General features: G+C 67.8%; 51 protein-coding genes and 1 riboswitch (1 of these 52 cut by a window edge). Of the genes, 32 read left to right on the top strand and 19 right to left on the bottom strand.

The genetic code is table 11. The features are described 5' to 3' along the window. Window positions 1–135 precede the first annotated feature (135 nt). The 7 genes from rpsF to NI1_RS27790 all read left to right on the top strand — a co-directional run bounded on the left by rpsF (window position 136) and on the right by NI1_RS27790 (window position 6848). Window positions 136–426, top strand: a complete 291-nt coding sequence (gene rpsF / locus NI1_RS27820; protein WP_067720554.1) for a 30S ribosomal protein S6 — start codon at window positions 136–138, stop codon at window positions 424–426. Between the two features lie 141 nt (window positions 427–567). After that, window positions 568–1131, top strand: coding sequence for a single-stranded DNA-binding protein (locus NI1_RS27815; RefSeq protein WP_067720446.1), 564 nt, complete (start codon window positions 568–570; stop codon window positions 1129–1131). A 99-nt stretch (window positions 1132–1230) separates the two neighbouring features. Further along, window positions 1231–1500, top strand: a complete 270-nt coding sequence (gene rpsR, locus NI1_RS27810) for a 30S ribosomal protein S18 (RefSeq protein WP_067720447.1) — start codon at window positions 1231–1233, stop codon at window positions 1498–1500. A gap of 17 nt (window positions 1501–1517) precedes the next feature. Next, entirely contained in the window at window positions 1518–1973 is a 456-nt protein-coding gene (rplI, locus tag NI1_RS27805) for a 50S ribosomal protein L9 (protein WP_067826309.1), read from the top strand. A gap of 547 nt (window positions 1974–2520) precedes the next feature. Beyond that, window positions 2521–5166, top strand: a complete 2646-nt coding sequence (gene dnaB, locus NI1_RS27800; RefSeq protein ID WP_067826307.1) for a replicative DNA helicase — start codon at window positions 2521–2523, stop codon at window positions 5164–5166. A gap of 38 nt (window positions 5167–5204) precedes the next feature. Then, complete coding sequence (locus tag NI1_RS27795; protein ID WP_084523812.1) at window positions 5205–6506, top strand: LAGLIDADG family homing endonuclease; 1302 nt, start codon at window positions 5205–5207, stop codon at window positions 6504–6506. Window positions 6507–6656: 150 nt separating this feature from the next. After that, window positions 6657–6848, top strand: a complete 192-nt coding sequence (locus tag NI1_RS27790; RefSeq protein ID WP_067826303.1) for a hypothetical protein — start codon at window positions 6657–6659, stop codon at window positions 6846–6848. 55 nt (window positions 6849–6903) lie between these two features. On the opposite strand, the gene NI1_RS27785 is transcribed toward NI1_RS27790, so the two are convergent. The 4 genes from NI1_RS27785 to NI1_RS27770 all read right to left on the bottom strand — a co-directional run bounded on the left by NI1_RS27785 (window position 6904) and on the right by NI1_RS27770 (window position 10583). After that, window positions 6904–7464, bottom strand: a complete 561-nt coding sequence (locus NI1_RS27785) for a hypothetical protein (RefSeq protein WP_067826301.1) — start codon at window positions 7462–7464, stop codon at window positions 6904–6906. Window positions 7465–7585: 121 nt separating this feature from the next. After that, window positions 7586–8101 (bottom strand): hypothetical protein, encoded by a 516-nt coding sequence (locus NI1_RS27780; protein WP_067826295.1) that lies wholly within the window; start codon window positions 8099–8101, stop codon window positions 7586–7588. A gap of 76 nt (window positions 8102–8177) precedes the next feature. Continuing rightward, a complete protein-coding gene (locus tag NI1_RS27775) occupies window positions 8178–9233 on the bottom strand; it encodes an alpha/beta hydrolase (RefSeq protein ID WP_084523811.1) in 1056 nt (351 codons plus the stop codon). 198 nt (window positions 9234–9431) lie between these two features. Next, a complete protein-coding gene (locus tag NI1_RS27770) occupies window positions 9432–10583 on the bottom strand; it encodes an erythromycin esterase family protein (RefSeq protein WP_067826293.1) in 1152 nt (383 codons plus the stop codon). 124 nt (window positions 10584–10707) lie between these two features. Here NI1_RS27770 and NI1_RS27765 point away from each other — a divergent pair, with 124 nt between their 5' ends. After that, window positions 10708–12816 (top strand): DUF6301 family protein, encoded by a 2109-nt coding sequence (locus NI1_RS27765; protein ID WP_157535372.1) that lies wholly within the window; start codon window positions 10708–10710, stop codon window positions 12814–12816. A gap of 43 nt (window positions 12817–12859) precedes the next feature. Next, window positions 12860–13492 (top strand): class I SAM-dependent methyltransferase, encoded by a 633-nt coding sequence (locus NI1_RS27760; RefSeq protein WP_067826289.1) that lies wholly within the window; start codon window positions 12860–12862, stop codon window positions 13490–13492. Here NI1_RS27760 and NI1_RS27755 read toward each other — a convergent pair. Then, complete coding sequence (locus NI1_RS27755) at window positions 13473–13904, bottom strand: winged helix-turn-helix transcriptional regulator (protein WP_067826287.1); 432 nt, start codon at window positions 13902–13904, stop codon at window positions 13473–13475. The two genes, NI1_RS27760 and NI1_RS27755, sit on opposite strands and share 20 nt — an antisense overlap. A 66-nt stretch (window positions 13905–13970) precedes the next feature. Between NI1_RS27755 and NI1_RS27750 the strand changes: the two genes are divergently transcribed. The 3 genes from NI1_RS27750 (at window position 13971) to NI1_RS27740 (ending at window position 18105) form a co-directional block, all read left to right on the top strand. Next, complete coding sequence (locus tag NI1_RS27750) at window positions 13971–14873, top strand: NADP-dependent oxidoreductase (RefSeq protein WP_067826285.1); 903 nt, start codon at window positions 13971–13973, stop codon at window positions 14871–14873. 93 nt (window positions 14874–14966) lie between these two features. Continuing rightward, entirely contained in the window at window positions 14967–16502 is a 1536-nt protein-coding gene (locus NI1_RS27745; protein WP_067826283.1) for an FAD-binding protein, read from the top strand. A 31-nt stretch (window positions 16503–16533) separates the two neighbouring features. After that, a complete protein-coding gene (locus NI1_RS27740; protein WP_067826281.1) occupies window positions 16534–18105 on the top strand; it encodes a phytoene desaturase family protein in 1572 nt (523 codons plus the stop codon). Here NI1_RS27740 and NI1_RS27735 read toward each other — a convergent pair. From NI1_RS27735 to NI1_RS27725, 3 genes are all read right to left on the bottom strand, one after another. Next, complete coding sequence (locus NI1_RS27735; protein WP_067826279.1) at window positions 18102–18740, bottom strand: class I SAM-dependent methyltransferase; 639 nt, start codon at window positions 18738–18740, stop codon at window positions 18102–18104. The genes NI1_RS27740 and NI1_RS27735 overlap by 4 nt on opposite strands. 79 nt (window positions 18741–18819) lie before the next feature. After that, entirely contained in the window at window positions 18820–19740 is a 921-nt protein-coding gene (locus NI1_RS27730; protein ID WP_067826277.1) for a LysR family transcriptional regulator, read from the bottom strand. A 72-nt stretch (window positions 19741–19812) separates the two neighbouring features. Beyond that, the gene (locus NI1_RS27725) at window positions 19813–20370 is read right to left on the bottom strand and encodes a dihydrofolate reductase family protein (protein WP_067826276.1); all 558 of its coding nucleotides are present in this window, start codon (window positions 20368–20370) and stop codon (window positions 19813–19815) included. A 193-nt stretch (window positions 20371–20563) separates the two neighbouring features. On the opposite strand from NI1_RS27725, the gene NI1_RS27720 reads away from it, so the two are divergent. Then, window positions 20564–22027, top strand: a complete 1464-nt coding sequence (locus tag NI1_RS27720) for a threonine/serine exporter family protein (protein WP_067826275.1) — start codon at window positions 20564–20566, stop codon at window positions 22025–22027. On the opposite strand, the gene NI1_RS27715 is transcribed toward NI1_RS27720, so the two are convergent. Next, entirely contained in the window at window positions 22004–22627 is a 624-nt protein-coding gene (locus NI1_RS27715; RefSeq protein ID WP_067826273.1) for a DUF459 domain-containing protein, read from the bottom strand. The two genes, NI1_RS27720 and NI1_RS27715, sit on opposite strands and share 24 nt — an antisense overlap. 225 nt (window positions 22628–22852) lie before the next feature. Between NI1_RS27715 and NI1_RS27710 the strand changes: the two genes are divergently transcribed. Further along, complete coding sequence (locus NI1_RS27710) at window positions 22853–25372, top strand: lysylphosphatidylglycerol synthase transmembrane domain-containing protein (protein WP_245663428.1); 2520 nt, start codon at window positions 22853–22855, stop codon at window positions 25370–25372. Between the two features lie 67 nt (window positions 25373–25439). After that, on the top strand, window positions 25440–26930 hold the full coding sequence (locus NI1_RS27705) for an FAD-binding oxidoreductase (protein WP_067826439.1): 1491 nt from the start codon (window positions 25440–25442) through the stop codon (window positions 26928–26930). Here NI1_RS27705 and fadD5 read toward each other — a convergent pair. Then, window positions 26922–28490: a fatty-acid--CoA ligase FadD5 gene (fadD5, locus tag NI1_RS27700; RefSeq protein ID WP_067826271.1), complete on the bottom strand. Its 1569-nt coding sequence runs from the start codon at window positions 28488–28490 to the stop codon at window positions 26922–26924. The genes NI1_RS27705 and fadD5 overlap by 9 nt on opposite strands. A gap of 291 nt (window positions 28491–28781) precedes the next feature. On the opposite strand from fadD5, the gene NI1_RS27695 reads away from it, so the two are divergent. From NI1_RS27695 to NI1_RS27675, 5 genes are all read left to right on the top strand, one after another. Further along, the gene (locus tag NI1_RS27695) at window positions 28782–29753 is read left to right on the top strand and encodes an NAD(P)H-dependent flavin oxidoreductase (RefSeq protein ID WP_174564529.1); all 972 of its coding nucleotides are present in this window, start codon (window positions 28782–28784) and stop codon (window positions 29751–29753) included. Between the two features lie 121 nt (window positions 29754–29874). Then, window positions 29875–30057: a type II toxin-antitoxin system VapB family antitoxin gene (locus NI1_RS27690; RefSeq protein WP_169815644.1), complete on the top strand. Its 183-nt coding sequence runs from the start codon at window positions 29875–29877 to the stop codon at window positions 30055–30057. Between the two features lie 192 nt (window positions 30058–30249). After that, entirely contained in the window at window positions 30250–33258 is a 3009-nt protein-coding gene (locus tag NI1_RS27685; RefSeq protein WP_067826266.1) for an acyltransferase domain-containing protein, read from the top strand. Window positions 33259–33277: 19 nt separating this feature from the next. Next, complete coding sequence (locus NI1_RS27680; protein WP_067826434.1) at window positions 33278–33655, top strand: hypothetical protein; 378 nt, start codon at window positions 33278–33280, stop codon at window positions 33653–33655. Next, window positions 33652–34803 carry a cation:proton antiporter gene (locus NI1_RS27675; RefSeq protein WP_067826264.1) on the top strand — a complete coding sequence of 384 codons (1152 nt, stop codon included), beginning with the start codon at window positions 33652–33654 and terminating at the stop codon, window positions 34801–34803. Before NI1_RS27680 ends, NI1_RS27675 begins: the two co-directional genes overlap by 4 nt. Window positions 34804–34809: 6 nt before the next feature. On the opposite strand, the gene NI1_RS27670 is transcribed toward NI1_RS27675, so the two are convergent. The 3 genes from NI1_RS27670 to NI1_RS27660 form a co-directional block, all read right to left on the bottom strand. Next, entirely contained in the window at window positions 34810–35205 is a 396-nt protein-coding gene (locus NI1_RS27670; RefSeq protein ID WP_067826262.1) for an RNA-binding S4 domain-containing protein, read from the bottom strand. A gap of 3 nt (window positions 35206–35208) precedes the next feature. Further along, the gene (locus NI1_RS27665) at window positions 35209–35865 is read right to left on the bottom strand and encodes a C40 family peptidase (RefSeq protein ID WP_067826426.1); all 657 of its coding nucleotides are present in this window, start codon (window positions 35863–35865) and stop codon (window positions 35209–35211) included. Between the two features lie 16 nt (window positions 35866–35881). After that, a riboswitch (cyclic di-AMP (ydaO/yuaA leader) is annotated at window positions 35882–36043 on the bottom strand. A gap of 195 nt (window positions 36044–36238) precedes the next feature. After that, complete coding sequence (locus NI1_RS27660) at window positions 36239–36499, bottom strand: hypothetical protein (protein ID WP_067826260.1); 261 nt, start codon at window positions 36497–36499, stop codon at window positions 36239–36241. Window positions 36500–36688: 189 nt separating this feature from the next. Here NI1_RS27660 and NI1_RS27655 point away from each other — a divergent pair, with 189 nt between their 5' ends. From NI1_RS27655 to NI1_RS27640, 4 genes are all read left to right on the top strand, one after another. After that, window positions 36689–37873 (top strand): ATP-binding protein, encoded by a 1185-nt coding sequence (locus NI1_RS27655; RefSeq protein ID WP_067826258.1) that lies wholly within the window; start codon window positions 36689–36691, stop codon window positions 37871–37873. Window positions 37874–38000: 127 nt separating this feature from the next. Further along, a complete protein-coding gene (locus tag NI1_RS27650; RefSeq protein WP_067826424.1) occupies window positions 38001–39956 on the top strand; it encodes an acyl-CoA dehydrogenase family protein in 1956 nt (651 codons plus the stop codon). A gap of 241 nt (window positions 39957–40197) precedes the next feature. Further along, window positions 40198–41172 (top strand): alpha/beta fold hydrolase, encoded by a 975-nt coding sequence (locus tag NI1_RS27645; RefSeq protein ID WP_067826256.1) that lies wholly within the window; start codon window positions 40198–40200, stop codon window positions 41170–41172. 305 nt (window positions 41173–41477) lie between these two features. Beyond that, the gene (locus NI1_RS27640; protein WP_067826422.1) at window positions 41478–41765 is read left to right on the top strand and encodes an Rv0250c family protein; all 288 of its coding nucleotides are present in this window, start codon (window positions 41478–41480) and stop codon (window positions 41763–41765) included. Window positions 41766–41792: 27 nt separating this feature from the next. On the opposite strand, the gene NI1_RS27635 is transcribed toward NI1_RS27640, so the two are convergent. Next, the gene (locus NI1_RS27635; RefSeq protein ID WP_245663427.1) at window positions 41793–43013 is read right to left on the bottom strand and encodes a thiolase family protein; all 1221 of its coding nucleotides are present in this window, start codon (window positions 43011–43013) and stop codon (window positions 41793–41795) included. Between the two features lie 358 nt (window positions 43014–43371). On the opposite strand from NI1_RS27635, the gene sdhC reads away from it, so the two are divergent. Genes sdhC through NI1_RS27620 form a run of 3 tightly spaced genes read left to right on the top strand, consistent with a single transcriptional unit; the run spans window position 43372 to window position 46922 of the window. Further along, entirely contained in the window at window positions 43372–44205 is an 834-nt protein-coding gene (gene sdhC / locus NI1_RS27630; protein WP_067826255.1) for a succinate dehydrogenase subunit SdhC, read from the top strand. A 36-nt stretch (window positions 44206–44241) separates the two neighbouring features. Beyond that, window positions 44242–46173 carry a fumarate reductase/succinate dehydrogenase flavoprotein subunit gene (locus tag NI1_RS27625; RefSeq protein WP_067826253.1) on the top strand — a complete coding sequence of 644 codons (1932 nt, stop codon included), beginning with the start codon at window positions 44242–44244 and terminating at the stop codon, window positions 46171–46173. Between the two features lie 2 nt (window positions 46174–46175). Further along, window positions 46176–46922, top strand: a complete 747-nt coding sequence (locus NI1_RS27620; RefSeq protein WP_067826251.1) for a succinate dehydrogenase/fumarate reductase iron-sulfur subunit — start codon at window positions 46176–46178, stop codon at window positions 46920–46922. Window positions 46923–46993: 71 nt separating this feature from the next. Here the strand turns inward: NI1_RS27620 and NI1_RS27615 are convergent, their stop codons facing one another. From NI1_RS27615 to NI1_RS27605, 3 genes are all read right to left on the bottom strand, one after another. After that, window positions 46994–47131, bottom strand: a complete 138-nt coding sequence (locus tag NI1_RS27615) for a hypothetical protein (protein ID WP_245663426.1) — start codon at window positions 47129–47131, stop codon at window positions 46994–46996. A gap of 118 nt (window positions 47132–47249) precedes the next feature. Next, on the bottom strand, window positions 47250–47438 hold the full coding sequence (locus NI1_RS27610; protein ID WP_067826249.1) for a DUF397 domain-containing protein: 189 nt from the start codon (window positions 47436–47438) through the stop codon (window positions 47250–47252). Beyond that, the gene (locus tag NI1_RS27605) at window positions 47435–48328 is read right to left on the bottom strand and encodes a helix-turn-helix domain-containing protein (RefSeq protein ID WP_067826247.1); all 894 of its coding nucleotides are present in this window, start codon (window positions 48326–48328) and stop codon (window positions 47435–47437) included. Before NI1_RS27605 ends, NI1_RS27610 begins: the two co-directional genes overlap by 4 nt. Before the next feature lie 360 nt (window positions 48329–48688). Here NI1_RS27605 and NI1_RS27600 point away from each other — a divergent pair, with 360 nt between their 5' ends. The 4 genes from NI1_RS27600 (at window position 48689) to NI1_RS27585 (ending at window position 52075) form a co-directional block, all read left to right on the top strand. Next, complete coding sequence (locus tag NI1_RS27600) at window positions 48689–48892, top strand: hypothetical protein (RefSeq protein ID WP_067826245.1); 204 nt, start codon at window positions 48689–48691, stop codon at window positions 48890–48892. Window positions 48893–49111: 219 nt separating this feature from the next. After that, window positions 49112–49978 carry a carbohydrate ABC transporter permease gene (locus NI1_RS27595; protein ID WP_067826244.1) on the top strand — a complete coding sequence of 289 codons (867 nt, stop codon included), beginning with the start codon at window positions 49112–49114 and terminating at the stop codon, window positions 49976–49978. Beyond that, window positions 49968–50798, top strand: coding sequence for a carbohydrate ABC transporter permease (locus NI1_RS27590; protein ID WP_067826242.1), 831 nt, complete (start codon window positions 49968–49970; stop codon window positions 50796–50798). Before NI1_RS27595 ends, NI1_RS27590 begins: the two co-directional genes overlap by 11 nt. Continuing rightward, window positions 50795–52075, top strand: a complete 1281-nt coding sequence (locus tag NI1_RS27585) for an extracellular solute-binding protein (RefSeq protein ID WP_067826240.1) — start codon at window positions 50795–50797, stop codon at window positions 52073–52075. The genes NI1_RS27590 and NI1_RS27585 overlap by 4 nt, the downstream gene beginning before the upstream one ends. Before the next feature lie 10 nt (window positions 52076–52085). Here the strand turns inward: NI1_RS27585 and NI1_RS27580 are convergent, their stop codons facing one another. Continuing rightward, entirely contained in the window at window positions 52086–53018 is a 933-nt protein-coding gene (locus tag NI1_RS27580) for a DNA-3-methyladenine glycosylase family protein (RefSeq protein ID WP_067826238.1), read from the bottom strand. A 99-nt stretch (window positions 53019–53117) separates the two neighbouring features. Beyond that, entirely contained in the window at window positions 53118–55892 is a 2775-nt protein-coding gene (locus NI1_RS27575) for an FAD-binding and (Fe-S)-binding domain-containing protein (protein ID WP_067826236.1), read from the bottom strand. A 275-nt stretch (window positions 55893–56167) separates the two neighbouring features. Here NI1_RS27575 and NI1_RS27570 point away from each other — a divergent pair, with 275 nt between their 5' ends. After that, window positions 56168–57540: the 5' portion of an ABC transporter ATP-binding protein gene (locus tag NI1_RS27570; protein WP_174564528.1), read on the top strand. The gene runs 508 nt beyond the window's last position; the window shows 1373 of its 1881 coding nt (coding positions 1–1373); it begins with the start codon at window positions 56168–56170; the stop codon falls past the right edge of the window.

Raw genomic sequence — 57540 nt, 5'->3', positions numbered from 1 at the left:
CCCTCCGGCCTTCACGACCGCTTTTCGGCCGCGCAGCAGGCCCATGTAGTCTTGTCGGGTTGCTGACGCAACGAACCCTCCTGCCCACGGACAGTCCGTGGGCCGTTTTCCAGTCCACAGGAGGTGATGAGGTCCGTGCGTCATTATGAAGTGATGGTCATTCTCGATCCGAGCCTGGACGAGCGCACCGTCGGCCCGAATCTGAACACCATGCTCGGTGTTGTCGGGACCGAGGGCGGCAAGGTCGACAACGTCGACATCTGGGGCCGCCGTCGTCTGGCTTACGAGATCAACAAGCAGGCCGAGGGCATCTACGCGGTGGTCACGCTGACCGCCGAGTCCGCGACCGTGAGTGAGCTCGACCGCCAGCTGGGCCTGAACGAGTCGGTGCTGCGCACCAAGGTGCTGCGCCTCGACAAGAAGTAGTCCAGTCCTCCCGCAACGTCGCTCGTAAATCGTCGGTCCCTATCTCTAGGCTGACTGGCAAACCGTGCACTGAACCCGATATCGGGCTGAAGCCGCGCGGCGCGAGCGAGTTGCGGACTGCACCGGAAAGCAGGAGGAACCATGGCCCAAGGCGACACGGTCATCACCGTCATCGGAAATTTGACGGCTGACCCCGAGCTTCGATTCACGCCCGCGGGAGCGGCCGTCGCGAACTTCACGGTCGCGTCGACTCCCCGTGTGTTCGACCGTAATACCAATGAATGGAAAGACGGCGAAGCGCTTTTCCTGCGCTGCAACATCTGGCGTGAAGCTGCGGAGAATGTCGCCGAGAGCCTGACCCGAGGCTCGCGAGTGATCGTGAGCGGCCGGCTCAAGCAGCGCTCCTATGAAACCCGCGAGGGTGAGAAGCGCACGGTGGTCGAGCTCGAGGTCGACGAAGTCGGGCCCTCGCTGCGCTACGCGACCGCGAAAGTCAACAAAACCACCCGTGGCGGTGGCGGCGGCGGCTTCGGCGGTGGCGGTGGCGGCCAGCAGGGCGGCGGCGGAGGCGGTTTCTCCGGCGGCGGTAGCAGTGGCGGTGGCGGAGGTCGCGGCGGCCAGAGTGCCGGCGACGACCCGTGGGGCAGTGCGCCCGCGGCCGGCTCCTTCGGGGGCGGCCAAATGGACGATGAACCGCCGTTCTGAGCAGTACACCTGAATTCGGCTCGCTGAATTCGACTGCGCCGGAACGGCTTTGCCAGGAATCCACCAGGCTGGATTCCCGAAATTACGGAGTGTAAGACCATGGCCAAAGCACCGGCACGCGAAAAGGTGCTGAAGAAGAAGGCTTGCACCTTCTGCAAGGAAGACAAAGCCGGCAAGAAGAACAACACCCACGGCGCCAAGATCGATTACAAGGACACCGCGCTGCTGCGCAAGTACGTGTCCGATCGTGGCAAGATCCGCGCTCGCCGGGTGACCGGCAACTGCGTTCAGCACCAGCGCGATATCGCCGTTGCCGTCAAGAACTCGCGTGAGGTGGCTCTGCTGCCTTACGTGTCCACCGCTCGCTGAGAAGGGAAGGCACAGCAATGAAGTTGATCCTCACCGCTGATGTCGACAACCTCGGTGCGCCCGGCGACACCGTGGAGGTCAAGGACGGCTACGGCCGTAACTTCCTCCTGCCCCGCGGCCTGGCCATCGTGGCCACCCGCGGTGCGGAGAAGCAGGTCGCGGGCATCCGCCGGGCGCAGGACGCCCGTCGCGTGCGCGACCTCGACCACGCCAACGAGCTGAAGCAGGCCCTCGAGGGCCTGACCGGCGTGTCCCTGTCGGTGAAGACCGCGGGCACCGGCAAGCTCTTCGGTTCGGTCACCGCCGCCGATGTGGCCGCCGCGATCAAGACCGCCGGCGGTCCGGTCGTGGACAAGCGCAGCATCGAGCTGCCGAAGGCCCACATCAAGACCACCGGCAAGCACGGCGTCGTGGTGCACCTGCACCCGGACGTGGCTGCCAAGGTCGAGTTGCAGGTCAGCGCCGCCGAGTAATTCGGTCATTCGGAGGTCACCATCGCCTGGCGCGAGGGTGGCCTCCGATGTTGTTTGCGGCCTGTGGATCAAAAATGAAACCAACCTTCCGGGTTGTGTGACAGGTCACCGATCGGCGACCGACTGTTCACCCAACACGCGCGGAAGCGAGTGTGCGGCGACACGCCGCACCAAATTGATCCACAGTTGCGAACACTGAGAATTAGGCCACTACCAGCAGATTGGCTGGCTCGGCCCGCTGTTGTCCCCAAGTAATACACAGGGGGTGCACAACAGCGGGTGAACAATACCCAGATTGTCCACAGGTGTGTGCACAGCTCGGTTTGGCGAGTGCCCTCCCGGTCGCCTAGGTTCGCAGACATTGTCGTGACCAGAGTCCGGAGACGGCACGACTCCATCTACCCTGCCCTGTAGCCACGGGTTTGCCGCCCACCCAAGCCTTTTCGGCGTGTCGGCCCCGCGTGGCTGCCCTAAGTTGTCGGTGCGCAGGCGTAGAACGAGTCATGGACGTCGTTCCGGGCGCGAGGAGAGAGGACGGTCGAGCCAGATGGCAGTCGTCGACGATCGCGGCCACGATGAACACGGGCCTTCCGATTACCCCCAGGCCCCCGGCGAGGACTTCGGCCGCCAGCCCCCGCACGACATGGCCGCCGAACAATCCGTCCTGGGCGGCATGCTGCTCTCCAAGGACGCCATCGCCGACGTGGTGGAGGTGTTGCGCCCCGGCGACTTCTACCGCCCCGCACACCAATCCGTCTACGACGCCATCCTCGACCTCTACGGCCGCGGCGAACCCGCCGACCCGGTAACGGTCTCCGCCGCCCTGGACCGCAAGGGCGAACTCAAGCGCATCGGCGGCCCGCCCTACCTCGTCACCCTGACCCAAACGGTCCCCACCGCCGCCAACGCCGGCTACTACGCCGAAATCGTCGCCGAGAAGGCCATCCTGCGCCGCCTGGTCGAAGCCGGCACCCGCATCGTCCAATACGGCTACGCCGGCGCCGACGGCCAAGACGTGGCCGAAGTCGTAGACCGCGCCCAAGCCGAAATCTACGAAGTCACCGAACGCCGCTCCACCGAAGACTTCGCCGCCCTGGAGGAAATCCTCCAGCCCACCATGGACGAACTCGACTCCATCGCCTCCCGCGGCGGCATCTCCCTCGGCGTCCCCACCGGCTTCACCGAACTCGACGAACTCACCAACGGCCTGCACGCCGGCCAAATGATCATCGTCGCGGCCCGCCCGGGCGTGGGCAAGGCCCTCGCACTGGACACTCCGCTGCCGACGCCCACCGGCTGGACCACCATGGGCGAAGTACAGGTGGGCGACGAACTGCTGGACGCCCACGGCCACCCGACCCGTGTCGTCGCCGCTACCGAGGTGATGACCGGCCGTCCGTGCTACGAGATCGAGTTCTCCGACGGCACCGTGATCGTCGCCGACGAGCAACATCAATGGCTCACCGAGACAAGGGCTTCGCGCCGCTCCGCCCAGCAGGCCGCGAAGGGTTGCAACGGATACCGCAACCAGCAGACCTTCGCCGAAGTCCGGACCACTGCCGAGATCGCCGCGACCCTGCGCTGCACGACAGCCGATCGCCGCCTCAACCACTCGGTCGTGAATGCCGAACCGCTGCGGCTATCCGAGCGCGAATTGCTCGTGCCCCCCTACACACTCGGTGCGTGGCTCGGTGACGGCAGTTCCGCTTGCGCCCAGTTGACCAGCGCCGACCCCGAAATCATCCTGCGCATCGAGAACGAGGGCATCGTCGCGGTGCACTCCGACAGCGTGGCGCTGCGGTACAGCTTGCAATTGCCCGTCGAGGAGCCCATCGCCCCACGTGACTGCGTCGTGTGCGGCAAGGAATTCGTGCCCTACACGAGCGAGGTTCGGACCTGCGGCCGATCCTGCGGCGGCAAGGCGCGTTTCCTGTCCGACCCGGTCCCCGCACCGACCTGCTCGCACTGCGGCGGTCCGTCCATCGGTCTGCGCATGTGCCAGGAGTGCCGCAACAGCATCGGTTCCGTCCAAGCCCGCCTGCGCACCATCGGCGTCCTGGAGAACAAGCACATCCCGATCGACTACCTGCGCGCGTCGGAGACGCAGCGGCGAGCCCTACTGGCGGGATTGCTCGATACCGACGGCACCGTGACCAAGGGCGGATCTGTCCAGTTCTCGGTAACCAACGAACGACTGGCCCGGGACGTCGAAGAACTCATTGTGAGCCTGGGCTACCGCTCCCAGTTGTCCACCAAGCAGGTGCGCGGCCGGACCGAGGATTCCTCGACCGCCTACACCCTGACCTTCCAGACGGAGGACGAAGTCTTCGGCCTGAGCCGAAAAGAGCTGCTGCACAAGCTTCGTCGCGGAGCAACCAACACCGCACGCTCCGGCTCCCGCTTCATCGTCGACATTCGCCCGATCCCCAGCGTCCCGGTGCGTTGCGTCGAGGTATCGAACGCCGAACACCTGTACCTCGCCAGCCGTTCCATGATTCCAACCCACAATTCGACCTTGGGTATGGATTTCATGCGGAGTTGCTCGATCAAGCACGGTCTGGCGAGCGTCATCTTCTCCCTCGAGATGAGCCGCACCGAAATCGTCATGCGTCTGCTATCCGCGGAAGCGAAGATCAAACTGGGCGATATGCGTTCGGGGCGGATGAGTGATGACGACTGGACGAAGCTGGCTCGGCGGATGAGCGAGATCAGCGAAGCGCCGTTGTTCGTTGATGATTCGCCGAACCTCACCATGATGGAGATTCGCGCCAAGGCGCGGCGGCTCAAGCAGCGGCATGATCTGCGGCTGGTGGTCGTGGACTACCTCCAGCTGATGTCTTCTGGTAAAAAGGTGGAGTCGCGTCAGCAGGAAGTCTCCGAATTCTCCCGAAGCCTCAAGCTTTTGGCCAAGGAGCTCGAAGTTCCGGTGATTGCTATCTCGCAGCTGAACCGTGGTCCTGAACAGCGAACAGACAAGCGTCCGATGGTGTCCGATTTGCGTGAAAGCGGAAGTTTGGAACAGGATGCGGACATGGTCATTTTGTTGCATAGGCCCGATGCATTCGAGCGAGATGACCCACGAGGCGGCGAAGCCGATATCATCGTTGGCAAGCATCGAAATGGACCGACCGCCACGATTACTGTCGCACATCAGCTGCATCTGAGCCGGTTCGTCGATATGGCTCGCGGATAACTCTACCCCGCAAACTTGCAGTGGGCTAGAGTTTTTGGGTGCCTTCGCCTCGAATTCTGCGGGCCGACAATGGAAGTGAAGTCTGCGTTCGCGATCTGCTGGAAAGCGGGGAGCGACCGTCTGTTTGGACCCTGGACGGTCGGCTTCGACTGGTTCCCAAGCCGGTTGAGAAGATTTTGAATGTGGGAAGCCGAAAGGTCTTTCGGGTGCGGCTGGCCTCCGGCCGTGAGGTCGAAGCAACTGGGGATCAATGCCTTTCAACCGTCGCGGGCTGGGTGCCGATCCGGCTGTTGGCAGCGGATGCTCGAGTAGCTACGCCGCGCAAGGTGCCATCTCCCTTACATACCGATCGCGTGCCCGACGCCGAGGTGATCCTGCTGGCTCACATGATCGGAGACGGGTCCTGCGTCAAACGGCAACCGATCCGGTACGCCAGCATCGACGAGGCGAACCTCGCTGCGGTTACCAGGGCTGCGGCCCATTTCGGGGTTACCGGGGTACGCGACGAGTATCCGGCGGCCCGCGTCACGACACTCAGACTTCCCGCCCCGTATCGGCTCACCCATGGGAAGCGCAACCCGATCGCGGCTTGGCTCGACGAGCTGGGATTGTTCGGCCTGCGCAGCTACGACAAGTTCATCCCTGACCAGATCTTCGCTCTGTCCAATGGCCAAGTCGCGCTTTTCGTCAGGCATCTCTGGGCAACGGACGGATCTGTTCGATGGGATACGAAGGGGCAGCAGGCTCGGGTCTACTACGCCTCGACCAGTCGGCGTCTCATCGACGGGTTGCTCCAACTACTGCTCCGGCTGAATGTGCGGGGCCGAGTCAAGCGGTTCGGCAAGGCCGGCTATCGCGACTGCTGGCAGCTCACCATCGACGGTGCCGCCAATCAAACGACCTTCCTGCGCGATGTCGGGGTACACGGCGCTCGCGGTCTTGCGGCCGAAGTTGCGCTGGTCCACCTCGCCGACATCAGGTGCAACACCAACGTCGACACCATTCCGAAAGAGATTTGGGGCCGGGTACGAACAGTGCTGGCGGCAAAAGGTATCGCGCACCGCGACTTTCAGGCGATGATCGGCTCGAACTTCCGTGGCTCAGCGATGTGGGAGGGGTCTCCCAGTCGCGGTCGCCTGCTGAAGATCGCGACGGCACTCCAGGACAGTGCGTTGACCAGCCTCGCGACCAGCGACGTTTTCTGGGACCGAATTGTGGAGATCTCCGAACTCGGCGAGCAGGATCTCGTAGATGTCGTAATTGCCGATACGCACAACTATGTCGCGCAGGGGATTTCGGTTCACGACTCCGAGACGCCATGTCGAAGTAATTCGCGGTGACTCGGAGGTTAATTCTCGGGTGCGGGTGGGTTGGGCCTGTACAGCGTTTCTGATGTGATGTTTGCAACAGTGTTGCTGGGAAATGGGTTCGTGATATTCATTCAGCGAACGACAGAACTAGTCGGTCGTTCAGTTGATGAGGAGTTCCAAATGAGCAAGATGCGTGTGCTGGGTGTGGCTGCTGTCGCTACCGGTTTGATTTTCGGTGCCACCGGTGTCGCCAATGCGGCCGATCCGGCGCCGGCCCCGGCCACCGGTTCTTCGGCGGGTTCGGCCGACCTGGTTTCGAAGAACCTGGCGGCGATCCTGAAGTCGCTGACCACCGGTTCCGCGACCAAGTAGTCCGTGGGGAGTTCCGCATGCCGCGCGAATGGCGGGGCATGCGGCCCGGACTGGGTTATGCGGCTTGGGCTTTCGCGCCGGTGGGGGCTACGGCGAACCAGGTGCCGCCGACGCCTTGGCCGTTGAGGTCGCCGGGGTTCCGGTCTTTGGAGAAGTAGTAGATGGGCCGGCCGCCGATGGTGATTTGGCAGGAGCCGTCGGCGCGTTCGATGAAACTTGTTTCGGCGGGGTTGATTCCGTCGAGGTAGAGGGCTTGGCCGCGGGCGACGAGCAGGGGCGGCCAGGTGGTGGCGCAGTCGCCGTTGCAGTTGGAGACCGAGGGGTTGGCGGTGTCCTTGTCGAAGCGGTAGAGGGAGCGGCCGCCGCTGTCCGCCACGCGTGGGCCGACTTTGGGGTCGTTGATCACTTTCAGCTGGACCGCGTTGATGCCGGTGGGTGCGGTGCCGGTGTAGATCTTCAGCCAGCCTTGGGTGCGGGCGGGGACCGGGGTGGCGGCGGTGCCGGGCGAGGTATCGGCGAGGGCGGGGGTCACCGTGAGGGTGAGCGCGCCGGTGGCGGCCAGGGCGAGGGTCGCGGTGGTGAGCAGGGTTTTGAGTTTCGAGCCGTGGGTCGCCATTTGGTTGCCTCTCAGGTGCTTTGGGCTGTTGGAGGCAATTGTTCGGTCTATCCGCCGAATGTTCTGTTCGCGCGGCGACGTCCGTTGTGTACGCGCGCCGACATAACGAGCGGGTCGGCTGTCAGGCTTCGTAGGCGCGCACCAGGCGCAGGGGCGCCGGGCGGCCGAACGGGATGATTCGCGCTGTACCGGTGACGTACAGGTCGGGGCGGTTGTGCACGGGAGTGACTGCGCGAGTGGAGGTTTCGGGCATGTCGACGACGATCCAGGATTGCACCAGCAGGCAGGCGAAGGCGATCAGGGCGCCGGCGGTCCAGGCGATCGGGCCGTGCAGTCCGAGATCGGCCGAGCACCAGGCGATTCCGAAGGCGAGCAGCGCGCCGGCGGGCGTGACGAGGTACCAGGCGGCGGCGGAGCGGCGCGGCAGCAGCGGATCGCAGATGGTGAAGCCGAAGCCGAGCCACCAGAAGGGGTTGGCCAGCACCGGCATCGCGCTCAGCCGCAGCAGTGCGGCCGGATCGGGTGGGGGGTGGTGGGCGCCGGTCCAGCCGCCGAGCACCGCGTCCATGACCGATAGCGGCATGGCGATGAGCATGGCGGTGACGGCGATACGTACCTGCCAGATTCGCCAATTCATGATCTGCTCCTCGCTTAGATCTCGGGCCGGCCGGATGCCTCGGCACCCGGCCGGCCCGCTGCCGGTGGGTGACCGGCTAACCGATATTGGCGGAGAGGTCGGGGATCATCCGGTGGGCCTCGTCCTGCCAGTTGTTCCAGGCGTGTATTCCGTATTCGGGGAATGACCAGGCGGCATTACCACCTCCGAGGGTGGCGAGGCGCACTTGGAAGGCCCGCGTGTTGGCGAGGGCGAGCGCTTCCAGGGCCATGCCGTTGACGGTGCCCATGTTCGGGCCGTCCAGGGCGGTGGGCCGGCCGCTGGCGGCGGCGATGTAGAGCCGGGTGTTGTTGGCGACCAGGTTGGGTGCGAAGACGAAGGGGTCCATGTGCAGCCATTGCGGTCCCCAGGGCGGGGCCATGGAGTCGACGTTGTAGCCGCCGGCGTCGATCATGGCCAGCCGGATGGCTTCTCGCATGCCGGGTGCGGAGTTGTTCAGGTAGCCGGAGAAGGAGCCCGCGAAACTGAACTGGTCAGGATGGTAGGCGGCCAGGGTGAGCGCGGCGCTGCCGCCCATGGAGAGACCGAACACGCCGTTGCGATTCGGGTTGAAGCCCAGGCGATCTCGCAGTGCCCAGCGCAGATCGCGGTTGAGGAAGGTCTCCCAGTCGTATCGGTAGCTCTTGCCGGGGCCGCCGGAGAAGGCGTCGGTGGCGCCGGATCCGGTGTTGGCCGAACCGGTTCCGGGTGGGATGCCGAAGAACGAGCTGGGCGCGTTCCAGTCGGCGTAGAAGCTGGATTGGCCGCCGACCGGCATCACCACATTGATGTTCCAGCTCGCGAGGGTTTCGGCGATATCGGTTTCGATTTCCCAGCCGTTGAGGTCTTCGCGGGCGCGCATTCCGTCCAGCGCGTAGACCACGCGGTTGGTATTGCCGTCGGCGGCGCGCAGGATCCGAGTCTTGATGGGGCCCATGACCGGTGAGTCGACCCAGAAGTCGAAGGCGGCCGGATTGAACGCGGCCGAGGCGGTGGGCGCGCCGAGGATGCTCACCAGGGGCGCCAGCAGCGTCAAGGCCACCAGCAGCACCGTCCGGCGGAACCTGCCGCGGTTTGATCGGGTCGAATTCGGTCTGTCGGGAGCCGATCTCATCGCTATCGATCCTTTCGTCCGAGCGGTCGCGCGCGACCGCCTGCACAACGGATCCGGTCCCCGAACCGGACTGACACGTGAGGGCGCGACCTCGGCTGGAAGCCGCTGTCGCGCTCACTCAGCATCCGTATCGTTCGGGTCGAGAGTTTTGCTACGTGTTAACCACCACTGCTTTCGGGGGTCGGATATCGGTGCTGCTCAGGGCAGCCAATGCACCGGCGAGACTTCCTGGAAATGGATGACGGCATCGAAGGCGGCGGGTAGCGAGGGCACCGTAAGTTGTGCGGCGGCATCGTGGGCCGGGTCGTAGATGCCGCTGATGACACGCAGGCGGGCCGGTTCCGGAGTCGGCCGGGACCGTTGGCGCAGGTCCAGCCAGAGTGCGGGTAGCGGGAATTCGCCCAGGTCGGCGTCGACAAGACCGGTCTGCGGAGCCGGAACCCGGTGGATTCCGAGATCGCCGTGGTGGAAGGTGACGGCGATCGACGCGTACCCCTGCCCCAGTTCCCGGCGCAGCACGCTGCCCGCACTGGGTGCCGTGTCCGCGGGCAGGGCGGCCCCGTATCCGGTCGGTGTCGCCGAAGTGTGAGCGAGGCCATCCCAGTAAACGATTGGCGAACCATTTCGGCGATGGTCGGCGAGCATCGTCCGCGCCCAGGCCGTTTCGTCGGCCAGGAAGTTGCCCTGCCCGGCGACGCTCCGTTCATGGAAGTCCACGATCAACCGCAGGCGTTCGAGCACCGTCTCGGGAAGCCCTGCCGCCGACCGCAACAGCGCTTCGACTTCGCGGGCGCGTGCCGCGAAGGATCCGCCGGGGTGGCTGCCCTGCGCCTGCTGCACGTGCTCGTCCACGGTGTGCGCGGTGCGAATCACCGCCAGTGGGGCACGCACCCGCTCGGCCAGTTCGGGTGCGTGTGCCGTGACCGCGGCGAGCACGGAGTCGTAATCCGCGGGCTGGGCCTGTGCCGGTTTCACCCCGATGATCCGGACCCGATCGCCGGGCCGGGCCCGATTGAAATCCCGGATCCAGTCCAGTGCCGCCGCCATTTCCGCTGTTCGCAAAGGCCGCCAGGCATTTTCGAGGGCTTCGGCCGCTGTGCCCGCGCCGGTGCGTACATAGTCGTCGAGCCGTGCGGCGGTATCGGCGCTGTCCTGCACCGCCAGCGCCCGAAAGCCGTGCATACCGACCAGTTCCCGGAACAACCGGTCCCGGGCTTCGAAGGTCTCGCGGGAGAACCGGGTCGACTCTCCGATACCCACCACGCTCGCGCCGGCGACGGAGCGCGCCAGCGCCACCACCGCGGTCCGGTCGAAGGGATGAACGTCCAGGTCACCAAGTGTCGCAGTCATATTTGCGACGCTACGGGCGGCCGGTCCCGCATCGCCTCTGTCGAATGACCGGGTTCTCGCACCGCGGCCCGCGGATCGACGGTACCCATCGACCGCACGGGTGGCCGGGGTTTAGGGTCGCCAGGTGGGTTTCGCGGTACGGGCTGACATTGCGGGAGCGGTCGAGATCGTTACGGCCGCACGGGACTTCAAATGGTCTTGGGGACCGGATAACGTGCGCGAATTCGCGCGGCGCGCGGGCTGGGGAAAACCCGAACCGGTCGGCACCATGCGGCGCGGGCCGGTATTCGCCCGCACCGGGCTCGGGGTGTGGTTCGACTCGGCCATGTTCTGGGGTAGCGGGTACGGCCTGCGGTATGTGCGCGTGACCATTTCCGATGGTCCGGCCCGCGACGCCTTCGCCCGCGCGGAGCACCTGACCGCCGCGCTGGACCGCGTGCGGGATCGGTTCACCGAGCTGTACGGCGATCCGGAACCGGGCGCGGGCCCCGATGACGGTGTGTCGTGGAACTTCTCGAACCTGATAGTGGGCTTGACCGAGGCCGCCGGAACGGTCGACCTGCTCCTGCTCAACCCGATCGAACAGCGGTACTGGATGGAGCGCCGCCACGAGGCGGTCCGGCGGCGCGCCGCGCTCGGCGGCTGGGGCCGGTTCGCCGAGGACCTCGCCGCCTTCCTGGAGCGGGCCCCGGAGGACGCACGCGTGGTGGTGACCGCGCCGGGCAGTCGGTACGTCCAGTTCGCGGTGGACGAAACCGCCTTCCAGGCCGAGCTGAGCCGCAGCGAATTCGTGGACCCCACTTGGCGCTACGGCGAAGAGGTGGAGCGGGTGCTGCGCGCGCACGGCTGGACCCCCGCCCCGGACGCGAACTGGTGGCGCAGCCTCGCGCGCGCTTCCGGCACCGCCGCGATCAGCAATTTCGCGCTCCGCTCGGTGGAGGCCCTGCGCTCGCTGGGCGTGGCCGCCGCCACCGATCTGGTGGTGGACGCCTGGGTGGAGGGCGGCGAGGACCTCGATATCGAGCCGCTGGGCGTCCCCGCCCACCCCACCTCGCGCACCCAGCGCGCCGAGTTCCTGCGCCAGTACGCCATCTCCATGTTCGACGCCGGCCCGCTGCGCGTGGATATCCCCGCCGGCATCGAGATAGCTCGCGCCGCCCGTACTTTCGACTGGACCTGGACGCGCGAGGACGTCGACCGTTTCGCGGAGCTCGCCGGTTGGCGCTGGGAGGGCGCACCGCGCGCGGCGGCGGATCGCGTCACCGGCCGACTCACCGCCGCGGCGGGTCTGCGAGGCCGCGACGGCATGAACGACCCGCGCGCCGGTGGGGTAACGAGGGCGGCGAACGAAGGTTCGGGGTTCACCCGCGGCGGAGCGGGTACGGGACAGCGCGGCACGAGTTCCGAATCGGGGCGCGCCGGGACGGCGACGAGTGCGTGGCCGCGGGATCGAATCGTGCGGGCGGTGACCGAGGTGCGGGTCGATGGGGCGCGGGCGCGGTTCTGTTTCGATGGCGACCGGCTCGAGGCGGTGTGCGTAACGCTCAGCGACAGTATCGAATCCGCGTTGTACGAGGATGGGTTGCCGGTCGAGGTGCGGGAGCAGTTGACGGCGGCGCACACCCGCGCGACGGAGGGTTTGCGGGAGGAGTTCGGTGCGCCGGTCCACGGCACGCTGTGGCAGGCGCACGGACCGGTGTGGACGACACGGCGACTGGCGTTCGGGTTGGTGGCGGGGCCGGACACGGTCGAGTTGTATCTGGTGAATCCGGCGGAGCGGGCGCGGCGGCTGATTCCCGAGCAGCAGCACACCGCGCGCCGGGCGGGCCAGCGCGAATGGCAGCAGTTCTTCGACGAATTGGCCGCGATCGCGGGCGAATTGGAGCCGGGCGGGCATGTGAGCGTGGACACCGATCTGGATGGTTCGGCGCGTATCGACCGCGATGTGGAGGGCGTGCGGGTGCGTTTGGATGCCGCCGCGGGCAAGGATCTGCCGCCGCGCGTCACCGAGTTGATGCTCGCCAACGGCTGGCTGCGGCCCGACAGCGGGAATCCGCATTGGCGGCACGGTATGCGACTACCGGTGCTGTTCCGCGATTTCCGCTACTACGTCGAGTTCGCGCTGTGGCCGCTGCGCACCCGGATGCGGCCCGGCACCGTGCTGCGGGTGTGGCTGGACGGCGTCGATCAGGGTTTGCGCACCCCGTCGACCGGCTCCACCAGCAGCATCTGACCCGCGTCCGGTCCGCGCGCCCGCGCCCGCCTAGAGTCGGGGCGTGAGCGAGATCGAGGATGTGCGGATCACCCGGGCGGCCTACGACGAGGTGGCCCAGCTCTACACGGACCTGGTCCGGGGGCTGTTGCAGGACAATCCGTACGATCGCGCGCTGCTCGGCATTTTCGCGGAGCTGATCGCGGGCGACGGGCCGGTCGCCGAGGTGGGCTGTGGTCCGGGCCGGATCACCGCCTACCTTAATAGCTTGGGCCGCAAGGTCTTCGGCGTGGATATCTCACCCGAGATGATCCGGCTGGCGCGTGCGCAGTACCCGGATCTCAGCTTCGAGGTCGGCGCGATCGAGGAGCTGCCGATCGCGTCCGATGCGCTGGCCGGCCTGGTGGCCTGGTACTCGATCATCCATACCCCGCCCGCGCGAATTCCCGCCGTACTCGGCGAGTTCGGGCGGGTGATGCGTTCGGGCGCTCCGCTGCTGCTGGCGTTCCAGGGCGCCGACGAACCGCACAGCGTGCAGGAGTACGACCACAAGGTCGCCCCGTCCTACCGCTGGTCCGCGGATGCGCTGGCGGAAGTATTGGGCGACAACGGTTTCCAGGTGCAGTCGCGATTCACCCGGATCGCGCGGCCCGATGAGCGCACCCCGCAGGCCGCCCTCATCGCGATCCGGAACTGACCGGTACCGGTTCGGCGGCTTGCCGTTCGTCGAATTCGGTTCGGGCAGAGCTGATTTCATCGGCATTCCGCAGCGCCCACTGCCCCATGGCGTGCGTGATCTGCCCGAGCTCCTCCCCCATGGCGGTGAGCGAGTATTCGACGCGCGGCGGCACCGTCGGGTAGACGGCGCGCCGCACCAGCCCGTTGCGTTCCAGATCGCGCAGTGTGCGGGTGAGCATCTTCTGGGTGATGCCGTCCAGACGCCGGCGTAATTCGTTGAACCGCACGGGCCCGCCATCGGCGCGCAATACCCCCAGCACCAGCATCACCCACTTGTCGGCGAGCACGGCCAGGGTGTCCCGCGCGGGGCAGCGCTGGAGATAGCTTTCCACCAGATTCGGTGATTTCGCCACGTCGAAGACGGTATCCATCAGGTACCTCGGGATCTAAATAGTGCCTTCTTCCCATTGGATACTACGCGGCGCAGGATCGAAACCATGAAAGCGATCAGTCAGCACCGCGTCGGCGGACCGGAGGTACTCGAGACCGTGGAGCTGCCGGCCCCCACCCCGGCCGCGGGCGAGGTGCTCGTGCGCGTGGCCGCCACTTCGGTGAACGCGGCGGACTGGAAACTGCGGGCGGGGCTCATCGACAAATTGGGCCCGCCGCCGTTCACCCTGGGATTCGATGTGTCCGGGGTGGTTTCGGAGCTCGGACCGGAAGTCACCGGGTTCGCGGTGGGCGACGAGGTGTACGGCATGGTGCTGGGGCGGTCCGGCGCGTACGCGGAATACGTTGTGGTGCCGGCGAATTACCTGGCTCCCAAGCCCGCCGCCTTGAATCACGCACACGCGGCCGCCCTGCCCTCCGCCGCACTCACCGCCTGGCAGGCCTTGACCGATCTGCGAGCGGGCCAACGGATTCTGATTCATGCCGCGGCGGGCGGGGTCGGGCATCTGGCCGTGCAGGTCGCCAAGGAGCGCGGCGCGTATGTCATCGCGACCGCCCGCGCCGTCAATCACGACTTCGTCGCCGAGCTGGGTGCGGACGAGGTAATCGATTACACGACTACGGCTTTCGACACCGTACTCACCGACGTGGATGTGGTGTTCGACCTCGTCGGCAGCGATTACACCCCCCGCTCGCTCACGGTACTGCGCCCGGACGGCCGCCTCATCGACGCGCAGGGCGAGGCGGCTCTCGACGACCCGCGCTATCACCGCCACTATGTCGCCCCGTCCGGTGCGGACCTGCGCGAGATCTCCGCTCTCGCCGACTCCGGCCGCCTGCGCCCCGCCGTCGCACACGTCTTCTCGATGGCCGAGGTAGCCGAGGCGCACCGGCGCAGCGAATCCGGCCGGGTACGCGGCAAACTGGTGCTCGTGCCCTGGCCGGCCTGATCGCGTCCGCGTTCCTGCCCACCGGGACACCGAATGCATCCCCGCCCGCACCGCCCTTAGCGTCGGGCGGGGCGGACTATTCAGGGAGTTGCGGTGACGGACTGGAACGAAGAAGTCGATGTGCTGGTGGCCGGCTCCGGCGGCGGCATGGCCGGGGCGTACACGGCGGCCCGGGAGGGTTTGACGGTGCTGCTGGTGGAGGCGACCGACAAGTTCGGCGGCACCACCTCGTACTCCAATGGCGGCGGCATGTGGTTCCCGGCCAATCCGGTGCTGCAACGGGAGGGCGTGGACGATACGGCCGAGGACGCGCTGGAGTATTTCCGGGCCGTGGTCGGTGATCGCACGCCGGCCGAGCTCCAGGAGACCTTCATCCGCAAGGGCGCGAAGGTGATCGAATACCTGGAGCAGGACCAGGATCTGGCGTTCCAGATGTTCCCGTGGCCGGATTATTTCGGTAAGGCGCCGAAGGCGCGGCTGGACGGGAAGCGGCATATCGTGCCCAAGCCGCTGCGCCCCGGCAAGCTGGGTGAGCTGAGCGAATCGGTGCGCGGACCGCTGGGCACCGATCGGCTGGGCGAACCGCAGCCGGATCTGCTCATCGGCGGGCGGGCGCTGGTGGGCCGGTTCCTGCTGGCAATGGGCAAGTACCCCAATGCTTCCGTGCGATTGAACACCCCGCTGGTCGAGCTGGTGACCGAGGACGGCGCGGTGGTCGGCGCGATCGTGGAGCAGGACGGGCAGCGGATCGCCGTGCGCGCCCGCAAGGGAGTGCTGTTGGCGGCGGGCGGTTTCGAGGGCAACGACGAACTGCGCGCCCGCTACGGCGTGCCCGGTGTCGCGCGAGACACCATGGGGCCGTGGGGGAATGTGGGCAAAGCCCTGGAGGCGGCGCTCGCGGTCGGCGCGGATACCGATCTGATGGATCAGGCTTGGTGGTCGCCCGGCATGATGCACCCGGACGGGCGGGCGGCGTTCGCGCTGTGGTTCACCGGCGGCATCTTCGTGAATCAGTCGGGGGTGCGGTTCGTGAACGAATCCGCCCCGTACGACCGGCTCGGCCGCGATGTCATCGCCGGTATGGAGGACGGGTCGGTGAGCCTGCCGTACTGGATGATCTACGACGACACCGAGGGCACGGTGCCGCCGGTCAAGGCCGCCAATGTCCCGGTCGTGGAGACCGAGAGGTACGTGGACGCGGGCCTCTGGCACACCGCCGACACCCTCGAGGAGCTCGCCGCGAAGATCGGTGTCCCCGCCGACGCGCTGGCCGCCACCGTGGCCCGCTTCAACAAGCATGCCGCCGAGGGCGTCGACCCCGATTTCGGTCGTGGTGACGAGGCGTACGACCGCGCCTTCTCCAATGGCGAACCCCCGCTCACTCCGATCCTGAAGGCGCCCTTCCACGCCGCCGCCTTCGGCATCTCCGACCTCGGCACCAAGGGTGGTCTGCGCACCGATAGCGCCGCCCGCGTGCTGGACGCATCGGGCACGCCGATCCCGGGCCTCTACGCCGCGGGCAACACCATGGCGGCGGTCAGCGGGACCACCTATCCCGGCGGCGGCAACCCGATCGGGGCATCCGTCCTCTTCAGCCACCTCGCCGCTCTGGACATGGCCGCACGCTGATCCAGGGGTGCTGCGCGCATAGGGTCGGCGTATGAGCGCAGAGCGGAGTTCGGGAGCGCCGGGTCGGGCGCGGTACGACGTGGTTGTGGTGGGCGGCGGCCACAACGGGCTGGTGGCGGCGGCTTATCTGGCGCGAGCCGGGCGGTCGGTACTCGTATTGGAGGCGCGCGACCACACCGGGGGCGCGGCGGTCTCGGAGCGGGTGTTCGACGGGATCGACGCGCGGCTGTCGCGGTACTCGTATCTGGTGAGCCTGCTGCCGGATTCGATCGTGCGGGATCTCGGGCTGCGGTTCGAGACCCGTAAGCGGCGGATCTCGTCGTATACGCCGGTGGGTGACGGCGGGCTGCTGGTGGACAACGGGTCCGAGGCGGCGACCCGGGAGAGCTTCGCCCGGGTCACCGGGTCGGAGCGGGATTACGCGGCGTGGCAACGGTTCTACGCGATGACGGGACGATTGGCGCAGCGGGTGTTCCCGACGCTCACCGAGCCCCTGCCGACGCGCGCCGAAATGCGCTCGCGCGTGGACGATTCCGTGGCCTGGGACGCGCTGGTCGAGCGGCCGCTGGGTGAATACGTCGACGCGACCTTCGCCGACGACACCGTGCGCGGCGTTGTCCTCACCGACGCGCTCATCGGCACCTTCACCCATGCCCACGATCCGTCGCTGCTACAGAACCGCTGCTTCCTCTATCACGTGATCGGCGGCGGCACCGGCGACTGGGATGTGCCCGTCGGCGGCATGGGCGCGCTGACCGGCGCGCTCGCCGACGCCGCCCGCGCCGCCGGTGCGGAGATCGTGACCGGTCGTGCGGTCACCGGCATCGAAACCGACGGCCGCACAGCCGAAGTCCGGTTCGACAGCGGAGCGGTGGCCGCCGCTCACGTCCTCGTGAACGCGGCCCCGTACGAGCTGGCCCGGCTCCTGGGCGAGCAGGCGCCGAAACCCGAAGGCGCACAGCTGAAGATCAATATGCTGTTGCATCGCCTCCCCCGCCTGCGGGATGCCGGCGTCGATCCGCGCACCGCCTTCGCCGGCACCTTCCACATCGCCGAATCCGCGACCCAGCTGGAGCGCGCCTACCGGGAAGCCGCGGCCGGGACCATCCCGTCGGCCCCGCCTTCGGAGATCTACTGCCACACCCTGACCGACCCGTCCATCCTCGCCCCGGACCTGATCGCACGCGGGATGCACACCCTCACCCTGTTCGGATTGCACACCCCCGCACGCCTTTTCACAACTGATCCACAGGCTGTGAAGAACCGTCTGGTGGATGCCACTCTCGCCCAGCTGGATTCGGTCCTGGCCGAGCCGATCCGCGACTGCCTGGCCGTCGACGAACACGGCGCCCCCTGTCTGGAAGCCCGCACCCCCGTCGAGCTGGAGCAGGAGGTCGGCCTGCCCGGCGGCCATATCTTCCACGCGGACTTGAGTTTTCCCTTCCGCGAGCAGCAGGCCGGCAGCGCGGCCGAGCGCTGGGGCGTCGCGACCGCCCACGCCAATATCCTGCTGTGCGGTGCGGGGGCGGTCCGCGGCGGCGGGGTCAGCGGTATCGGCGGCCACAATGCCGCCATGGCGCTGCTGGAGAACCAGCGCCCCTAACGCAGCGACTGGGTGACCCGCCACAGCCGGCGGGGCGGTTCGCCCTCCTCGCAGCTCCGCACCTCGCGCAGTTCCCAGCCCTGCGCGAGGGTGTTGACCAGTTCGCGGGAGAAGAAATGCACCGCGAAGCCGTCCTGCTCGTAGATGTCGTCGCCGAAGGCCCGCCCGGTTCCGTACTGGGCGTCCTCGGTATTGCGGACGGTGTAGACGAACACTCCGCCCGGCCGCAGCACCCGCCGGATCTCCCCCACCAAGTCCAGGATTTCGCGGGTGCTGAGATTCATGCACAGCAGCAGGTGCGCGTACACCGCGTCCACGCTGTCGTAGCGCAGCGGAATGGGATGGCGCGCATCGTGTTCGAAGGCATCCACCCGGTCGGCGAGCCCGGCGTGCTCCGCATCGGCCCGCAGCTGTTCGAGGGCGACGGCGCTGAAGTCGGTGGCGCGCACGTGAAATCCCTGACGGGCCAGGTGGATCGAGTCGCGCCCGTGCCCCGCGCCGAGCTCCAGCACCTCCCGCACGCCGCGGTCCCGGAACAGCCGCCCGGCATACACCGCCGTCTCCGATGGTTCGCTCCCGTAGATCCCGGGATGGCTGCGGTAGGTCTGCTGCCAGTGCTGGTGCTGGTCGCCCATACCGAAATGATCGCAGCTGGACGGGTCCGGCGGCATCGGGCTCGCGGCCACGGCTCGAGACGCATATCCCCCCCCCCGGCTAGGAGGTGCGACGGCCGTCCCCGGCCGAGTGGCCCATGATGTCGGTGCAGCACCTGATGAAGTAGCGCACAACGGGATCCGCTTCCGAGGCGTCCGGCCACACGATGGCCACCCGGGTCGGTCCGATGCCGTGCACCGGCCGGAACACCACGCCGGGATGGGCGTAGGTGGCGGCGGTGGAGGCGGGGGTGAAGCTGACGCCGTAGCCATTGGCGATGGCGCGCAACCATTCCTCGGTATTGCGGGCGATGGCCCCGATGATGGCGGTGTCGGCGGGCCGCGAATCCAGGCCCATCCAATAGTCGCGCCACCATCCGGTCTCGGCGGGCGAGGCGACGTACGGTTCGTCCCACAGTTCGCGGAAGGCGATGTCCTCGCGTTCGGCGAGAAAATGATTGTCCGGCAGCGCGATCCAGCGCGGTTCGGTGAACAGTTCCCGGACGTGATACTGCTGCTGGCCCGGGAACGGAAGTCTGAGCAGCGCCACATCCACATCGCCCTCGTCGAGGCCCGCGGTGGGATCGGTCCAGCCGCCCTGATGGATATCGATCTGCCAATCCGGATGCAAGCGGTGAAACACCTGGATGATCTCCGGAATGTAGCCGTCGGCGGCGCTGTTCACGCAGCCCAGCCGCAGCACCCGCGCGGCCCGGCTGGCATCGCTCTTGGTGTCGCGCAGGATTCGATCCCACGAAGCCAGCAGCGCCGGCACCTCATCGGCCAGCACCTTGCCCGATGCCGTCAGCGTCCATCCGGCGCGCGACCGGATGAACAGCTCCACCCCCAACTGCTGTTCCAGCTGCTTGATCTGCGTGGCGAGGGTGGGTTGCGCTACATGTAGCCGCTGTGCCGCTCGCGGCAGGTGTTCGGTTTCCGCGACTGCCAGAAAAAAGCGCAGCAGTCGCGTGTCGATATCCATGTCACTCAGATTAAGAAGATGGCAACCGGTAGGCATACCCCCGGCCGCACCAGCCGGGATGCCATGGCCGGGTCAGCCGAAGCTGGGACGGGTGACGGTCGGGGAGGTGACGCGGTAGGTGGCGAGGATGACGCCGTTGTCGAGGGTCTTGGATTCGGCCAGTTCCATGGTGGCTTCGGCGTCGACGGCGTTGAACAGGCGCTGGCCCTGGCCGAGCAGGACGGGGTAGACGACCAGGCGGTATTCGTCGACGAGGCCGTTGGCGCGCAGGAAGTCGACCAGCCGGCCGCTGCCGAAGACGAGCAGGTTCTGCTCGGCCTTGAGCTTGCCGATGGTTTCGGCCAGGTCGCCCTCGATGCGGCTCGCGTTCCACTCCAGTTCGGGCTGAGCGGTGGCCACATGCTTGGGCATGCTGTTCATCTTGTCCTTGTAGGCGCCCTCTTCGGGGTGGTTCGGCCAGGCGGCGGCGAAGCCCTCGTAGGTGACGCGGCCCAGCAGCAGGGCATCGGTGTCGTCCATTTCCGCGCTCTTGTAGGCGGCGATGTCATCGCTCCAGAACGGCACGGTCCAGGCCGGGTTCTCGATGATGCCGTCGGCGGAAACGAATTCGGCGACAACGATCTTGCCCATGGTTTCTCCTTCGATCGGTCCCGGTCCAGCATGACCGAGTGGGTTCGGGGGTGCAGACCGAACGACCGTGAAAAATTCATCGGTGGCCGGTTCCGCAGCCGGATTGCGGGTCCGCGCTAGTGTGCATTGTGTTGCCAATGATTAGCTGATCGGGCGTCCCGGCCGCCTGCGCGCGGTGCCATCGAGGAGGCAGGTGGATACCGACAATTCGAAGCCGCATCTCCCGCAGCATCGCCGGGCCGCCGCCCCGCGCCCGCTGACCGGGCGGCTGTACGGGGCCACCCGCAGGGCCGCCGGATCGATGGATCGCTGGCTGCGCCGGGTCAGCACCGCACCGATCGAAACCTCCGCCGACGAAGCGCCCGAACCCGAGGAGCCGCCCGTCTCCGCGGACCTGCTGAATCTGCTGCGCTATGTGGGCGCGGCACTGCTCTCCGCCGGTGAGACCACCAATCAGGTGCAGGCCATCCTCGATGATCTCGCGCGCCGCTACGACGCCGAGGAAGTGCACTTCTTCGTGCTGCCCACGGGAATCTTCGTGCGCGTACAGGATTCGCGCGGTTCCGCGGTCGATCTGCTCGAGGCCGGCGGGGACAGCCTGCGGCTGGACCAGATCGCCGAGCTGTACCAGCTGATCTCCGAGATCAAACGCGAGGTGCCGCCGCCCACCCGGGCCACCGCACGACTGGCGCGGATCCTCGCCTCGCCGCCGCCCACCCCGGTGTGGCTGATGCTGCTGGGCAATGTGGTGCTCACCATCGGCCTGGGGCTGATGCTGAACCCGGCCGCCAACGCGGTGCCCGGCTATATCGTGATCGGCCTGGTGGTGCAGCTGCTGATCATGGCCGCCGACCGGATGCCGCTGCTCTCCATGAGCCTGCCGGTGGTGGCGGGTGCGGTGGTGACCTTGCTGGCCTTCGGTTTTCCCGATGCGCTCGGTGGCGGGCACCCCTCGCAGCTGCTGGTGCCGGGCGTGGCCGCACTGCTGCCGGGCTCGATGCTCACCAACGGCTCCATCGAACTCGCCACCGGATCGATGGTGGCGGGCGCGAGCCGCACCATCTACGGCATGAACAAGCTGACGCTGCTGGCCTTCGGCGTTCTCATCGGCGTGCAGCTGCTCGGGCCCGAGCGGGTCGACGCACCCGTGATCGAACACCAATTGGGCTGGTGGGCACCGTATCTCGGGGTGCTGCTGATCGGCCTCGGGCATTCCTGGCGGTCCAGCGCACCCCCGAAATCACTGCCCTGGCTGCTGGTGGTGCTGTACGCGGCCTTCACCGCGCAGAAGCTCGGCACCCTGCTCGGCGGCGGCCTGCTGGGTTCCTTCCTGGGCGGGCTGGTGGCGGTGCCGGCCGCATACCTGGTGCAGCGCAATCACAATGCGCCGCCGACGCAGGTGGCGTTCCTGCCCGCGTTCTGGATGCTGGTGCCCGGCGGCATCGGCCTGACCGGGGTGTCGCAGCTGATCACCGAGTCCGACCCGAACGGCCTGCACGTACTGGTCACCACGGTGCTCACGGTGCTGGCCATCGCCATGGGGGTGCTGGCGGGTTCGGGCATCGCCAGGAAACGCGCGCCGCAGATCGCGCCCATGCTCGAGCATTGGCTGGGCCCCGACACCGGCAAGCATTCAGCCCAGCGCCGCGATCCCTGACCCCGTTTCGGCCAGCCACCCCAGCCACTGCGGGGCCACCAGTTCGGCGAACTCCGCGTAGCCGTCCGCACCCGGGTGATACCCGTCGCCGGCCCGCACATCCGCCATCCAGGTCGGGCTGGCGCGCAGGGTTTCGTGCACGCGGACGAAGGGGACGCCCGCGCGCTCACACACCTGGGCGTAACCGTCGCCGAGTTCGATCAGCCGGGAATTGTGCTCCTCGTCGACATTCGGCGGCGGCGAGACGACCAGCGTCCTCCAGCCGCGGGCGCGGGCCGTGTCGAGAATCTCGGTCAGATTGGCCAGCGAGGTCGCCAGATCGACTCGGCGACGGCCGTTCTCGAACTGGGTGTCGTTGGCTCCGGTGGAGACCACCACCCGGCAGTCCGCGCCCGCCGGCAGCCGCCGCGCGCATTCGGACGCCCAGCGCGCCCGCAACTCGTTGCTGTCCTCGCGTTTGATGCCGAGGTTGTAGTGCACCAGCGGCTGCCCGGCCGCCTCGGCCCGGGCCGCCAACCGGCCCGCCCAGCCCATTCCGCGGGGATCACCGACCCCGGCCACATACGATTCCCCGACGAAACACACTCGCACATCCCGCACCGGCCGATCCTGGCACGCGCGCCGGCGGACCGCCGAATCATCGGACCGGCAGCGGAAACAGACACGCCGTACCGGTCTGTGAGCCGGGCACATCCGTATGCGGGCCTGCCACGGGTTACGGTTACCCGCGTGCCGGGTTGCGGGGTTCTCGCCGCCCGCGCGACGCTCACCCCAGCCGACCATGGGACCGCAGCCGTTCCCACGATCCGAAAGCGCCTATAGGACATGCGAGTCGACGGACGGGAGATTCCCGTCTCCGGCAGTTTGTTGCAGCCGCGGATCCGGCGGACCAGCGACATTCTGCGTGTCGCACTGTCCGCCCTACTGGTGGCTGTGGTCATCGTGGGTTCGCTGGTCACGCGTTCGCAGTGGGAGAACCTGGAGAAGTCGGTCTCCGAGATCGTGGGATTCCTGACCCCGGAACAGTCGAACCTGGTCTACATCGTGTACGGCATCGCGATTCTGGCGCTGCCGTTCACGATTCTGGCCCGGCTGGTCTGGCGGCGGCAGTGGAAACTGCTGGGCGGCTTCCTCTCCGCCGGGCTGATCGCGGTGGTGCTGTTCTCCATCACCGGCACCGGATTCAACGCGCCGCGCTGGCATCTGTCGGAACCGCAGCAGGTCAACACCTTCCTGTCGCAGTTCCTGGACGATCCGCGCTGGATCGCCATGCTCACCGCCGTGCTCACGGTCGCCAGCCCGTGGCTGCCCGCGCGCTGGCGGCGCTGGTGGTGGACGCTGCTGCTGGCCTTCGTGCCGATCCACCTGGTGGTGTCGCTGGTGGTGCCGTCGCGGGCCATGCTCGGGCTGGCGGTCGGCTGGTTCGTGGGCGCGGTGATCGTGCTGGTGGTGGGCACGCCCGCGCTCGAGGTCCCGCTCGACGCGGCGGTGCGGGTGCTGGCGCAGCGCGGCTTCCGGGTGACCGCCTTCAAGGTGCTGCGGCCCTCCGCCCGTGGGCCGCTGGTGATTTCGGCGACGACCACCCCCGCCCCCGAATTGGCCGCCACGCCGGAACCGGGGATGACCTCGAAATTCATTGCCGCGCCGGACAGCCCGCAAGCCGCCGGTGCGTCCGGACCGGCCGGCGGCGGCGCGGCCCGCACCGCCACGGCCGAGCAGAACGGCGGCCGGGGCGATGAGCTGATCATCGAGATGTACGGCGCGAATCAGCGCAGCCGGGGTGTGCTGCTGCAATTCCGGCGCTGGCTGACCATCCGCAAGGGCGAGTATCCGGCGGCGTTCGCGTCCATGCGGCGGGCCGTGGAGCATCGCGCGCTGATGGGGTTCGCCGTCGCCGATCTGGGCTTGGCCAGCCACAAACCGCTCACCGTCGCCGCCCTGGACCGCGGCTGGATGCTGTACGCGCACACCGTCCCCCAGGGCAGTCCGCTGGCGGCGAGCGACGGGGAGAAGACGCTCACCAAGGTGTGGCAGGCGCTGCACACCATGCATCAGGCGCAGATCTCGCACGGCGATCTGCGGGCCGAGGAGATCCGGGTCCTGGACGACGACACCGTGCTGTTCGGCGGCTTCGTGCAATCGGAGTTCGGTGCCTACCAGGCGCGTTTCGACTCCGATATCGCGCAGCTGCTGCTGTCGGCGGCGGCCCTGTTCGGCCCGGAGACGGCGGTCCGCAACGCGCTCGAGGTGCTGGGCAAGGACCTGGTGCTCGATGCCTCCCGGCGACTCACCAAGACCGCCATGCCCGCTCATGTGCGCAAGGCGGTGCCGGACGCGGGCGAGGTCATGAAGGCCACCCGCGACGAGGTGGCGCATCAGACCGGGCAGGACAAGATCGAGGCCGCGCAGATCACCCGGTTCTCGCGCAATCAGATCATCCAGCTGGTGCTGCTGATCGGCCTGGTCTACGTGGCGTACCCGTACATCAGCGCGGTCCCGACCTTCACCTCCGAGCTGCGCAATATCAACTGGTGGTGGGCGCTGCTGGGCCTGACCGTCTCAGCGCTCACCTATGTCGGCGCGGCGATGGCGTTGTGGGCGTGCGCTTCCGAAGCGGTGAAGTACCGCAACCTGCTGCTCATGCAGATCGCCAATACCTTCGCGGCCACCACCACCCCGGCGGGTGTGGGCGGTCTGGCGCTGAGCGTGCGCTTCTTGCAGAAGGGCGGCCTGGGCGCGGTACGGGCGACGGCGGCGGTGGCGCTGCAACAGACCGTGCAGGTGGTCACGCACCTGGTGCTGTTGCTGTTCTTCAGTGTGGCGGCCGGGGTTTCGACGGACCTGTCGCATTTCGTGCCGAACGCGACCGTGCTCTACCTGGTGGCGGGCGCGCTGCTGGGTCTGCTGGGCGCGACCATGTTCATCCCCAAGGTGCGGCGCTGGCTGCTCACCGAGGTACGGCCGCAGCTGGCTGAGGTGCTGGACCAGCTGAAGGATCTGGGCCGGCGGCCCTGGCGGCTGGCCATGATCGTGGGCGGCTGTGCCACCACCACGCTCGGCATGGCCTTGGCATTGTGGGCGAGTATCGAAGCCTTCGGCGGCAGTACGACTTTCGTGACCGTCACCATCGTCACCATGATCGGTGGCACGCTGGCGTCGGCCGCGCCCACCCCCGGCGGCGTGGGCGCCGTCGAAGCGGCCCTGATCGGTGGTCTGGCGGCCTTCGGCGTGCCGCCGGGGATCGCGGTCCCCTCGGTGCTGCTCTACCGGGTGCTGACCTGCTGGCTGCCGGTCTTCTGCGGCTGGCCGATCATGCGCTGGCTGACCGCCAAGGACATGATCTAGCGATCGCCACCCCGACACCCTTGCAACAGGTTTCATGAATGCCGGACTCGTACAGCATGATCGCAATATGAAAGCCCATTTCCCGCGCAGCCTCTTTCTCCGCGGCGCACTCGGAATCGCCTCCGCCGCCGTGGGTTTCGCCGGAATCAGCCGCATCACGGCGTCCGGGGCGGTGCCCGGCGCGGGATCCGCGGGCAACGCCTCGGGTTCCGGTTCCGGCGGCGGCGCCGATCCGGAGTGGAGTGAGCTGCGGGTCAAGCTGCGCGGCCGGGCGCTGCTGCCCGGCAATTGGGACTACCCGATGGCCAAGCAGGTCTTCAACACTCGCTTCGACGACGACCGGCCGGCGGCCGTGGTGCAGGTCGCCGATGCCGGGGATGTGGCCACCGCCCTCCGTTTCGCGGCCGAGCACGATCTCGAGGTGGCGGCGCGCGCGGGCGGGCACTCCTATGCCGGACTCTCCACGGCGGCCGGAACGCTGATCATCGACGTCCGGCGGCTGCGCGGCGTGCGCGTCGAGGGCGAGCGCGCCGTCATCGGGCCGGGGCACACCCTGCACGAGGTGTACCGGGAGCTCGACCGCTCCGGGCGGAGCCTGCCCAGCGGCTCGTGTCCGGGTGTCGGCCTCGCGGGTCTCACCCTGGGCGGCGGACTCGGCGTCGAGTCCCGCGCCTACGGCCTGACCTGCGATCGGCTCACCGCCGCCACCCTGGTGCTGCCCGACGGCACCGTCACCGAGGTATCGGCCAGCTCCCGCCCCGACCTGTTCTGGGCGTTGCGCGGCGGCGGCTCGCTGTTCGGGATCGTCACCTCGCTGACCTTCGACACCATCCCGGCGACGCCGAAAGATGTGGTGCGCCTGGCCTTCCCGGGCGAGCAGGCGGACCGGGTCATCGCGGGCTGGCAGGAGTGGCTGCGCGGCGCCGAGCGCGACCGGTGGGCCAATGTCAGCGTGGACGCCGACGGCGCGGGCGGCCTGACCTGCTGGATGCAGCTGGTGTGCCCGGCGGGCACCGGCGAGGCCGTCACCGCCGATCTCGTCGAGGCGATCGGCGTGGCCCCCGCCGAGACCGACGCCCGCACGCTCGGCCATCTGGACACCGTCATGTATCTCGCGGGCGGGACCGTCGATCCGCCACGCTGCGCCTTCACCAACGGCTCCGATATCGTCGCCGCCCTCACACCGGATGTCATCGACCGGGTGCTGGCGGCCCTCACGCGGTTCTCCAGCGTGGGCGGTACCGGCTGGGTGCAGGTCAATACCCTCGACGGCGCGGTCCGCGACCTGTCCCCCACCGCCACCGCCTTCCCGTGGCGCGCGCACGCCGCGATGGTGGAATGGGGCGCCTACGAACCGATTCCGCACGACGCCGCGGTGGAGTTCATCGCCGACGCCCATGCCGCGATGGGGTCCGATTCGGTGGGGGCGTACGTCAACTACCTGGAGCCCGGCGATCCGTTGTCCCGCTATTACGGCGGCAATCACACCCGGCTGGCCGAGCTCCGCGCTCGGGTGGATCCGGGCAACCGGATCCGTACCGTGCTGCGCTCAAGCTGAATACTGTTTGCGCAGTTCGAATTTCACGACCTTGCCGCTGGGATTGCGGGGCAGTTCGGAGACGATGACGAGATCCTTGGGGTGCTTGTAGCGCGCCAGGGATTCGTTGAGGAACGGCTCGAGCTCTTCCAGGGTCAGGTCGGCGCCGTCGACCAGGGCGACCACCGCGACCGGGACCTCACCCCATTTCTCGTGCGGCCGTGCGATAACCGCGGCCTCGTGGATCTTGGGGTGCGCGAAGAGCACGTTCTCGACCTCGGCGCAGTAGATGTTCTCGCCGCCGGAGATGATCATGTCCTTCTTGCGGTCCACCACGTAGACGAAGCCCTCTTCGTCCTGCCGGACCAGGTCACCGGAGTGGAACCAGCCGCCCGCGAAGGCTTCCGCCGTCGCCTCCGGCTTGTTCCAGTAGCCCGACATCATGGTCGGTCCCCGGTACACGATCTCACCGACCTCGCCCGGCGCGACATCGTTCATCTCGTCGTCGACGATCCGCACCTGAATGGTCGGGATCGGCTTGCCGACCGAGCCGAGCTTGCGCAGCGCGTCCTTGCCTTCGAGCACGCAGGTGATGGGCGACATTTCGGTCTGCCCGAACACCGCCACATTGGATGCCTCGGGGAAACACTCCGCCATCGCCCTCAGCACCGTGTCCGAGGCCGGGGCCGCACCCCAGGACAATCCGCGCAGCGCCAGCTTGCGCTCCTTCACGGTCGGCTCGTCGCAGATGAGCTGCCACTGCGCGGGCACGCAGAAGGCCGTGGTGGCCTGCTCGGCTTCGACGGCATCGAGGAACCCGGTGGCGTCGAACGCGCCCAGCGGATGCAGCACGGTCTTGCCGCCGAGCAGGAAATACGGTGTGAGACTGCCCAATCCGGCGATGTGGAACAGCGGGGAGGTGCAGAAGCCGACCGAATCCGGGGTGACCTCGAGCGCCCGGATGCAGGTCAGCGCCTGCGCGTTCATGTTCGCGTAGGACAGCACCGCACCCTTGGGGCTGCCGGTGGTGCCGGAGGTGTACATGATCAGGCACGGGGTGTCTTCGGGAATGTCCAGCGGCGCATGGGGTTCGCCGGCCTCGGCGATGAAGTCGTCGTATCCGAGGACGCCGTCGCCGGTTTCGCCGTTGATCACCACGATGGTGTCCAGTCCGGGGGCCTGCGCCGCCACCCCGGCCGCCAGCGGCTTCAGCACGCTGTCGGTGACGATGGCCTTGCCGCCGGAGTCGGAGACGATGTAGGCCACCTCGGGCGGGGTGAGTCGGAAGTTCACCGGCACCGCGATCGCGCCGAGGGCATTGATGCCCATGACGGCCTCGATGTACTCGGTGTAGTTGAGCGCCAGGATGAGCACCCGATCGCCGAACCCGACCCCTCGGCGGGACAGCGCGTCGGCGAACTTCTCCGAACGCTCGTGCAGCTGCTTCCAGGTGGTGTCGACGCCCTGGAAACGGAAGGCGACCTGGTCCGGGCGCATGGCCGCGTGCGTGGCGACTTGGTTGACCCAGTGATTGCGCCGCGACCGAATCGGCTCGTCGAGCGGTTGGAAACCGGCGGTCATCTGTGTCCTCCCAAGGGATCGATAGTGATCGATCGCGAGAATACTCGCTAACTTCTTGGCGTGACAAGGGTTACAGAGAAGGTTTCGCTCCGAGATTCTCACTCATTCATTCAGCAGGTCAGAGTAGGGAAGACGACCTAGGAGCACGGGGAGCAGCCTTCGAGTTATCCCCAGACCAGCAGGTCAGGAGTCACTGCGGCTGCAAAGCCGGACTCACATGAGGGTTGTCGGCCCATATGCAACTATGCGAGTATCAAGCCAGTTCGCGAGAGGCAGGGAGAGGAAGCGCCAATGCTGCGTACCAAGTTCACCGAGACCTTCGGGGTCGAGCACCCGATCGTGCAGGGCGGCATGATGTGGGTCGGCCGCGCCGAGCTCGCCGCGGCGGTCTCCGAGGCCGGCGGCCTGGGCATCATCACCGCGCTCACCCAGCCCACCCCCGACGATCTGCGCCGCGAGATCGACAAGGCGCGCGCGCTCACCGACAAGCCGATCGGCGTGAACGTCACCATCCTGCCGTCGATCAACCCGCCGCCGTACCAGGAGTACGCCAAGGCGATCATCGACTCCGGCATCAAGATCGTCGAGACCGCGGGCAGCAACCCCGAGCCCTTCCTCCCGTACTACAAGGAGGCCGGGATCAAGGTGCTGCACAAGTGCACCAGCGTCCGGCACGCGCTCAAGGCCCAGAAGATCGGCGTCGACGGCGTCTCCATCGACGGCTTCGAATGCGCCGGGCACCCGGGCGAGGACGACGTCCCCGGCCTGATCCTGATCCCGGCCGCCACCGCGGCGCTGGAGATCCCGGTCATCGCCTCCGGCGGTATCGCCGACGCGCGCGGCCTGGTCGCGGCGCTGGCGCTGGGCGCGGACGGCGTGAACATGGGCACCCGCTTCATGTGCACCCAGGAATCGGCCATTCACCAGACGGTGAAGGAACAGATCGTCGCCAATTCCGAGCGCGCCACCCAGCTGATCTTCCGCACCATGCACAACACCGCGCGCGTGGCCGATAACGAGATCAGCCGCAAGGTCGTCGAAATCGAGAAGGCCGGCGGCAAATTCGAGGATGTGCGCGATCTGGTCGCCGGTGCGCGCGGCCGCCGCGTGTTCGAAGAGGGCGATCTGGATGCCGGTATCTGGTCGGCCGGTCAGGTCCAGGGCCTGATCAACGACATCCCGACCTGCGCCGAACTGATCTCGCGCATGGTCTCCGAGGCCGAGTCGCTGATCAACTCGCGGCTGGCGGGCATGCTCGCCTGATTTACTCCGGAACGTAAGGGCCCTGGGCAGATAAGCTCAGGGCTCTTTCCATTCCGGTTATCCACGCCCCGGTAATCCGTCATGCTTTCTGTATCCGATGGACATGGCGGAGGTGGCCGAAATGGCAATCACTCGTATCTATCTCGATGACGACGCGCTGCGGCGGACCATGGCCATCTCGGGGGTGCACAGCGAACAGGACGCGGTGAACCTGGCGCTGCGCTTCTTCAGCTCGCACGCCCTGCCCGCGGATGTCGACGAGGTGGTGCACACCCGTCCGCACCCGCGATCGGCCTCCGCGTAGGACGCGCGCGACGCCGATCGCACCGCGCCCGGCGCGCCGGGGCGAGCCGACAGGCCGAAAGCTCTTCTGAGCGCGGCGAATTCTTGGCAGAATTCCCGGAGGTACCGCGACGGACCGCCGTCGCCGGACGCGGGAGGGATTCCTGTGCGGCCGAGTACGACAGCGTCCAACGATTCCACCCCCTTCCCCCGGGTGTCGATCGTCGGTGTCGGCTGCCGCGCCACCGGCCCCGAATTCGATCGCGAATGGTTCGGCATCAGCGCCGCCGACGCGACCGGTCTGGACCCGCGCCACCGCATCACCCTCGAGATCGCGGTCGAGGCCCTCGACGACGCCGGACTCGGTTGCCTGGCACCGGGTTCCGCCGCCGCCGTCATCCTCGGCGCGGCCGGCTTCACCACCCCCAACGCCGCCCGCCTGCTCTCCCGCGCCCTCACCCTGCACGGCCCCAGCCTCATTCTCGACAGCGAAGCCGACACCCCGCTGATCGCGGTGGACACCGGCGTCCGTCTGCTGGCCGACGAATCCATCCCCTTCGTCCTGGCCGGCGGCACGGATCTCACCGTCCTCCCGGATATTTCGGGCATCGAGCTCTCCGGCAACGGCGACCTCTGCACCGTGCTCGTGCTGCAACGTACCGCCGATGCCCTCCGCACCGGCGCCCGCCGCTACGCCGATATCGACGGCCCCGCCCTCGGCATATCCCACCGGGGCGGCTTCTCGCGAATAGTGCTGCAAGACAACAGTTCCGATCAGTCCCGCCATGAATCCCGCGACTCCGTCACCACCGGCGGCAGGCCGGCATCCGGAATACGGCCCTCCCCCGCTCGGCACGACCGGACTGCCGACGCCGCACCGGACAGCCGATGCGTTGCCGCCGCGCCCAAGACCGAGGACGCGGGCAAGGAAGGCGCCGGAACCCGTGCGCTGCGCGGGCCGGAACGCTCCTCGCCGATTCCCATCGTGCTCAGCGGACCCGACGCCGCCGCGATCCGCGCGCTGGCCCTGCACTGGGCGAATCGGGTCGGCGCCTATCGCGACGTCCACCAATTCGCAACGGCCGCAGCTCGTTTGCTGCCGGCGGCTACCCGCGCGGTGGTGCTCGCGCGCGATACCGGCGACGCCGCCACCCAGCTGCGCGTCCTCGCCGCCCGCATACCCGCGGCGACGCCCGAGCCGACCCCGCCGCCGGAGGTCGATCGCCGAACCGGGGCGACCGCCCTTCCCCCGGCCGACATCGAACGGGCCCCGTGGGAGAGGCACGGGGCCGAGGTGACAGCCGATTCCCAGCACAGGAACGGCACGGAACCCGCGGTACCGCAAGCCGACTCGGGTCCCACCCACCGATATTCACCGAGGGCCTCGACGTCAGCGCACGGCGCGGAGCAGGTCGTGACCGCCGGCCCGATGGGACGGCGAGCGTACAGCCCGGCCGGTACGCTGCCGGGCCGGTGGGACACGCTGGAGATGCCCGCACTGCGCTGGGCGGTGCCGGGCGAGTCCGACATCATCGGACCCGTGGCGGGCACGCGTGACGGCGGCCTGTTGTTCCTGTTCTCCGGCAGCGGATTTCACCCGCGCATGGGGCGGACGCTGGCGGGGCGGTACCCGGTCTTCGCCCGACGCCTGACCGAAGCCGCCGACGCGGTCGCGGCAGCGGGCGGCCCGCGCGTCTGGACGCCCCGCTACGGCTTCGGAAACCACTCCCCCGGTTTGGATTTCACCCAGCCCGCCGTCTTCGCCTACCAGGTGGCCCTCGCCGCCCTACTGGAGTTCTGGGGCGTAATGCCCGACGCGGTAGCCGGACACGGCGCGGGCGAGATCGCGGCGGCGGTAGCGGCCGGTGCGTTGCCGCTGACCGACGCCGCCCGCATCGTCGTGGCCCGCAGCCGGCTGCTGCACCGAGTCGGCGAGGAAAGCGCCGCAGCGGTTTTGGAGGCCACCCCCGCCGAGGCCCTGCGCCTGGTCGAACCCATGCGCACGGCCGTCGGCCTGGCCGCCATCCACGGCCCCAGCTCGGTCACCGTCGCCGGCGAACCCCGCTATATCGACGCCCTGGTCCGCCGCGCCCACCGCCGCGCCATCTTCGCCCAGCGCATCGCCGGGAACAGCACGGACGGCGCCGCCGCCACGGTCATCCACATCCCCCGCGCCCGCACCATTGCGCCGCAACTGATCTCGGACCTCGACGGTATCGTCCCGTCCGCGCCGCATACCCGAATCTATTCGACCACCAGACGCGGCGATGCTGTCGAGAGACCTTCCGGTGCGGCGCCTTTCGAATCGGCCATGGATGCCGAGTATTGGGGGGCGAACGCCGCGGGGCCGGTGGAGTTGGCGGCCGCCCTGGAACAGGCTGTGGCCGACGGAATCTCGAGTGTGATCGAGTTGTCGCCGCAACCGATGCTGGCGACGGCGGTGCGCGATTACGGGGCGCTGCGGGACGCGACGTATGTGGCCGGGTCGGCGGTCGACGAGGGCGGGGCGCTGCTGCGGGCGCTGGCGCAGTTGCATGCGGAGGGGCGGCGGGTGGATTGGCTGGCGCTCGGGGCGCATACGGCGACACCACCCCGGCGCTTGTGGCGGCGCGCCGGAGCGCGAACCGCTGCGCAGGTCGATGGAATCAGCGGAGATTCGAGTCGGCTGCGCGCTGGTGGCGACGGTGGTTCCCCTGACTCGTCGAGCCGGGTCGGGCAGTCCGCGGGAGCGCGGCCGGTGCGCTCGGCACTCGGCGCGGCTTCGGCGTATTCGGTTGGGAGCGAGCCACATTGGCTGGGACCGTTGCCGGGCTTGTCGGTGCGGGGCGACGCGAGCTACGTGGTGGTGGGAGGGCTGGGGGCCTATGGCGCTACGGCGGTGCGATGGTTGCTGGATGCCGGGGCGCGGGATGTGGTCGTGCTGACGCGGGTGCCGCGCGCCCTGCCGGCGATGCTCGAGGGGTTGGAGGAGCGGGTGGTCATGGTGCGGTGCGAGGTGGGGAATCGGCGGGATCTGGCGGAGGCGCTGCACGATATCCGGGAGTGCGGGTTGCCCATTCGCGGGATCGTCTATGCCCGGCCGGAGCCGCGGGCGGCGGTGGCGGCGGCATTGGGCGAGTTGACGGCGGATGATCCGATCGAGTTCGCGTGGCTGCTCGGGGACGAGGGGTGGCGGCGGATGTCCCGCGTGTCGGGTCGGGATGGGCTGGGAGCGCGGGAATGATGACGGGATGGCGGACCCGATCATCGAAGTGAAGTGGAAGGACGAACCGGAGCAGCACGACTATCCGGCGGCGGCCGACTATCTGGAGATGCTGGCCGAACCGGACGTGATCGAGACGGTGATCGCGGAATTGCGGAAGGCGAAGGTGACCCACAAGAAGGCCAAGGATCTGCTGCGCGCCTCCCAGCTGGAGCTGCTGCCCGCCTACAACCCGCAGGTGCGCAAGGATCTGGCGAAGATCGCGGCGGGCAAGTCGCTCTCGCCGATCCTGGTGGTGCGCGGCGACTTCCGCAAGGCGGTGCCGATGCAGATCGTGGACGGCTACCACCGGGTGTGCTCGATCTACTACACCGACGAGAACATCTCCATCCCGGTGAAAATCGCTTCGCTGCCGTGAATTTCGAGACCCTCGCCCTGATCACGCTGCTCGGCCTGGCCGGCCCGCTACTGGCGTGGCGGCCGTCCTGGCATCTGCCGGTGATCCTCGGCGAGCTGATCGCCGGTGTCCTGTTCGGCACCACCGGTTTCGGGGTGCTGCATCCCGAGGATCCGACCTTCGCCTTCCTGGCGGATGTCGGCTTCGCGGTGGTCATGTTCGTGGCCGGCACCCACGTGCCGATCCGGGACGCCTCGATCCGTTCGGCCCTGGGCATCGGCGCGCTGCGGGCCGTCCTGGTGGGTCTGGTCGCGGTCGCCCTGGGCGGTCTGGTGTCGGCCTGGTTCGGCACCGGGCACGGTTTGCTGTACGCGGTGCTGATCGCCTCCTCCTCGGCCGCCATCGTGCTGCCCATCATCGATTCGCAGCGCCTGAGCGGAAAACCGGTGCTGGAGCTGACCGCTCAGGTCGCCATCGCCGATGCCGCCGCGGTGGTGGCTCTGCCGCTGGTCATCGATACCGGCCGGGCCGGGCGGGCGGCCCTCGGCGCGCTGGCGGTGGTGGTCACGGCGCTGGGGGCGTTCCTGCTGCTGCGCTATCTGGAACAGTCCGGACTGCGCAAACGGCTGCACCGGGTTTCGGAGGAGCGGCAGTTCGCCATGGAATTGCGGGTCAGCCTGGCGATGCTGTTCCTGCTGTGCGCGGTGGCCGCCCGCGGCCACGTGTCGATCATGCTGGCCGGCTTCGCGCTCGGCCTCGCGGTGGCCGGGATCGGGGAACCGCGGCGGGTCGCCAAGCAGCTGTTCGCGATCAGCGACGGCTTCCTGGCGCCGCTGTTCTTCGTCTGGCTGGGAGCGCGGCTCAACCTGCGCGAGTTCGGGGAGCATCCCCGGCTGATCCTGCTGGGGCTGGCGCTGGGGGCGGCGGCGGTGCTGGCGCATCTGGTGACGCGGCTCCTGGGCCAGCCGATCAGCCTGGGCGCGTTGGCATCCGCGCAGATCGGCGTCCCGGTCGCCGCCGTCACCATCGGGACCCAGATACACGTGCTGGCGCCTGGCGAACCGGCCGCGCTCATGCTGGGCGCCTTGGTGACGATCACGGCGGCGGCCGTCGGTTCCCGGATCGCCGGCGCGAAGACCGCGCCGGCGCAGCACGCGTCCGGCAGCTGAGCCGGTCTATTCGGGCTCGCGCCCCAGTAGTCGATCCGTCTCGCGCCGTTCGCGTTTGGTGGGCCGGCCGGACCCGCGTTCCCGGCGCGGCAACAAGGCGACCAGGACCGGATCGGGCGGCGGCGGGGATTTGTCGATCATGCACTGGGCGGCCACCGGCGCACCCACCCGCTTGGTGATCAACCGCTCCACCACGACGATGCGCTCGACCCCATTGACCCGGACCCGGATCTCGTCACCGGGTTTCAAGGCATGCGCGGGCTTGACCACCACGCCGTTGACCCGCACATGCCCGGCGCGGCACGCGGCCGCGGCGGCGGAGCGGGTCTTGAAAAGCCGAACGGCCCACACCCAAGAATCGACTCGGGCCTGGACCGGTTGGCTCGGCGGAGCAGGAGGCACGCGCTACACGATACGGCGCGCGGTGACCACCTGGTCGGAGTTGAGCGAGGTGTAGGAGACCGGGGTACCGGACTGCACCGCGTTGAGCAGCTTGCCGTTGCCCGCGTAGATGCCGACGTGGCCGCCGCCGTTGGTGATCACGATGTCACCCGGCATCAGGTTCTCGAAGGCGACGGGGGCGCCGACGTGGGACTGCTCGAAGCTGGTGCGCGGCAGTTCGATTCCGGCCTGCTTGTACGCCCACTGCACGAGGCCGGAGCAGTCGAAGCTGTAGGGGCCGGAGGCGCCCCAGGAGTACTGGGCGCCGAGCTTGGTCGAGGCCGCCTCCAGGGCGACATTGCCGACCGAGTGGTTCTGCTGCTGGCCGCCGAAGACGTTCGGCAGCTGGAAGTCCTGGCCCGGGACCGCACCGACGGTGCCGCCCTGCGGGGCCTGCAACGCGCTCGCCGCGTCCTTGGCCGCCTGGTTGAACTGGGTGACCTGCGGAGCGAAATCGTCCGGGACTTCGAAGCTTCCGAGACCGGGGACCTCGACGGTGGCCGCCGTAGCGGTGATCGCCGGGAAAGCGCCGGTTGTCGTCGCGGCCATCGCACCCATGACGATGGCACCCTTCACGGAATTCGGTAGCCGAGATTCCCGCTGCAAGCTGTGCTTACCCACCGAGCCGTTCTCCATTTCTTCCTGAGCCTGCCGCCGACCGAGTTAGCTGACGGGTTCGGGCCAGGAAGTAGGCCCTACCCCAACGGCTTGCGGCCGAAGGAGATTCACCCCAAACGAGACTGGGTCCCCGGTTCGATCGCGATGTGGTGGATCGCGCTCGATTAGGCGGTAACTTCGCGGGCTGCCTCTCCGATGAAGCAACAGACTCCGCTAAGTCACGAGAAGATTACGGCGACGCGAGTGTGTTGTCCACCCCAACGCGCGGGTGTGTTGTGACGGAAGTCGAATTCCCCGGTCGCCGCCCGAAATCCGGTTCCGCACGCTGGATCACGACTCGATATACCTGATCGACATCGCCGTTATAAAAGCCCAGCTAGGGCTGTTCGGAGATCGCCCGCTCGAGCTCCGCGATGCGGCGGCGGGCATCGGCGAGCTCGACCTCGAGCTTGCCCAGCGCCATGACGAGCGGACCCACCGCGAGATCGGCGACCAATTGCGGATCGTCATAGCCACGTTCGATCGCCACCAGGATGTTCTGCCGAATCAGGGTGGCCACCGGCGCCTGCGCGGGCACGTCCCAGGACTCCACCACCTCCGCGACGGTATGCGGTGCCTGCGGCGCTTCCTCCGACATGTACCCCTCCTGGACTGGATCGTTCGCGAACCCGACATAAGGGTAGAGACCGCAAGGGACACAAGGGGGGCGAACGCGTGCCGGTGGGTATGCCGGTCGATAACTACCTCTACGACCTGCGCTAGACAGCCGGATAATCCCGAATCATCGCCCTACGCGGCGGGGGTTCGCGCGCTACGGTTGGGCCGCATGGATCCCGTCCGCAATCCGTACGCCCCCGGCGCCGGCCAGCGACCGCCCGAACTGGCGGGCCGTGATCGCCAGCTGGACGCCTTCGACATCGTGCTGGAACGGGTGGCGCGCGGGCGTCCGGAGCGCAGCGTCATGCTCACCGGGCTGCGCGGCGTCGGAAAGACGGTGCTGCTCAACCAGCTTCGCTCGGCGGCCCGCGCGGCCGGTTGGGGCACCGGGAAATTGGAGGCCCGGCCGGATCAGGAACTGCGGCGGCCGCTGTCCTCGGCGCTGCACATGGCGGTCCGCTCGATCGCGGTGGCGCATCGCAATCCCGAGCAGGTGGATGATTTCCTGGGCATTCTCAAGGCTTTCGCGCTGCGCTCCACCGCCGACAAGGGCATGCGGGAGCGCTGGAATCCCGGTATCGACGTCCCGGCGGTGACCGGGCGCGCGGATTCCGGGGATATCGAGATCGATCTGGTCGAGCTGCTGATGGAGGCCGCGCAGCTGGCCCGCGATATCGGGGTGGGCATCGCGATCTTCATCGACGAGATGCAGGATCTGGGTCCCGCCGACATCTCGGCGATCTGCGGCGCGTGCCACGAATTGAGCCAGGACGCCGCGCCTTTGATCGTGGTGGGCGCGGGTCTGCCGCATCTGCCCGCCGTGCTGTCGGCCTCGCGCAGCTACTCCGAGCGGCTGTTCTCCTACCATCGCATCGATCGCCTGGATCGGACCGCGGCGGATCAGGCGCTGATCGCCCCGGCCGAGCGGGAGAACGTGAAGTACAGCGATGCCGCGCTGCTGGCACTGTACGAGAAGGCCGACGGCTATCCGTATTTCGTGCAGGCGTACGGCAAAGCCACCTGGGATGTGGCCGCGCAGAGCCCGATCTCGGCCGAGGATGTCGAGGTGGCCGCGCCGCACGCCGAGGAAGAACTGGCGGTCGGTTTCTTCGGCTCCCGCTACGAGCGGGCGACCCCGGCGGAGCGGGAGTACATGCGCGCCATGGCGGATCTGGCCGGTGACGACGGACCGGTCGCCACGGCGGCGGTGGCCAAGGAGCTGGATCGCAAACCGGCCTCGCTTTCCCCGGCCCGGGACGGGCTCATCAAGAAGGGGCTGATCTATTCGGCGGAGCGCGGGACGATCGGTTTCACGGTGCCGCATTTCGGGCGATATCTACGCGGTGTGCAATAGCTACACATTCGCCATTGCATCAAGATCATTGCGCGACAAGGCTTTTTGATCTTTGCTGACGTCTACCGGTGGGTAACAAAGACTCTTACACTCGAATGTGATTGGCATCACCCTCGAGGAGCACAGCATGGCGACCACATCGAAAGTCGACGCCACGGAAGAACAGGCCCGGGCACTCGTCGAAGAATCCCGCGAAACCACCTGGAACAAGCCCTCCTTCGCGAAGGAGATGTTCCTGGGCCGCTTCCGGCTGGATCTGATACATCCGTTCCCGCAACCCAGCGCGGCGGATGCGGCCAAGATGGACGCGTACCTGAAGCGGCTGGCGTCGTTCTGCGAAACCATCGACGGACAGCGGATCGAGGCCGAGGGGCGGATTCCGGACGAATACGTCAAGGGGTTGGCCGAGCTCGGCTGCTTCGGGCTGAAGATTCCGGAATCCTATGGCGGCGTGGGCCTTTCACAGGTCGGCTACAACCGGGCGCTGATGCTGGTCGGCTCCGCGCACGCCAGCCTCGGCGTGCTGCTGTCGGCGCACCAATCCATCGGCGTGCCGGAGCCTTTGAAGCTGGCGGGCAGTGCCGAGCAGAAGCAGGAATTCCTGCCGCGCTGCGCCAAGGGCGCGGTGAGCGCGTTCCTGCTGACCGAACCGGATGTGGGTTCCGACCCGGCGCGCATGGCCTCGACCGCGGTCCCGACACCCGACGGCGAAGCCTATGAGCTCAACGGCGTGAAGCTGTGGACCACCAACGGCGTGGTGGCCGAACTGCTCGTGGTGATGGCGCGGGTGCCCAAGAGCGAAGGGCATCGCGGCGGCATCTCCGCGTTCATCGTGGAGGCCGACAGCCCCGGCATCACCGTGGAGCGGCGCAATGCGTTCATGGGCCTGCGCGGCATCGAGAACGGTGTCACGCGCATGCACAATGTGCGGGTGCCCAAGGCGAATCTGGTCGGGCGCGAAGGTGACGGGCTGAAGATCGCGCTCACCACCCTGAACGCGGGCCGGCTGGCGATTCCGGCCATGTGCACCGCCGCCGCCAAATGGTCGCTGAAGATCGCGCGGGAATGGAGCGGCACCCGGGTGCAGTGGGGTCGTCCGGTCGGCGAGCACGCGGCGGTCGGCTCGAAGATATCCTTCATCGCCGCAAGCACTTTCGCGTTGGAGTCGGTGCTCGATCTGTCGGCCACCATGTGCGACGAGAACCGCAACGACATTCGCATCGAGGCCGCGCTGGCCAAGCTCTGGGCTTCGGAGATGGCCTGCACCATCGCCGACGAGCTGGTGCAGATCCGCGGCGGGCGCGGTTACGAGACCGCCGCGTCGCTGGCCGCTCGCGGCGAAAGGGCCGTGGGCGCCGAGCAATTGGTGCGCGATCTGCGGATCAACCGGATCTTCGAGGGCTCCAGCGAGATCATGCGCCTGCTCATCGCCCGCGAGATGGCCGATGCGCATATGGCGGCCGCCGGGGCGCTGGTGGATCGCAAGGCCGAGCTCAAGGACAAGGCGAAGGCGGCGGTCGGGGCGAGCGGGTTCTACGCCAAGTGGTTCCCGCAGCTGGCTGTCGGTTCGGGCACCGCACCGGTGAGCTTCACCGAATTCGGGCCGCTGGCAAGGCATATGCGGTTCGTCGAGCGGATGTCGCGCAAGCAGGCTCGCGCGCTCATGTACGGGATGGCGCGGTGGCAGGCGCGGCTGGAGTACAAGCAGGGGTTCCTGGGGCGCATCGTGGATATCGGGGCGGAGTTGTTCGCCATGGCGGCGGCGTGCGTGAAGGCCCAATCCCTGCGCGTGGCAGGCGATCCCGAGGGCATCGCGGCCGAGGAGCTGGCGGATGTGTTCTGCCGGCAGGCGCGGTTGCGGATCGAGCGGTTGTTCGGGGCACTGTGGGCCAATACCGATGACGCGGATGTGGATCTGACGCGCGGCGTGCTGGACGGGCGCTACAAGTGGCTGGAAGGCGGGGCGCTGGATCCGAGCGAGGGGACCGGGCCGTGGATCGCGGAATGGGAGCCGGGGCCGTCGACGGAGGAGAACGTGCTGCGGCCGTTCCTGCCCTCGACTCGGGCGTCGGCGTCGACATAGGAATCTAGAGAAATCTAGTGAGATTGCTAGAAACTCGTAGAAACCTCTGATGATGGTCGGATCGTCACCGTTTTCTACGGGGTTCTAGCAATCCGCCGAGACTCTCGTAGATCCTGCGATCGGGGTGCATAGATCGACGGCGTCAGTTGGACAACTTGTCAATAACACCGGGTGTGAGCGGTTAACGCAGCGGCAATCTCAATCGACAACCGGGCAAAAGGCGAACTCTTAGGAGCACGTCATGTCCACGCTCACGCGTCCCGCGGCCGATCATGACGGCCACCACCTCACCGTGTCCGCCGATGACGGCACACCCATCGCCGTGCGGGAGTTCGGCACCGCCGACGCGCCGTTGACCGTGGTGTTCGCGCACGGGCACTGCCTGCGCACCGAATCGTGGGAGTTGCTGCGCGAGCAGTTGCGCCGGCATTGGGGCGATGCCAACCACCTGGTCTTCTACGACCATCGCGGACATGGCGATTCGGGGGCGGCCGATCCCGCCACCTACACCATCGAACAGCTGGCGCTGGATCTCGACGCGGTGCTGCGGGCGGTAGCACCGACCGGTCCGGTTGTGCTGGTGGGGCATTCGATGGGCGCCATGACCATCCTGGCGTACGCCCGCCTCTTCCCCGAGACCATCGGCTGCCGCGTCATCGGCGTCGGGCTCATCGCCGGAGCCGCCAACAGCGTCACCCGGGTCGGCCTGGGCCGCCTGCTCAACGGTCCCGCCGTGAACTCCCTGCACTTCGCCATGCGCCGCGCCCCCCGGGCCATGCAGGCGTCCAAGCACTTCACCCGCCGCTTCTTCGAGCCGATGATGCGCGAGGCCGCCCTCGGCACCCGCAAGGTCAGCCCGCGCATGATCGCCGTCGCCACCACCATGCTCAACGAGACCTCGCTGCTGACCATGTCGAGCTTCCTCGACTCCCTGATCCGCTTCGACGAAACCGAGAACCTGCACCGCCTGGGCGCCATCCCCGCCCTGGTCCTGCACGGCTCCGCCGACATAGTCATCCCCTTCGCCCACTCCGTCGTCCTCTCCTCCCAACTCGACGACGCCGACCTGGTCCGCCTCGACGGCGCCGGCCACAGCGTCATCCTCGAACGCGCCGAAGAGGTAGCCGCCGCCATCGTCACCCTGGTCGCCCGCGCCCAAACCAAACTCGCCACCCGAGACCCCGACTGCGGCCCCGAATTCGCCATCGCCGGTTGACTCCTCACCACGGCCGACCTCCCCACGGCCCCGCCTTCTCCGCTTCGCCCGTTGACTCCACACCACGACCGACCCTCTGGCAGACCGCCTTCTCTGCTTCGCCGGTGACCCCGCCCGCCCCGTTGGGGGGGTTGGGGGGTTGCCCCCCCAAACCCCCATCTTTTGGCCCCGAAGGGGCCGAAGCGTGTCTCCCGCCACGGCCCTGACGTGCGGATTCACCTCGCCAACGCGACGGATCGCGATTCGTCGCGTACTGTGTTGTAGATCACGATGTGTGGTCTGTCACACGGCTCGAGGAGGTTTCGATGACACGCAGCGAGATTGCGGAACTCCGCTACGCGGTCGGCCAGCTCCGGCAGTGCGTCACCGCATTGCGCTCCCACTACGGCGACGCGAGCACGGTGCGCCGGTTGGAGAACGATCTGGAGCGGCTCTCGATCGACACGGATGAGTTCGAAACAGCTCCTCCACCGGTATCCCCGGCGTCGAAGCAGGAGACCATCTACGTCCCGGACTCCAAGTCCGACGAGGCCGCCTGGATGGGCGCCCAGGACGAGGGGCTCGGCTTCCACTCCCGCCCCCGCACCAAATAACCGACGACCCACCGGCCGCCCCCGCGATCACGCGCGATGGCGGCCGGATCGGCGTGCGCGCCCACCGTGGAAACGCGCCCCGCGCGGTGTCGGCGCGATCGGGACCGCGGTCGGGGATTCGAAGACCACCGCGAGCGCCTGCGCGGGCCCGGCCGGGCTCACCGCCAGCGCCGATCCGCCTGCGCGCCGGGTCAATTCGTGCAGCAGGGTGGTGACCACGCGCAGCCCCGCCGCACCGCCGGGATCACCCAGCGCGACGGCTCCGCCGTGCACGTTCAGGCGTTCGCCGTCCGGATCGGCGACACCGAGTGAGCGGATCGCGGCGAGCGCCTCGGCCGCGGTGCTCTCGTCGACCTCCAGCAGATCGACCTCGCCTAGTTCGAATCCGGTCCGCCACAACGCTTTCGCCACCGCCGACGTCGCGGCGGGCACCGTCACACCGGGTTCGGGCGTCGCGGTGGCCCAGCCGACCAGGTAACCCATCGGCTCCAAACCCAGATCGGCGAGCCGCTCCTCGGCCACCACCAGACAGCCCGCCGCGGCGAGAGTGGGTGCGCCGCAATTGGCTTCGGTGCTGATACCGCCGGGGAGCAGCGGCAGCAACTCGGCGAAAGCCCGCGCGGAGACATCGTCACGCAGACCCTCGTCGCGGTCCACCAGTTGCAGCACATCGGAATTCACGTCGTCGGGATCGGCGCAGACCACCACCGGCGCGGTTTCGCCGCCGAACAGACCCTGGCGGCGAGCCCGCGCGGCCCGCCGGTGACTGTCCGCGGCGAACTCGTCGACCTCGGCGCGGGTGAGGCCGAAGTGCTGGGCGAGATCCTCGGCCTGCTTCAACAGCGACTCGCGGGCGGCCGCTCCGGACCCGCCCGGCGCGGCGCCCGAACCGGGAGCGGCCGGCGGCGCGGGGAACTCCGCGCCGAGCGCGACGACCACGTCGGCGGCGCCGGTCTGCACCATCATGGCGGCGGTGACGAGCGCCCGCAGGCCGCCGCCCGATTCGACGCCGACCGCGAATTCTCCTACCACGGGCGAGAATCCGGCGAGCTGGGCGGCGGGCCGCACCACATCGGCGGCGGGAACGGCGGTCACCAGGTGCTCGATCCGATGCGGGTCGATACCGGAGCGGCCGACGACGGCGGTCAGCACCGTCGCGATCAAGCGCTGCGGTGAGACCGCCGCGAGCGCACCGCCCGGCAGCCCGACGGGTGTGCGCATGGGCATCACGATCGCCGCTCTCCTCATCACCGGCTCCCTTCACACTCGGCCCCGGCTCCCCCGGACAGCACAACTCGGGAACAGGTCACCACAGGGTTGTTGCTGCCGTGTGACGGCGACCGAACGGAAATTCGAGCCGTTCGTCCGGTTTTCCCCGCGGGTATCCGAATCTCACTGCAAATGCGCCCGGTTCGTGAGATTGCCGTTTGTTCACCAATCGAACGACTCGCCGCTGAGACCAGGAAATGTGGCGCAAATCACGGGATCACGAATTCGCTGTACGTAGCTCGAGTGATAGCTGCTCTGTCGTAGGGTGCTCACCATCACATTCGATGCCGGAGGTAACGATGCCGTTCCACGGGGTAGAGCAGCGAGGCAGCCAGCAGTGAGCGCCGCACCGATCAAGGCTCCCGAATCGAGCGCGACGGGGGTATTCAGCAAGGGCCGCGCGGCCATCGCGGCACGCACGCTCCGCACCGACCGGTGGTGGCTGCCGCCGCTGGTGACGGTGCTGGGGCTCGGCACCTTCGTGGTCTACGCGACCATCAGATCCTTTGCGCGCGCGGCGTATTGGGTGAACGACTATCACTACCTGACGCCGTTCTACTCCCCCTGCCTGAGCGACTCGTGCCTCGAGGGCTCCAGCCACCTCGGGACGCCGATCCCCGCGCTGCCCATGTGGATTCCGCTGGGCTTCCTGGTGTTGCCGTTCCTGTTGCTGTTCCGGCTCACCTGCTACTACTACCGCAAGGCCTACTACCGGTCGGTGTGGTTCTCACCGCCGGCGTGCGCGGTAGCCGAGCCGCATGCCAAATACACCGGCGAGACCCGGCTTCCGCTCATCATCCAGAACGCGCACCGCTATTTCTTCTATGTGGCAGTGATTATCGCGGTCATCAATACCTACGACGCCGCGATTTCCTTCCACGCCAAGGACGGCGGCTTCGGTCTCGGGCTCGGCTCGATCATCATCACCGCCAACGCGCTGCTGCTGTGGGCCTACACGCTGTCCTGCCACTCCTGCCGCCACATCGCGGGCGGGCGGCTCAAGCACTTCTCCCAGCATCCGGTCCGGTACCGCTTCTGGACCGTGGTGTCGAAGCTGAACACCCGCCACATGCAGCTGGCCTGGACCACGCTGGGCACGCTCATCCTGACCGACTTCTACGTCATGTTGGTCGCGAGCGGCACCATCTCCGATCCGCGGCTCATCGGCTGATCCTCAAAACCCATCTCTGTCAGGAGTATTCGGTCCATGCCTGAAGTCGAACGGCACAAGTACGACGTCGTGGTGATCGGTGCCGGTGGCGCCGGCCTGCGTGCGGTCATCGAAGCCCGCGAACACGGTCTGTCGGTGGCGGTGGTGTGCAAGTCGCTGTTCGGCAAGGCGCACACCGTCATGGCCGAGGGCGGCTGCGCGGCCGCCATGGGCAATGCCAATGAGAAGGACAATTGGCAGACCCATTTCAAGGACACCATGCGCGGCGGCAAGTTCCTCAACAACTGGCGCATGGCCGAACTGCATGCCCAGGAGGCGCCCGACCGGGTGTGGGAGCTGGAAACCTATGGGGCGCTGTTCGATCGGACCAAGGACGGGCGGATCAGCCAGCGCAACTTCGGTGGTCACACCTATCCGCGCCTGGCGCACGTGGGCGACCGCACCGGGCTCGAGATCATCCGCACCATGCAGCAGAAGATCGTCTCGCTGCAACAGGAGGATTTCGCGGCCACCGGCGACTACGAGGCGCGCATCAAGGTGTTCGCCGAATGCACCATCACCGAACTGCTCAAGGACGGGGATCGGATCTCCGGCGCGTTCGGATATTGGCGGGAGTCGGGGCGGTTCATCCTCTTCGAGACGCCCGCGGTGGTGCTGGCCACCGGCGGTATCGGCAAGTCCTACAAGACCACCTCCAACTCCTGGGAGTACACCGGGGACGGGCACGCGCTGGCCATGCGGGCGGGCGCGACGCTGATCAATATGGAGTTCCTGCAATTCCATCCGACCGGCATGGTCTGGCCACCGTCGGTGAAGGGCATCCTGGTCACCGAGGGCGTGCGCGGCGACGGCGGAGTGCTCAAGAACTCCGAGGGCAAGCGGTTCATGTTCGAGTACATCCCCGCGGTGTTCAAGGGGCAGTACGCGGAGTCCGAGGAAGAGGCCGATCAGTGGCTGAAGGACAACGATTCGGCCAGGCGCACACCGGATCTGCTGCCGCGTGACGAGGTGGCGCGCGCCATCAACGAAGAGGTGAAGGCGGGGCGCGGCACCGAACACGGTGGCGTGTACCTGGATATCGCCTCGCGACTGCCCGCCGCCGAGATCGTGAAGCGGTTGCCGTCCATGCACCATCAGTTCAAAGAGCTTGCGGACGTGGACATCACGAAGGAGCCCATGGAGGTGGGCCCGACGTGCCACTACGTCATGGGCGGCATCGAGGTGGATCCGGATACCGGGGCGGCGACCGTGCCCGGATTGTTCGCGGCCGGTGAGTGTTCCGGCGGTATGCACGGCTCCAACCGGCTGGGCGGCAACTCGCTCTCGGATCTGCTGGTGTTCGGGCGGCGGGCGGGGCTGGGCGCGGCCGACTATGTGGAGCAACTGCCGGGACGGCCGAAGATCTCCGACACCGATATCGCGAACGCGGCGAAAGCGGCGGTGGCGCCGTTCAATCCGGCCGAGGACGGGGCCTCGGAGAACCCGTACACGCTGCATATGGATCTCCAGCAGACGATGAACGATCTGGTCGGCATCATCCGCAAGGAGGGTGAGCTGAAGCAGGCCGTCGAGAAGCTGTCGGAGCTGCGGGACCGCTACGACCGGGTGCTCGTCGAGGGGCACCGGCAGTTCAATCCGGGCTGGCATCTGGCGCTGGATCTGCGCAACATGCTCCTGATCAGCGAATGCGTGGCGCAGGCGGCGCTGCTGCGCACCGAGAGTCGCGGCGGGCACACCCGCGACGACCATCCGGGCATGGATCCGGCATGGCGCAACAAGCTGCTGGTCTGCCGGGTGGATCCGGACGAGGTCGGCTTCACCGTGCCGTCGGTGACGGTCACCCCCGAGGACCAGCTGCCCATGCGCCCGGATCTGCTCGGACTGTTCGAGGTGTCCGAGCTCGAAAAGTATTACAGCCCTGCCGATCTCGCACCGCTGCGGGAAGGCACCGAGGGGAAGGCCGAATAGCCATGGGGTATGAGGCGAAATTCAAGGTCTGGCGCGGCGATACCGAGGGCGGCGGGCTGGAGGACTTCACCGTCGAGGTGAACGAGGGCGAGGTGGTGCTCGACATCATCCACCGCCTGCAAGCCACCCAGGCCCCGGATCTGGCGGTGCGCTGGAACTGCAAGGCCGGCAAGTGCGGGTCCTGCTCGGCCGAGGTGAACGGCCGGCCGGGGCTGTTGTGCATGACGCGCATGTCCACGTTCACGCAGGACGAAGTGGTGACGGTGACGCCGATGCGCACCTTCCCGGTGATTCGGGATCTGGTCACCGATGTGTCGTTCAACTATCAAAAGGCCCGGGAAATCCCGTCGTTCACCCCGCCCGTCGATCTGAAGCCCGGTGATTACCGGATGCAGCAGGCGGATGTGGAGCGGTCGCAGGAATTTCGTAAGTGCATCGAATGCTTCCTGTGCCAGAACACCTGTCACGTGGTGCGTGATCACGACGAGAACAAGCAGGCATTCTCGGGTCCGCGGTACCTGATGCGCATTGCCGAACTCGAAATGCATCCGCTGGATGTGGCGGATCGGCGGGAGCTGGCGCAGGAGGATGCCGGGCTCGGGTATTGCAATATCACCAAGTGCTGCACCGAGGTCTGCCCCGAGCACATCAAGATCACCGACAATGCCCTGATCCCGCTGAAGGAGCGGGTCGTCGACCGGCAATACGATCCACTGGTGTGGCTGGGAAACAAGCTGTTCCGACGCTGACGAAGCTGCTCCGGAGTGTGGAAGGGGGTTCCCGGGTAAGCCCCGGGAACCCCCTTCTCGCTGCGGTGCAGCTAAAGCATCGCGACAACTCCGATCGCCACGACGGCGACGAGTACGCCGATCGCCAACGCCGGCATCAAAGCTCCGGTGAGTACGTATACACCCGCTGCCGATACCGCGAACAGCAGTCCGACAATCAGCCGTTCCACCCAATCATCCGGACCTATTCGCCGGTACCGGGGACGGGAATTCCTCAGTCCTCGGTCCACGAAAATATGTGTACCCATGCTTAGCCCGGGCAAACATGTTTTCGTTGCGAAAGAGCTGTCAAGTCGTGATCTTCCGCAAGAACGACTCCCATTCCGTCGCGCCGAACAGCAGCGCGGGACCGCCCGGATTTTTGCTGTCCCGCACCCCGATGCGGCCCCCGGCCAGGAACGCGACCTCCACGCACTCCTTACCGGCGCCGCTGCGGCTGCTCTTGAACCAGCGAGCGCCGACCAGATCCACACTCATGCCGAATACTCCTTCGCCACCTGCCGCAGCAGGTTTCTACTGTCCTGGACGTCCAGCGCGCAGCGTTGCAGCGACTCCGAAGCCTGGCGATACCGCTGCAAATCGCCCTGTCTTTCGAGATACAGATCGCCGGTGAAGCCCTCCACGTAGACCACGGGCGGCTCCACCGGTTGCCCCTTGCCGTCGACCCCGAACTCCAGAATCACGAACGGACCGGTCGAAAGTCCCAGCGGGACACCGGCGGTGAAGGGGAGGACGCGCAACTCGACATTGGGCCGGGTACTCAGCTCCGCCAGATGCCGCACCTGCGCAGCCATCACCCTTGCACCTCCCACCGAGCGGCGCAATACCGATTCGTGCAACACCATGGCGACCGTGGCCGGATGCATGCGGCGGGTGATCAGCGCCTGCCGCTGCAACCGCAGCTGCACTCGCCGATCCAGCTCCGCGGCAGTGTCGTTCGGGTAGCCCTGGCTGTTCAGGGCCCTGGCGTAGTCGGCGGTCTGGAGCAGTCCGGGCACGAGTTCGCTTTGGTAGCAGGACAACTGCTGCGCGGATGCTTCCAGCCCCACATAGACGTCGAAGTTCTCCGGAATGAGGTCGCCGTAGGAGTGCCACCAGCTCTTGACGGCCGCCTGTTGCGCCAAACCCTTGAGCCCGTCCGCGATTTCGTCGGGGATCCCGTAGATCCGGCACAGCTCCCCGATATCGATGGTGCGGATGCGATCGGCATTGCCTTTCTCCAGCCTTTGCAGTGTGCTGGCGCCCCACTCCATCAGCTTCGCGGCCTCGGCGATGGTCAGCCCCGCTTGAATCCGCCAGTCCCGCAAATAGCGTCCGAGCTGGCGTCGGGGCAGGGTGGAGGAGACATTGGCGGAACTCTCTGACACAGCGCGCTCCGTTCTCGGTCGCGTCGCGCACGGGTTCGCCGGCTGGCGTGAGTTAGGCTGCCTCGCACCGGCTCCCCGTCCGGACACACATCATCGGCGGGCAAAGGCTTCGTCCACTTTGGAGAATCTTCCTCCCCCAACCGGATTCGGTGCTGGCGATTCGCGCAACTTTGCGTTCTCATCTTCGAAAATCCTGCGCCGGGGCGCTGCTCGTGGTGTGCTAGATATGTGCCCGGAGCGGTGTTGCTAGGCCCCCTTTCCTTTCCTGAATCCTCCGGGCACTTTCAGGAACCGCTAGGAAGTAGGAGCAATGGCCGAAGTCGTCACCCCCTGCCACCCGTTCGCACCGGAGGCGCAGCAATGCAATTGACCTCCCTGAACATGCATGTCGCCGAGTTGCTGCGTTGTCGCACGGATCCCGGTGTCATGAGCGTCGAACAAGCCCACGCCGCAATGCAATTGCACCTCGATTGCACAGTCGATACCTGCAAGGTCCGACGCCGCGCCCGGGCGACGCTGGTGGAGGAGGGACGGTGCGTGCTCGACGAGCGCGCCCTGCCATGATCCGCGCGGTCGGAGACGACCCGGGGAAGGCCCCCGACCGCCGAGACCGCTGCCCCACGGTACTTTCGAGCGTCCGAACCCAACCTCCAGGTTCGGCCGCAGTCCCTTCCGCGTGAGGCAGCGCGGTTCGGCCGCCCGTTCCACAGACGGCGGGCGGCCGAACCGCACCCCTTCGCCGCGCATCGGCGAATCGGCGGGCAACCGGTAACGTCCCGATTCATGAACCGACCGGTTCGCCGACATATTGTCAGCTACCTGCTCTTATTGCCGAGCCTGATCGGCGTCTGCTGCTTTCTGCTGGTCCCCATCGCGGTGGTGCTGTGGCTCAGTGTGCACAGCTGGAATCTGCTCGGGCCGGTGACCTTCAACGGCTTCGACAATTGGCGCTCGGTGCTCACCGACCGCCGATTCGGCCATTCGATCCTGGTCACGCTGATGCTCACCGCGCTGGTGGTGCCGGTGCAGACGGTGCTGGGGTTCGGGATCGCGGCCCTGCTGGCGGGGCGCGGGCGCGGGGGCTCGGTATTGCGGGTGGCGTATGCGCTGCCGTGGATGTGTGCGCCGGTGGCGGTGGGGGTGTTGTGGCAGTGGCTGTTCGCGCCGACCGGTGGTGCGGTGAATGCGGTGCTGGGCAGGCGGATCGAATGGCTGAGCGAACCCGCGCTGGCCTTGCCCGCGGTGGCGCTGACCTCGGTGTGGCTGAATGTGGGGTACGTGGCGCTGTTCTTCGTTGCGGGGCTGCGGGCGATTCCCGGGGAGATTCTCGATGCCGGGGCGCTGGATGGGGCGGTCGGGTTGCGGCGGGTGCGGTATCTGGTGTTGCCGCTGTTGCGGCCGACCATGTTCTTCGTGCTGGTGACCGGCGTGCTGAGTGCGTTTCAGACCTTCGACAGCGTGTACGCGCTGACTCGGGGCGGGCCGGATCATCGGACGGAGGTGGTCGGGATGCGGTTGTATTCGGAGGCTTTCGAGGCGGCGCACCCGGGGCGGGCGGCGGTGATGGCGGTGGTGGTTTTCGCGGTGATGTTCGTGATCACGGTGGTGCAGCATCGGTATTTCCGGGATCGGACCAGCTATGAGTACTGAGGTGCGGAGGCTGGTGCGGTCGGGGGCGGCCTATCTGGTGCTGCTGGGCGGGGCGTTGCTGACGGTCGCGCCGCTGGTGCTGGGGGCGTTCACGGCATTGAAGACGCCCCGGCAGTTCGCGGCCGAATCCGCTTTGGCTGCACCGGATCCCGTTACGCTGGATAACTTTCGGACCGTGCTCGAGCAGGGGCTCGGGCGGGCTGTCGCGGTCACGGCGTTGATGACGGTGTGCATCACCGGTGGACAGTTGCTCACCTCGGTGCTGGCGGCTTATGCGTTCGCGCGCACCGAGTTTCCGGGGCGGCAGGTGCTGTTCTGGGTATATCTGGGCACCATGATGGTGCCGTCGGCGGTCACCTTGATTCCGCTGTATCTGATGTTCGCGAAGGTGGGGTGGTTGAACACCTTCTGGGCGCTGGTGCTGCCGTTCGTGTTCGGGTCCCCGTACGCGATCTTCCTGTTGCGGCAGTACTTTCGGGCGATTCCGGGCGAGTTGATTGATGCGGCCCGGATGGATGGGGCGAGCACCGCCGACATTCTGGTGCATGTGGTGGTGCCGATGAGCCGGCCGATCCTGGCTACCTTGACGGTGATCACCGTGGTGGCGCAGTGGAACAACTTCATGTGGCCGTTGGTCGCGGCCGGCGGGGAGAAGTGGCAGGTGCTGACCGTGGCCACGGCGAATATGCAGACCCAGTACAACGCGCAATGGACGTTGATCATGGCGGCTACCACCTTGGCCGTCGCGCCGTTGGTGGTGTTGTTCGTGGTGTTCCAGCGGCAGGTGCTGCGGTCGATCGCATGGACGGGGCTGAAATGAGGGTCAAGGAATCGACCCGGGTGGTGCTGGGGATCCTCGTGGTGATCGCGCTGCTGATCGGCGCGGCGCTGTGGCTGGGGCGGGACGGGGCGGCATCGGGGCGGACCGTGGTGCGGTTGCGGATCTGGGATCAGAGTTTCGTAGCGGCCTACCGGGCTTCGCTGGACGAGTTCGAGCGGTCGAATCCGGATGTGGAGGTGCGGATCACGGTGGTGCCGTGGGCCTCCTACGCGCGGAAGCTGCGACTGGATGTGGCGGGCGGGATCGCCGACGATCTGTTCTGGACCAGCCTTTACGAGGATTTCGCCGACAGCGGGAAACTGCTGGATGTCGATGCGGAGCTCGGCGCGGAGGCGGCACGGGCCTGGGATCGGTTCGCGGTCGCGCAGTTCACCCGGGGCGGGAAGCTGTGGGCGGTACCGCAATTCGTGGACGGCGGCAGTGCGGTCTACTTCAATCGGGACCTGCTGGACGCCGCGGGCGTAGCGCCGCAGGAGCTGGCCTCGGCGCGATGGGATCCGGACCCGGCTGTGGATAACTTCCGTCCGTTGTTGCGCAGAATGACGGCCGTCGCACCGTGGCCGTACAACGCGGCCGACGACTTCCAGTCACTGCTGTTGCCGTATATCGGGTCCGCCGGCGGCCAGATGCAGGAGAACGGTCGGTTCGCGTTCGCGAGCGCGCCGGGCCGGGACGCGTTCGAGTACCTGGTGGGACTGGTCGCGGCGGGGTTGTCGCCGTCGGCGGCGGATACCAACGGCAGCAGCGATTTCGCGAAGAACGCCTTCCTGCAAGGGCGGATGCCGCTGTTCCAATCCGGCACCTTCAATTTGGCGACGGTGCGGAAGAACGCCGGATTCCGGTGGGGGGTCACACTTATCCCCAATGGTCCACAGGGGCGGGTCAGCGCGAACAATTCCGTCGGAGTCGCGGCCAATTCGGCTACCGCGCATCCGGATGCGGTGCGGCGGGTGCTGGGCTGGCTCGGGAGTGCCGCCGGGAACAGGTATCTCGGGCTGGATGGGGCGAGCATTCCCGCCGTGGTCTCGGAACAGCTGGTGTATCGCGACTACTGGGCGCGGCAGGGCGTGGATGTGTCGCCGTTCTTCGAGGTGCTGCGGGGCCGGCAGATATCCGCCGGCGGCGGGCCCGGCTTCCCGGCGGCGCTACAGGCGATGCTGCCGGTATTCGACGAGATGTTCCTGGGCCGGATACCGGTCGCGGCGGGGCTGGAACGCGCGCGGCGGGCGGGCGACGAGGTGCTGGACCAGGAGTGAGAACCGCCGGTCAAATGCGACTGTGATCGGTGTACGGGGTGCGCGGACCGAACTTGGGTTTGCGCGCGAAACCGGCCAGTCCGAGCAGGCGGACCGCTCGATAACGGTGCGGGCGTAGCGGTTCCAGGTAGTCGACCATGGCGGCATCGTCGATGGGGCGGCCCAGCAGGGTCCAGCCGACGATGGCGGCCAGATGGAAATCGCCGACCGAGAGGGCATCCGGGTCGCCGAAGGCGCGCTGGGCGATCTCGGCGGCGGTCCAGATGCCGATACCGGGCACGGTGCGCAATCTGGCGGCGGCGTCGGCGGGGCTCAGCGCCGCGGCCTCCTCCAGCTTGGGTGCGATACGGGCCGCCAGCACAATGGTTTTCGAGCGTTGCGGCTCCACATTCGCGCGGTGGTACACCCAGGACGGAATATGCCGCCAGGTCTCGGCGTCGGGCATCAGGCGCAGCCCCTCCGGCGCCGGTCCGGGCGCGGGAGTTCCATAGCGCCACACCAGTTTCCGCCACGAGGCGTGCGCGGTACGGGTGTGCACCTTCTGTTCCAGCACGGACGGCACCAGCGATTCCCACACCAGGCCGGTGCGCAGCATGCGCAGGCCCGGATTCAGGCGATGCGCCTCGGCGATCTTGGGATGGTCCGGGACGAAGCCCTCGAGGTCCTCGTCCAGGCACAGCATGACGGGCAGCCGCTCGAGGAACTCCTCGGCACCCGGACCCCACGCCTGTGCGTCGACCGTATGGCGATCCGCCTGCCGCAGCCGGTAGGTGACCGGACCGCTCGGCATCCGGGAGGCGTGCCAGTGCGCGCCGTCGGGAGTCTCCTTGTGACACGGATCGCCGAGCCCGCGCCGCAACGGCGAGACCGTCGCCGCCAGGTCGATGGGGCGCGCGGACCGCACCGTGCGGGTGCAGGCGGTGGCGGTCGGCGCGGAAGTCACCGGCCCATTGTGCTCCCCGCATACCGGCGCGAGACAAGCACCCGTTTCGGCATGACGCAGGCCACAGTCTTGGCGCAGATCCGACCGCGCACCCGGCAGCTAGTCCCCGCGCAGGAACTGCGCGAGATGCCGGGCGGTGCGGCCCGCGAGCTGGTCGGCCTGGGTGCGGCAGGAGAAACCGTCGGCCAGCAGAATCGTCTCGGCGGTCGTGTCCCGCACCGCCGGCAACAGCCCGTTCTCGGCCACCGCGACCGAAATGTCGTAGTGCCCGGATTGCATTCCGAAATTTCCGGCGAGCCCGCAGCATCCGGCGATTTCGCGAACCGTGGCACCGGTTTTCGCCAGCAGCGCGCGGTCGGCGGCGAAACCTAATTCGGCGTGCTGGTGGCAGTGCGGCTGCACCAGGACCGTGGTTCCGGAGCGGTCCGGCGGGTGCCAGCCCGGATCGGATTCGAGGAACTGGGCGAGCGTGCGGACGGCCGCGGCGACCGCGGCGGCGCGTGGATCGTCCGGGAGCAGGCGGGGCAGATCCGCGCGCAGGGCCGCGGTGCACGACGGTTCCAGGCCGACCACGATCCCGCCCGCGCGAACGTGCTCGGCCAAGGCATCGACCGTGGCGCGCAGGCGTTTTCGCGCGCCGTCCAATTGGCCGGTGGTGATCCAGGTCAGGCCGCAGCAGACCCGGCGTTCGGGGATCCGTACTTCATGGCCGAGCGATTCCAGCAATTCGACTGCCGCCCAGGCTATCTCCGGTTCGAAGGCGTCGGTGAAGGTGTCTGTCCACAGCATGACCGGGGTGGCGGCCGCCGGTCGAACCGGACGCGGGGATTGCCGCCAGGAACGCCGGAAACTCCTGGGCGCCAAAGCGGGAACGGGCCGACGTGGATCGATGCCCGCCGCGCGCAAACCGAGCCGGCGCGGACCGGCCATAGCGGCCGCACGGTTGAACAGGCGTGGAAGACGGGTCGCGGCGGCCAGCCATTGCGGGAGACGGCCCAGGGAGTAGTGGTCGCGGGGACGCAATCTGCCTCGATAGCGGCGGTACAACGTCTCGGACTTGTAGGTCGCCATATCCACGCCGGCCGGGCAGTCGGAGCCACATGCCTTGCAGGACAGGCAGAGATCGAGGGATTCGGCGACGGCATCGGAGCGCCAGTCGAGCGCGCCGCGCACCACCTCTTGCAGGACGCGGGCGCGACCGCGGGTGCTGTCCTTCTCATCGGCGGTGGCCCGGAAGGACGGGCACATGAAGCCGCCGGCCGCGTGATTGTCGGCGCGGCATTTGCCGATGCCGACACAGCGGTGCACGGCGGCGCTCAGCTCGCCGTCCTCGGGGAAGGCGAACCCGTCGGCGATGGGCAGCGGTCGCACGCCCGCCAACCGGAGATCGGTGTCGATCGGGCGCGGACGCACCAGGATTCCCGGATTCAAAACATCATCCGGGTCGAAGAGCGCCTTGAACCCGGCGAAGGCAGCCAAGGCCGGCTCGGAGTACATGAAGCGCAGGAGTTCCGAGCGCGCCCGGCCGTCGCCGTGCTCACCGGAGAGTGAACCGCCGAACCGCACCACCTGCTGGGCGGCCTCCTCCAGGAAGGCCCGGAAGCGTTGTGGCGCATCGGCTATCGGCAGGTCGAGCCGTACGTGGATGCAGCCGTCGCCGAAGTGGCCGTAGAGCAGGCCGTCCACACCGTGCGCACGGGTCAGCTCGGTGAATTCGCGCAGGTAAGCGCCGAGTCGTTCGGGCGGGACGGCGGCGTCTTCCCATCCGGGCCAGGCCGGCTGACCATCGGGCGTGCGCCCCGCGAGCCCCGCGCCATCGGCGCGAATCCCCCACAGCGCCTTGGCCTCCAGGGTGTCGGTGACGATGCGGTGGTCCGACGCGTGCGCCGAAGCACACAGCTTGCGGGCGATGTCCTGCGCGTGTTCCGCAGTGTCGCCCTCGATTTCGATGAGCAGCCAGCCACCGCCGCCCGGTAGTTCGGGCACACCGCCGCGATGGGTACGCACCACATCGACCAGCCGGGCGTCCATGCCCTCCACGGCGATCGGGCCGACCGCCATCACCGCGGCGATATCGTCTGCGGCCGTGGGCATATCGGGATATCCGAGCACCACCAGTATGGTCGCGGCGGGCAGCGGAACCAGGTCGAGCGTCGCCTCCAGCAGCAGGCCGCAAGTGCCCTCGGTGCCGACGAAGGCTCGCGCGACCGACGAACCACGCTCCGGCAGTAGATGTTCCAGGCTGTAGCCCGAGGCTTGTCGTTCGAACCGCCCGAGTTCGGTGCGAATGAGCGCGAGGTTCGCGCGCGTGAACTCGGCCAGCCCGGGGACCACCGCCAACTCCCCCGCCAGCCGCCGCTCCGCACCCGAACCGTCGAGGATCCGCAGCTCGCGCACGGTATCGGAGGTCCGCCCCCAGGCCACCGCATGTGGCCCGCAGGCATTGTTGCCGATCATCCCGCCCAAGGTGCAGCGATTCTGCGTCGAGGGATCGGGACCGAACCGCAGTCCGTGCGCCGCTGCCTGCCGCTGCAATCCGGCCAGCACCACCCCCGGCCGCACGCGGGCACACCGCCGCTCCGGATCGAGCTCGAGAATGTCGTTCAGGTACCGGCCGAAGTCCAGCACCAACCCCGCGCCGATCGCATTGCCCGCCACCGAGGTTCCCGCGCCTCGCGCGGTAACCGACAGCCCTTCGCGCCGCGCGAACGCCAGCGCCTCGGCCACATCCGCCTCGGAACGCGGAAACACCACGGCCGCCGGCAGCACCCGATAGTTGGAAGCATCGGAGGAGTACTCGGCACGCCGCCGCGCCGAGGCATCGACCTCGCCCGCCAGCCGCGCACCCAGCGCCCGCTCCAGCGATCCCGTCACCCCGCCAGCCTAAGCGGGTGAGCGCCGGCCATCTTCTCGTTCCAGCCGACACACCCGCCGGCTCGCACCGTGCGAACACCGAGACCGGGATCCGAGGGAGCGGCGGCGAAGCCCGGAAGTTCGCTCTCTGCGAACACCGGACCCGTGTACCTGGGGATTCGGGGGCGAAGCCCGGAGAGTCCGCGAGTCGGGAAATCCCTTGAACTCAACCTTTGTTGAGGTCCTAGTGTCGGTGGCATGGGGTTCACTGAACCCTGACCGGTGAGGAGTGCGGGATGAGTATGGAATCCGTGGCGTGGAATCAGCTGTATCGGCAGATGAACGCGCCAACCGAGCGGCGACCGCTGCGGCTGGCGACCGCGAAGCGGATTCTGGCCTTCGCGCACGCGCATCATCGGCGGCTGGCGGCCTTCCTGGTTTTCAGTATCGTGTCGGCCCTGCTGGCGGTGGCCACGCCGGTGCTGGCCGGACAGGTGGTGGATGCCATCGTGGGCGGCGGTCCGGTGCGGACCGTGGTCACGCTCGCGGCGGTGATCGCCCTGGTGGCGGTGCTGGACGCGGGGCTCGGGCTGGTCATCCGGTTGCTGTCGGCACGCATCGGCGAGGGTTTGATCTTCGACTTGCGGACCGCGGTATTCGATCATGTGCAGCGGATGCCGGTCGCCTTCTTCACACGCACCCGGACCGGCGCACTGGTGAGCCGGCTCAACAATGACGTTATCGGGGCGCAGCGGGCGTTCAGTTCCACCCTGTCGGGCGTCGTGACCAATGTGGTGACGCTGGTCCTGACCCTCGCCGTCATGCTCCGGCTGTCCTGGCAGATCACGCTGCTGGCGCTGGTGCTGCTCCCGGTGTTCGTGGTGCCGGCGCGGCGCATGGGAGAGCGGCTGGCCACCATTCAACGGGAGGCCGCGGGGCTCAACGCCTCGATGAGCACCCAGATGACCGAGCGGTTCTCCGCGCCGGGCGCGACCCTGGTGAAACTGTTCGGGCGGCCGCAGCAGGAGTCGGTGGAGTTCGCGGCGCGGGCCGGGCGGGTGCGCGATATCGGGGTGCGCACGGCCATGTTGCAGACCGTGTTCGTCACCGCGCTCACGCTGGTCTCGGCACTGGCACTGGCCCTGGTGTACGGGCTCGGCGGTTACTTCGCGCTCCGGGGCAAGCTGGAACCCGGTGCGGTGGTGGCGCTTTCGCTGCTGCTCACCCGGTTGTACTCGCCGCTGACCGCGCTCGCGAGTGCGCGGGTGGACATCATGTCGGCGCTGGTGAGCTTCGAGCGGGTCTTCGAGATCCTGGATCTGAAGCCGCTCATCCAGGACGCTCCGGACGCCACCGAGGTGCCCGCAGGCCCGGTCGCGGTCGAGCTGGACGCGGTGAGCTTCGGTTACCCCTCCGCCGGCAAGGTCTCGCTCGCCTCGCTCGAGGATGTGGCGACGCTGGACACCCGCGGGGGTGAGGAAGTGCTGCACGAGATCACGCTGCGCGCCGAACCCGGGCAGATGGTGGCGCTGGTCGGATCCTCGGGAGCCGGGAAATCCACCATCGCGCAATTGGTTTCGCGCCTGTACGACGTGGATTCCGGCGCGGTGCGGCTGGGCGGCAAGGATGTGCGCGAACTGACCGGCAAGTCCATTCAGGCCACGGTCGG

The sequence above is a fragment of the Nocardia inohanensis NBRC 100128 genome, assembly GCF_001612945.1.
Lineage (GTDB): Bacteria > Actinomycetota > Actinomycetes > Mycobacteriales > Mycobacteriaceae > Nocardia > Nocardia inohanensis.
Note: the sequence above shows the minus strand (reverse complement) of the source record. Positions and strands in the feature narration are given on the sequence as shown.

Excerpts from the sequence above, each read along its gene's own strand:
- NI1_RS27650 (WP_067826424.1), top strand. The coding sequence starts at position 38,001 with ATGGCGACCACATCGAAAGTCGACGCCACGGAAGAACAGGCCCGGGCA.
- NI1_RS27640 (WP_067826422.1), top strand. The coding sequence starts at position 41,478 with ATGACACGCAGCGAGATTGCGGAACTCCGCTACGCGGTCGGCCAGCTC.
- NI1_RS27730 (WP_067826277.1), bottom strand. The coding sequence starts at position 19,740 with ATGGATATCGACACGCGACTGCTGCGCTTTTTTCTGGCAGTCGCGGAA.
- NI1_RS27790 (WP_067826303.1), top strand. The coding sequence starts at position 6,657 with ATGAGCAAGATGCGTGTGCTGGGTGTGGCTGCTGTCGCTACCGGTTTG.
- NI1_RS27735 (WP_067826279.1), bottom strand. The coding sequence starts at position 18,740 with ATGGGCGACCAGCACCAGCACTGGCAGCAGACCTACCGCAGCCATCCC.
- NI1_RS27695 (WP_174564529.1), top strand. The coding sequence starts at position 28,782 with ATGCTGCGTACCAAGTTCACCGAGACCTTCGGGGTCGAGCACCCGATC.
- NI1_RS27620 (WP_067826251.1), top strand. The coding sequence starts at position 46,176 with ATGGGGTATGAGGCGAAATTCAAGGTCTGGCGCGGCGATACCGAGGGC.
- NI1_RS27780 (WP_067826295.1), bottom strand. The coding sequence starts at position 8,101 with ATGAATTGGCGAATCTGGCAGGTACGTATCGCCGTCACCGCCATGCTC.
- NI1_RS27690 (WP_169815644.1), top strand. The coding sequence starts at position 29,875 with ATGGCAATCACTCGTATCTATCTCGATGACGACGCGCTGCGGCGGACC.
- rplI (WP_067826309.1), top strand. The coding sequence starts at position 1,518 with ATGAAGTTGATCCTCACCGCTGATGTCGACAACCTCGGTGCGCCCGGC.
- NI1_RS27590 (WP_067826242.1), top strand. The coding sequence starts at position 49,968 with ATGAGTACTGAGGTGCGGAGGCTGGTGCGGTCGGGGGCGGCCTATCTG.
- NI1_RS27610 (WP_067826249.1), bottom strand. The coding sequence starts at position 47,438 with ATGAGTGTGGATCTGGTCGGCGCTCGCTGGTTCAAGAGCAGCCGCAGC.
- NI1_RS27660 (WP_067826260.1), bottom strand. The coding sequence starts at position 36,499 with ATGTCGGAGGAAGCGCCGCAGGCACCGCATACCGTCGCGGAGGTGGTG.
- NI1_RS27625 (WP_067826253.1), top strand. The coding sequence starts at position 44,242 with ATGCCTGAAGTCGAACGGCACAAGTACGACGTCGTGGTGATCGGTGCC.
- NI1_RS27740 (WP_067826281.1), top strand. The coding sequence starts at position 16,534 with ATGAGCGCAGAGCGGAGTTCGGGAGCGCCGGGTCGGGCGCGGTACGAC.
- NI1_RS27775 (WP_084523811.1), bottom strand. The coding sequence starts at position 9,233 with ATGAGATCGGCTCCCGACAGACCGAATTCGACCCGATCAAACCGCGGC.
- NI1_RS27655 (WP_067826258.1), top strand. The coding sequence starts at position 36,689 with ATGGATCCCGTCCGCAATCCGTACGCCCCCGGCGCCGGCCAGCGACCG.
- NI1_RS27635 (WP_245663427.1), bottom strand. The coding sequence starts at position 43,013 with ATGAGGAGAGCGGCGATCGTGATGCCCATGCGCACACCCGTCGGGCTG.
- NI1_RS27585 (WP_067826240.1), top strand. The coding sequence starts at position 50,795 with ATGAGGGTCAAGGAATCGACCCGGGTGGTGCTGGGGATCCTCGTGGTG.
- NI1_RS27785 (WP_067826301.1), bottom strand. The coding sequence starts at position 7,464 with ATGGCGACCCACGGCTCGAAACTCAAAACCCTGCTCACCACCGCGACC.
- NI1_RS27705 (WP_067826439.1), top strand. The coding sequence starts at position 25,440 with ATGAAAGCCCATTTCCCGCGCAGCCTCTTTCTCCGCGGCGCACTCGGA.
- NI1_RS27755 (WP_067826287.1), bottom strand. The coding sequence starts at position 13,904 with ATGGATACCGTCTTCGACGTGGCGAAATCACCGAATCTGGTGGAAAGC.
- NI1_RS27710 (WP_245663428.1), top strand. The coding sequence starts at position 22,853 with ATGCGAGTCGACGGACGGGAGATTCCCGTCTCCGGCAGTTTGTTGCAG.
- NI1_RS27725 (WP_067826276.1), bottom strand. The coding sequence starts at position 20,370 with ATGGGCAAGATCGTTGTCGCCGAATTCGTTTCCGCCGACGGCATCATC.
- NI1_RS27600 (WP_067826245.1), top strand. The coding sequence starts at position 48,689 with ATGCAATTGACCTCCCTGAACATGCATGTCGCCGAGTTGCTGCGTTGT.
- fadD5 (WP_067826271.1), bottom strand. The coding sequence starts at position 28,490 with ATGACCGCCGGTTTCCAACCGCTCGACGAGCCGATTCGGTCGCGGCGC.
- NI1_RS27770 (WP_067826293.1), bottom strand. The coding sequence starts at position 10,583 with ATGACTGCGACACTTGGTGACCTGGACGTTCATCCCTTCGACCGGACC.
- rpsR (WP_067720447.1), top strand. The coding sequence starts at position 1,231 with ATGGCCAAAGCACCGGCACGCGAAAAGGTGCTGAAGAAGAAGGCTTGC.
- NI1_RS27595 (WP_067826244.1), top strand. The coding sequence starts at position 49,112 with ATGAACCGACCGGTTCGCCGACATATTGTCAGCTACCTGCTCTTATTG.
- dnaB (WP_067826307.1), top strand. The coding sequence starts at position 2,521 with ATGGCAGTCGTCGACGATCGCGGCCACGATGAACACGGGCCTTCCGAT.
- NI1_RS27750 (WP_067826285.1), top strand. The coding sequence starts at position 13,971 with ATGAAAGCGATCAGTCAGCACCGCGTCGGCGGACCGGAGGTACTCGAG.
- NI1_RS27645 (WP_067826256.1), top strand. The coding sequence starts at position 40,198 with ATGTCCACGCTCACGCGTCCCGCGGCCGATCATGACGGCCACCACCTC.
- NI1_RS27815 (WP_067720446.1), top strand. The coding sequence starts at position 568 with ATGGCCCAAGGCGACACGGTCATCACCGTCATCGGAAATTTGACGGCT.